The sequence below is a fragment of the Aquabacter spiritensis genome, from assembly GCF_004346185.1.
GTDB classification, from domain to species: Bacteria; Pseudomonadota; Alphaproteobacteria; order Rhizobiales; family Xanthobacteraceae; genus Aquabacter; species Aquabacter spiritensis.
Genome location: NZ_SMAI01000002.1, coordinates 399,798 through 455,266, shown reverse-complemented (window position 1 = coordinate 455,266; position 55,469 = coordinate 399,798). Strand labels below are relative to the sequence as shown.

Genomic DNA, 55,469 nt, shown 5'->3' with positions numbered 1-55,469 from the left:
AGCATGGTCTCCTGCGCCAGTTCCTCGGCCATATTGGCCGCCATGCCGCCCCGCAGGAAGAAGGATTTCAGCCGCGGCGCATAATGGCGATAGACCTGCGTGAACGCCTCCCGGTCGCGCTGCGCCGCGATCACGCCGATCAGGCGTCCGAGCTCGGCGGTCGGCAAAACGCCGTCCTGTTCGTCGACGGACCTCATGCGCACCCTCCGCGTCGGGACGGGGCGCAGCGGTCGAAGGGCGATCTGCGTGATGGGCTCGGCGGCATGCATGCGCCTTCTACGGCGACCCGCCCCGATCGGATCAGTGATCTGTGGCGAAGGCGGCTACGTACCTGCATGATCGCACACCCGCCGAAGTCGCGGCTCCGCAAAGGTCCCAGATGAACGTCACTCCAGGCCGCATCGCTCCGGACCGGCCGCTCGAGATCGCGGTGATCGGAAGCGGAATCTCCGGGCTGTCCGCGGCCTGGCTCCTCGCCTCCCGCCATCACGTCACCCTCTATGAAGCCGATCGGCGGATCGGCGGCCACAGCCATACCGTGGATGCGTCCGGCACGCCCGTCGATACCGGCTTCATCGTCTATAACGAGGCCACCTATCCCAATCTCACCGCTTTGTTCGCACATTTGCGCGTGCCGACGAAGCCGGCGGACATGTCGTTCGCCGTGTCGCTCGATGGCGGGCGGCTGGAATATTCCGGCAATGGGCTGAGGGGATTGCTGGCGCAGCGGCGCAATGCGCTCAATCCGCGCTTCTGGTCGATGCTGCGCGACCTCGTGCGCTTTTACCGCGAGGCACCCGCCGAGATTGCCGGGATCGGCGAGGAAAGCCTCGGCGATTATCTCGACGCGCGCGGCTATGGTGCGGCGTTCCGTGACGATCATCTCTATCCCATGGCGGCGGCGATTTGGTCGACGCCATCGGCCCGGATCGGCGCCTATCCCGCCGCGGCCTTCATCCGCTTCTGCGAAAATCACGGTCTGCTCCAACTCACCCGGCGTCCGATCTGGCGGACGGTCGATGGCGGCAGCCGTGCTTACGTCGAGCGGCTGCTCGCGGACCAGACACTGCGGGTGGTCCGCGGAAACCCGGTGCGCTGGGTGCAGCGGGTCGACGGCCGCGTCGCGCTGGGCGACGGTGCCAGCGGCTGCCGCTGGTTCGACCATGTGGTGATCGCGACGCATGCCGATCAGGCCCTGAAGCTGCTGGCGGATCCGACGCCGGAGGAGCGCCGTCTGCTGGGCGTCTTCACCTATACCCGCAACCTCGCCGTCCTGCACCGCGATCCCGGCCTGATGCCGCAGCGCCGTGCGGCCTGGGCGGCCTGGAACTATCTGGCCGCGGGGACCGCCGCCGACCGCCGCCTGTCCGTGACCTATTGGATGAATGCCCTCCAGGGAATTCCCGCCGATCAGCCTTTGTTCGTTACCCTCAACCCCCTCCGGCCGCCGCGGGATGCCGATATCCTGCGCACCGACCTGTACGAGCACCCGACCTTCGACACCGCCGCCATGGCCGCGCAACAGCACCTCTGGTCGCTCCAGGGCGTCAAATCCACCTGGTTCTGCGGCGCCTATTTCGGCGCCGGCTTCCATGAGGACGGGCTCCAGGCGGGCCTTGCGGTCGCCGAAGGCCTGGGCGGGGTCCGCCGCCCGTGGCGCGTGGCACAGGAATCCGGACGGATCGCGGTCGCGACACCGGTCGCGCCGCCGGCCGACCTGGAATTCGTCGCATGACGGCGCACGCCCCCGGCCTGTACCGGGGCCAGGTGATGCACCGCAGGCTCCGGCCCCGGCCGCACCGGCTCGCCTACCGCATCTTCTCGCTGCTGATCGACCTCGACACGATCGATGCGGATTGCGCGCGCCTGCGGCTGCTCTCGCACAACCGCTTCAATCTGTTCAGCATCCACGACCGCGACTTCGCAAGCGGCATTCAGGCGCCCCTGAAGCCCCAGGTGGAGCGGCATCTGCGCGCCGCAGGTCTCGCGCCCGATGGCGGAAGGATCCTGCTTCTGTGCATGCCCCGCATGCTCGGCTTCGTGTTCAATCCGCTCAGCATCTATTTCTGCCATGATCGGACGGGACGTCTGATCGCGACGCTCTACGAGGTGTCGAACACGTTCGGCGAGCGCCATTCCTATCTCCTGCCCGCGAACGCGGCTGCGGACGGGATCGTGCGGCAATCGTCGCGGAAGCGCTTCTTCGTCTCGCCTTTCCTCGATTTGGCATTCGATTATGCCTTTCGGCTGCGTCCGCCGGGCGACGCGTTCCAACTCGCGATCAAAGTGAGCGACGCGGACGGCCCGGTCCTCACCGCGGTTCACACCGCGGCCCGCGAACCCCTGTCCGACGCTGCGTTGGCGCGGGCATTCGTTGAATTTCCTGTGATGACGGTGAAAGTTGTCGCCGCTATTTATTGGGAGGCGGTGCGCCTCTGGATCAGGGGGGTGCCGCTGCATCGCAAGCCCGCCCCGCCTTCTTGCCCGGTGACGCACGTGCCTCAGCCTCCCGCCACAGGATCTGCCCAGAATGGTCTCTGAACATCGGAGCGCCGAACCGGTGCGGCTGCGCCGGTGGTCGGCGCCGGACAAGATCGGCGCTTTCGCCTTCCGCCGCCTGCTCGGCAGCCTGCCGTGCGGCCAAATCACCGCCGTCATGCCCGATGGGACACGCCTCCACCATCGCGGACCCGAACCCGGCCCGGACGCCGAACTTCTGATCCATCGCTGGCGTGCGGTTCGCCGCCTCCTGGCCGGCGGCGATATCGGTTTCGCCGAGTCCTATGTCGCGGGCGATTGGTCGAGCCCCGACCTCGCGGCCTTGCTCGAATTCGCCGCGCGCAACGCGCCTTATGTCGAGCGCGTGGTCGCGGGATCGGCGCCGCTGCGCGCCTGGAATCAGATCCTGCACACCTTCCGCTCCAATTCGAAGGCGGGAAGCCGGCGGAACATCTTCTATCATTACGATCTCGGCAACGCCTTCTACGCGCTCTGGCTCGATCCCAGCATGAGCTATTCGTCGGGCCTCTATCCGAGCCCGGATGCTTCGCTGGAGGCCGCGCAGCAGGCCAAGATCGCGCGCGCCGGCGATCTGCTGGACTTGACCGGGGGCGAAACCGTTTTGGAGATCGGCTGCGGCTGGGGCGCGCTGGCCGACCATCTGGTGGAGCGGGGGGCGCGCGTCACCGGCGTCACGCTCTCGCAAAGCCAGCTCGAAATCGCGCGCCAGCGGCCGGCGGCCCGGATCGGGGCCGCCGAGTTTCGCCTGGAGGACTATCGCGACACCGGGGGACTCTACGACCGGATCGTCTCGATCGAGATGATCGAAGCGGTGGGCGAGCGCTATTGGCCGGCCTATTTCCGAACGATCCGCGATCGCCTGAAGCCCGGGGGGATCGCCGTGCTCCAGGCGATCACCATCGCGGAAGACCGGTTCGACGCCTACCGCAAGAGCACCGATTTCATCCAGCGCCACATTTTTCCCGGCGGCATGCTGCCGACGGTCGACATCATCCGCGAGCAGGCCCGCCGCGTGGGGCTGGAATATGTCTCCGGCGAATGGTTCGCCGACAGCTATGCCCGCACGCTCGCCGACTGGCGACACCGCTTCCACCAGAATGCCGAGGCGGTCGAGAAACTCGGCTTCGACCTCGGCTTCCGGCGGATGTGGGACTATTACCTCAGTTATTGCGAGGGCGGATTTCGCTCCGGCGCCATCGATGTCGGGCTCTACCGCCTGCGCGGCTGACCGCGCCGATCAGTCCGCGCGCGACCAGTGGACGCTTCGGCAGACCAGGCCGCCGATCACGCATCCGCGCGTCGTCATGCGATCGCCGGTCACCTGGAGCTCCATCGCGTAAGTCAGGCCCCGCTTCGGGTCGTAGGCCTCGCCGGAGAAGGCATTTTCGCCTTTGGGCTTGACGGTCATCACCAGCTTGTCGCCGACCGCTTCGCCGCCGGACGTATCCTTGATCCAGAGATTGGTGGCGCAGATATCGTCTCCGCACGTCGCCATGCGGACCTTTGCATTGCCGTCTCCGCGCATCCAGACGCCGAACACATCCGACGTTGCGGCGAGACCGGACGCGGGCGCCACGCAGACGGCGAGGGTGGCGAGGGTGGCTAAGCTTGCGACGACTGTCCTCATCACGGTCTCCTCATCGGATCGTCCCTCCGCCGAGACAGATCTCTCTACGCGACCGTCTGACGATTGGATCCATAGCGGGTGATCCGCACGCCTGCGCCACACGTACCCGCTTTGCGCAAAAGCTCACCCGCTTCGGCGCAGGGCACCACGTCGATCTGCTTCCCCCGGCGATTCGCCGTGGTGCCCACCGTGCCGCCCGATCTCAACGCCTGGGCGGGACATTCAAAAATGTCTGCGATGGTGAAATCCGCTTCGGCGGAGGCCCCGTAGAAACGGCAGCTTGGCCGCCAGGATCTCGGCGGCGGCGCGAAGATGGCGAGGCCTCGATGTCGCTGCAGAAACTCCCCGCGTCTCCGATTTTGTCGCCTGCGGCGCGCGCTGGCCACATCGCCGTCGAACGCGCTTTGTCCGATCTCCGGGCCGGCCGGCCTGTGCGCATCGCGGCGGACGGCGCGGCGGCCCTGGTCCTCGGGGCGGAAGCGCTGGACGCCGAGGCGGCGGCGGGCCTCGCGGCTTTCGCCCCGCTGCGCGGTCGCCTGGTTCTGGCGGGGCCGCGCCTCGCGCGCCTCGGGGCCGCCCGCGCCGAGGCGGGTGCCGTCGCGCTGCCCGGGTTCGATCCGGAGCGGGTGGAAACGCTGGCGCTGCGCATCGATGCGCGCCTCGATGCCCCGGTGCTCGCCGCCGGCCCGCTCGACATCGCCGCGCTCGAACTTCTGCGCCTCGCGCTGGTCCTGCCGGCGGCGGTGATCGCACCGCTCGAAGACGGGCAGACCGGCGGGGATGCGCTGCGGGTGGAAGCCCACGACATTCTCGCCCACCGCGCCACCGAGGTGCGGGGGCTCCGGATGGTCGGCCGGGCGCCGGTCCCGCTCGATGGCGCGCCGGAGACCGAATTCGTCGTGTTCCGCGGCGGGGAAGGGCTGCGCGACCAGGTGGCGATCATCGTCGGGCGCCCCGACCTCGCCCGGCCGGTGCCGGTGCGGCTGCACTCGGCCTGCCTGACGGGGGATTTGTTCGGCAGCCTGAAATGCGATTGCGGCGACCAATTGCGCGATACGGTCCGCGGGATGGCCGCGGGCGCGGGCGGCATTCTGCTCTATCTCGACCAGGAAGGGCGCGGCAACGGCATCGCCAACAAGATGCGCGCCTACAAGCTCCAGTCGCAGGGCTACGACACGTATGATGCGGACGAACTGCTCGGCTTCGGCCTCGACCAGCGCCGCTTCGACTTCGCCGCCGCCATGCTGCGCCAACTCGGCGTGACGGCGGTGCAGGTCTTCACCAACAATCCGGAGAAGATCGCCGCTTTGACCGCCGCCGGACTCGAGGTCGTGTCCGACCACCGGGTCCTCGGCCGTTCAACGCCGCAGAACATGTCCTATCTCGCGGCGAAACGCGACCGCGCGGGGCACAGGATCGACCTCGACACGATGCAGGCGGGGTAGCGCCCGCCATCTCACGCCGGAGCGTTGCGCTCCGCCATCAGCCGCGCGGCCCACATGCCGGCGAGCAAAGCCGGCACGAAGGCGAGCGTGCCGGGGGCACCGAGGCCGAGGGCGGTGAAAGCCGGCCCCGGACAGAAGCCGCCCAACCCCCAGCCGATGCCGAACAAGGCCGGTCCGACGACCAGGCGCGCATCGATATCGGTGCGCGTGGGAAGCAGGAAACGCGGCGCGAAGATCGGCGCCTCCCGCGCCTGAACCAATCGGAAGCCGATGAACGAGACCAGCACCGCCCCGCCCATAACGAAGGCGAGCGAAGGGTCGAAGGTGCCGAACAGATCGAGGAAATTCTGAACTTTCGCCGGGTTGGCCATGCCGGAGACGACGAGACCGACGCCGAACAGCAGGCCGAGCCCGAGATTGATGAGGAGAGACATCGTTCAGCCTCCGATCACATGACGCATGAGGAAGACGGTCAGAAACCCGGCCGCCATGAAGACGCCGGTCGCGACCAGAGAGCGGATCGACCGGCGCGCCAAGCCGCAGACGCCGTGTCCGGAGGTACAGCCGCTGCCCCACACCGAACCGAAGCCGACCAGCAGTCCCGCGACGACCATGAGGGCGAAATTGGACGACACCGTCTGCACGATCGGCCCGTCGCTGACCGCGGCGACCAGAAACGGGGCGCCCACAAGTCCCGCGACGAAAGCCGCGCGTCCGCCGAACCCGGCGTCGCGATAGGGCGGCAGGAGGCGGCTCGCGATTCCGCTGATGCCGGCGATGCGTCCCTCCAGCAACAGCATCAGAACCGCGCTGAGGCCGATCAGGACACCGCCCGCGAACGACGCGACGGGCGTGAAGTCAGTGACCATCGCCGTCTCCTCCCCGGCCCGCCTGCGGTGCGCAGAACAAGGCGTGCATGGTCGTGATGAAGGTCTCCACGCGCGGATCGGCGAGGCGGTAGAAGACCTGCTTGCCGGCCTTGCGCGCGACCACGAGGCCTGCTTCGCGCAACGCCCCGAGCTGCTGCGACAATCCCGGCTGGCGGATGCCGAGCAGGTCTTCCAGTTCTCGCACGGAGCGCTCGCCGTCGACCAGCGCGCAGGCGACCAGCAGTCGGTCTGGGTTGGCGAGCGACTTCAGGAAGGCGGAGGCCTCCTCCACCCGCTCCTTCATCCGTACCGCTTCTTCGGAAAGCATGTCCATCATCGCGTCAGTCCCAGGCCGCGCCTTCGAGCAGATCGAGCGGGATCTTGAGGTAGCGGACCCCGTTCGATTCGGGTTCGGGAAGGCGCCCGCCATTGGTATTGATCTGAAGCGCGTGCAGGATCAGCTTTGGCATGGCGAGCGTCCTGTCGCGCGCCTCGCGAAGCGCGACGAAAGACGCTTCGTCCGGGCAGCGCGTCAGATGAATATTCTGCGCCTTCTGCTCGGCGACCGTCGATTCCCACAGCGGATCACGCCCATCGGGTTGATAATCGTGGCCGGTGAAGATTCGGGTCGCGTCGGGCAGCGCCAGGATGTCCTGGATCGATTGCCACAGAACCTTCGCACTGCCGCCCGGAAAATCCGCTCGCGCAGTGCCGCTGTCCGGCATGAACAGCGTATCGTGAACGAAGGCCGCGTCGCCGATCACATAGGTCACCGACGCCAAGGTGTGACCCGGCGAGAACATCACGCGGGCATCGATCGTACCCACTTTGAAGGTGTCGCCATGGGCGAACAGGCGGTCCCACTGTGACCCGTCTGCGGGAAAGTCGGGCCAGTTGTAAAACCCCTTCCACAGCGCTTGGACGTCCGCCACTTTGGCACCGATCGCCGTGGGCGCGCCGGTCTTCAGCTTCAGATAATGGGCTGCCGAGAAATGGTCGGCATGCGGGTGGGTGTCGAGAATCCACTCGACCTCGTAGCCCTGCTCCGCCACGAAGGCGAGCAACCTGTCGGCATTGAATGATGCGGTCTGGCCGGACTTCTCGTCGAAGTCGTAGACCGGATCGACGATCGCGCACCGGCGCGTCGCAGGATCGGCCACGACATATTGGATCGACCAGGTGCGCGGGTCGAAAAAGCCGGTGACGTGAGGTGCGGCGGTCATGCGCGCCCTCCCCGCCCGCTCGCGGGCGATCCGGACGCACAGGTGGAGATGCCAAGCAGGCTATAGGCTGGGCATGTGGCGAGGATACCGGTCGCCAGGGGAATCAGGCCGAGCAGCCCGAACCATCTGACTTCGCCTTCGAGAAACAGGGTCAGCGAGAGAATGGCGAGCCCCACGACGATGCGCGATGCACGATCGACGCCTCCGACATTGCTGGTCATGGCCAAAATCCGTGTTCCGGCAGCGCCAGTGCTGCCACACACATTACCTAAAATGATTTCATAAAAATGCAATCATTTTTTTGAAATTCATATTGCGGGTTCCGTCCGTCAACCGACGCAGGCGCCCTCAATCCAGGGTCTGGCGGAATCGGGCCACGGCGATCGTCATCGCCACCAGCATGAGGCCGGCGAGGATGGCGATATCCGGCCCGAGATCCCGCAGGTCGGCGCCCTTCAGGAGGATGCCGCGCACCATGCGCAGATAGTGCGTGAGCGGCAGACCCTCCGAGATCCATTGCGCCCAGACCGGCATTCCGGCGAACGGAAACATGAAGCCAGACAGGAGGATGTTGGGCAGGAAGAACATGAAGCTCATCTGCACCGCCTGGAGCTGATTGGTCGCCAGCGTCGAAAAGGTGTAGCCGACGGCAAGGTTGGCGGTAATGAAAAGCAGGGTCACCACCGCGAGCAGGAAGACCGATCCCTCCACCGGGACATCGAACAAAATCATCCCGGCACCGAGAATCAGCACCCCCTGCATCACGCCGACCGCCACGTAAGGCAGGATCTTGCCCAGCATGATTTCGACCGGGTGGATCGGCATGGAAAGCAGGCTCTCCATGGTGCCGCGTTCGGTCTCGCGGGTCACGGAGAGCGCGGTGAAGATCAGCATGGTCATGGTGAGGATGGTGCCGAGCAGGCCCGGCACGATATTGAGCTGGGAGGTACCGGCCGGATTGTAGCGGCGATGCTGGACGATCTCGAAGGCCGCTTCGCCGGGCGTGTCGACGAAGCGCTCGCGCCGCAGCGCGGTCGCCACCACCCCCTCCAGCGCCGCGAGCGCATTTCCCGCCGCGACGGGATCGGTGGCGTCGGCCGCGACCAGCACGCGCGGCTTCTCGCCCCGCCGGAGGCTTCTCTCGAACCCTGCCGGGATTTCCAGCAGGAACAAGACCTCGCCCCCGCGGATCAGATGCTCCGCCTCTGCCTCGCTCTGCGCTTGGCGGGTGAACTGAAAGAAGGCCGTGTTCTTCAGGGCGGCGACGATGGCGCGGGTAATGTCGGTGTTCTCGTGTGCAAACACCGCGGTCGGCAGATTGCGGGGCGTCGTGTTGATGGCGTAGCCGAACAGGACGAGTTGCAGCAGCGGGATCATGATCATGGTCGCGAAGGTCACGCGGTCGCGCCGGAGCTGGATGAACTCCTTCACCACCATGGCGTTGACCCGCCGCACAAAGTCGCGGCCGCTCATTTGCGGGCATCCTTCGAGCGCCGCATCAGATCGATGAACACATCCTCCAGGGTCGGGGCGTCCGCGGTCAGCATCAGATCGGGGCGCGACCGATAGGGGGCGAGCGCGGCTTCCAGCGCCGCCGGATCGCGGCCGGAAATGTGCAGCCGCGTCCCGAACGGCGCGACCATGTCGATGCCCGGACGCACCTCGATCTCGCGCGTGAGCGCCGCCATCGCGGGGGCGCCGATCGATGCGTCGCGCGCCTCCAGCGTAACCGTGGTGAGGCCGGACGCGGCGATCACCTGCGCCACCGGGCCCTGCGCCAGGAGATGGCCATAGGCGATATAAGCAATCTCGTGACAGCGCTCGGCTTCGTCCATGTAATGGGTCGAGACCAGGACCGTCAGCCCCTCCGCCGCGAGCGCATGGATCTCGGCCCAGAATTCCCGCCGCGCCTGAGGATCGACGCCGGCTGTAGGTTCGTCGAGCAACAGCAATTCGGGGGCCGGCAGGATGCAGGCGCCGAGGGCGAGGCGCTGTTTCCAACCGCCGGACAATTCACCTGCGAGTTGCCGTCCGCGCCCTTCGAGGCCAAGGCGCTCCAGCGCCGCCTGCGCGGCCTTTTCCGGGGCCGGAACCCCGTAGAGGCGGGCGACGAACTCCAGATTCTCGCGGACCGACAGATCGGCATAGAGCGAGAAGCGCTGGGTCATATACCCCACCTTGGCGCGGATCTCCCGCGCCTCGGTGCGGATGTCGTAGCCGAGGCAGGTGCCGCGTCCGGCATCCGGCGTCAGAAGCCCGCACAGCATGCGGATCGTCGTCGTCTTGCCCGAACCGTTGGGACCGAGAAAGCCGTAGATCTCGCCCCGCGGCACCCGCATGGTGAGGTCATCGACCACCACATGATCGCCGAACGTCTTGCGCAGGCCCTCGACCTCGATCGCGATCCCGGCCGCGGGCTCGGCCCGCGCCGCGCTCATTGCCCCGGCCCCCTGAGCCGGACCGTCACCGGCTGGCCCGGGCGCGCGGCCGAAGGCTCGGTGGGGCGGGCCTCGATGAGATAGACCAGCTTGGCGCGCTCTTCACGGGAATAGATCACCGGCGGGGTAAATTCCGCGACGTTCGAGACGAAGCTCACGCGCGCCGTCAGAGAGGGGCAGCCGTCGCAGAAGACGGCGACCTCTCTGCCCGGGGCGAATTGGGGCAGCACCGCCTCCGGCACGAAAAAGCGCACCTTCACCAGGCCCGGCGGCAGGAGGGCGGCGACCGGCCGGCCCTCCGGCACGAGTTCGCCCACGCGGTAATACAGCGTCTGCGTCACCGCGTCGGCCGGCGCCTTCAGCGCCCGGCGATCGAGGCGCACGCGGGCCGCCGCCCGGTTCGCCTCTGCCTGATCGAGAACCGCCGCGGCGGCGGCGATGTCTTCCTCGCGGGCGGCGATCGTCGCCGCATCGATCTGCCGGCGCACCTCATCCAGGCTGGCGAGCGCCTGATCATGCTGGTGCTGGGCGGTGTCGAGGGCGGCCTGGGAGGCGGCGCCCTTTGGCACCAGCGCCTTTTGACGCTCCATTTCGATTCGAGCGAGGTCGAGGGCGGCCTCCGCCCGCCGCTCGGCAGCGTGGAGAATGGCGATCTCCTCGGGCCGCTGCTGCGCCGCCTGCGCCCGGGCGAGGCGCGCCCGGGCCTCGGCGAGCGTCGCGTCGGCCGCCGCAAGCTCTGCGCGCTGTATGTCGTCTTCCAAAGTGGCGAGCACCTGCCCGGCCATCACCGCGCTGCCCTCGGCCACGTCCAGGGTGCGCACCCGGCCGGGCTCCTGGGGACCGATGAACAGGAGGTCGCCCTCGACATAGCCGGTGAACATATCATCCGGTGCCGCGTCGCAGGATGCGAGCAGCGCTAAGGCGAACAGCGCGACGACGCCAAGACTCTTCCGCCTCATGGACTGTACCCTCCGAGGCCCGCAATGGCGCCCCAAATTGAGCCGTCACGACGGGATCCGAGTCCAGCGGCGAAATCTGGCCGAACCGCCTGATCCAAATGAATGCCGTCGGAGCGGGAACATCCCGCATCGGGAGAATGCGCCATCGCACGGAGCATGGAGTGCGCGGACGTTTTGAGAATGCGGGAAATCAAGGGTCCGGCGACTCGCCCGCCGACGGTGTCGGTCGCCATGCTGCAGGTCGCTTCCGTCCGGCCCGTCTCGGCGCTGCGCGTCCATGCCGGATGCGACGCGGCCAAACTTGAGCTTTGCAAGGGATGCCGATTGGCGAGAGTGTCATGTCGCGAAGTCTGCTATAAAGCCGGCCTTCGCGTCACACGCCGGGGGGCGGGCGCCGCGGTTCGAGCGGCACCGGCGCGCGGCCAGACAAAGATCGATGCCAGGACTCCTCACTCCGGGGGATGGCACATATTGACGGTGGGGGATCGTGTCGGACGGCGCTGACGTGACCACGGACGGGTCCCGGGGCCCTCGGCCTGCGCGCGTACGCCATGCGACGGCCGCGGAGACCCCCGCCGTCGGCCCGGCCGCCGCCCCCGAAAGGCCCGCCGTCTGGCACCGCTTCAAGAAGCGCTTCTCCCCTCTGCACAAGCTCGAGCGCCGGCTGAGCGCGCTGCGCGACATCGCCCGGCTGAAGAAAACCGATGCCTTCGACCCGGACTGGTATGAAGCCGCTTATCCCGAGATTACCAGAACCGGCCTGTCTCCCCTCGTCCACTATGTTCGGAAGGGTGCGTGGGAAGGCCGGCGGCCGCGCGCGGACTTCGATCCGCTGTTCTATCTCAGCATGAACCGCGCCGTCGCCGCGAGTGGGGTCGAACCTTTCACCCATTATCTGCTGTCCGGCCGGCGCACGGACCCGACCCTCGCGACCGAGAGCCGCGCGCTGACCCATGCGGCCGTTCGCGGCGGACGGAAACGCGAACGCGGCTGGTATGGCGCCGCCGCCCTCACCCGCGCCCAAGTGTTTCCCGGCCCCCGAGCGCCCGGGTTCGCGGCCGATGCGGCGGCTTTGCCCGCGCGGACGCCCCATTCCGATGATTCGGGTGCCGACTGGCTCATGCGCCTCGGGCCGGTGGAACTGTTGCAGGAGCACATTCTCACCCGCACCGCCGCACCGGATGTGCCGCCCAGTCCACCGCATCCCTCGCTCTCGATCGTCACGGTGTTCGATGGCGACCGGGCGGCATTCGCGCGCACAGCCGGCTGGATCGGGGTGCTGCTCGCACACGCGCGGACCGCTCCCGTTCCGGCTCTGGTCGAATGGATCGTGGTCAATGGCGACCCCGCGTGCGCAGTCGCGGAAATCGAAGCGGCCTTCTCCCACGAGGTGCGGGCAGCGACCCGACTTCTCCCCGGCGGCGCGTGGCGCGGTTCGGCGGAGGGGAGAAATGCCGCCCTGGCGGAGGCGCGCGGCGACTTCGTGGTCCATCTCCCGCCGGGCGAGATCCTCGCGCCGGACGCGCTGGCCCTTCTCTCCCATTATGCCCGCACCTTCCCCCTCTGCCGCTGCATCTGCCCGGGCCGGGTGGAGCTCGACCGCAACGATGCCGCGATCCGGCGCTGCGACCCGCCCCTCGGCGCCGCGGACCTCGTCTTCCAGGCGGACAGCGGCGAGCCGGTCGCATTCCTGCGGGCCGATTTGTGCGCCGCGCTCGGCGGTTTCGACCCGCGCTTCTCCGGCGGCGACACGTATGACCTGGTGCTGCGCGCCGCGAGCCGCGAGCCGATCCTCGCCATTCCCGAGCCGGTGCTCGGGCGGCGGGCCGGACCCCTCCCCCGCTCCGAGGGCGCCAAGCGCGCGAGATCCGCGCGCGCCGACGCGATCCGGCGCCTCGTCGATGCCACCTGGCCGGAGCAGCGGCAGCCGGCCGCGCCCCGGGCGCCGGTCGTGCACGGCCTCTGCCTCGTGCGCACCCAGGGCCGGCGTCCGGACCTTCTGGCCGAGGCGCTCGGCTCGATCTACCGGCAGTCCGAACCGCTCACCGCCGCCGTGATCGTACACGCCGATGCCGCGACCTTTGCCGAAGTCCAGCGCACGGCGCCGCGCAAGGAGGGCCGCACCCTCTTCCTGCATGCGCCGGACACCAGCCGCCGCCGCGGCCATCCCTGGAATGTCGGGCTCGATCATCTCGCCGCAAACGCGCAGGCCTACCAATATCTGTGCCTGCTCGACGATGACGACATCTATTACCCCCTGTTCGCCTCCCGCATGGTGGAAGGGTTCCGCCTCACCGGGGCGGACGTCGTCTATGCCTTGGTCAACCGGCGCCCGCTTGGCGGCGCGCCGGAGCCCGCCCACATGCCCCTGCCCGCGAGCTGCCTCGTCGCCGGAAACTTCATCCCGACCAACAGTTACGCCGTGCGCACCGACGTTCTGCTCGAGTCCGGCGTCCGCGCCCTCGAGGACGTGGATTATTTCGAGGACTGGGACTTCCTGGTCTCGCTGCTCGCAGCGGATTGCCGCTTTCACCTCATCCCCGAAGCCGTCGGCGAGTTTCTCCTGATCGGCGACGGCAATGCTCCGTCCAAGCGCGACCCCGCCCATCACGCCTTGTGTCTCGCCCGGGTTCAGGACCGTGGCCGGCAGGCGGCGGCACGGCGCGGGATCGGCCGATTCTACCGCGATCTGATGGACTTCGACTTCCACAATCCGGCCATCCGCCATCCGTCGCCCGGCGGTCACCTGATCCTCGCCAAGATGCAGTTTCTGCGGAGCGCAGCGGCGCATGCTGGATGAGCGCGGCGCAGAGCCGGCGATTTCCGTCGTCATTCCGGTCCTCCTTCGGCGGGCCGAGCCCGGGATCCCGATGCTCCGCCGGGCGCTCGAATCGGTGCGCGACCAACGCTTCCCCGGACCAATGGAGGTGGTGGTGGTCGACGATGGCAGCCCCCGGCCGGTGGCCGAGGCGCAGGCCGCGCTCGGTCCGGCCGGCATCGGCGTCCGGTTCCTCCGGCAGACCCGCAATATGGGGGTGACGAGCGCGCTCAATGCCGGTCTTCAAGCCGCCCGCCACCCCCTCGTGGCGCGCCTCGATGCCGACGACGTCTGGCGGCCGGGAAAGATCGAACGGCAAGCCGCTCTGTTCGCCGCGGATCCCGATCTCACCCTGACGGCGACCGGCATGGTTTTGGTCTCCCCCGAAGGCAAGACGCTGGCCGAGCACGTGCGTCCCGCCGACTGGGAGCCGATCCTGGACTTTTGCGTGGACGTCGGGTGCCCGTTTCCCCACGGCAGCGTTCTGGCCCGCCGCGACATCTATCTCGTTTTGGGCGGCTACCCGCATCTCGCCTGCTACGAGACGTGCGAGGATTTCGCCTTGTGGAGCCTGTGGCTGCGCTTCTTCAAGCCGCGCATGCTGCGCGAGGTGCTCTACGAATACACCGTCTCGCCCGGCGCGGTCTCGCAGCGCCACGGCGACCGGCAGCGCAAAGCCTCCGATTTGTTGCGGGCCGACCTGCGAAAGCTCGCGCTGAGCCGGACCGCGCCCGCCGCCATGGCGGCATTCGCCGACGCGCTGGGCCTCTCGCTGGTGGAAGCCGGCGTCGTGGCTTGGCGCATGTGGCGCTTCGGCCTCGCCGTCGCTTTGCCCGAGGCGGCGATCCCTCCGCTGCGGGCCGCGATGCCCGACCGGGACGTCGAGGTCCGGCTCTCCGATCCCGCCGCCGTCGAGGTGCGCGACGTCCTCGCGCCGCGCCCGCAGGCCGGCCTCGCACGCGGCGGCCCGATCGTCCGCGCCCGCCCCCTGGCCTGACGCCTCGGAGCGCGGGTCCATCCGGCTTTTATTGCGACTGATTTGCGTTTGCGAGAAACTTATGCCATATTTCTGCAACTCGTTCTCAAATGCAGGTTCCCGCATGCTCCCGCGCCGCCTCGTTCTGGCAGGCCTTCTCGCCGCCACGCTTTCGCCGTTCGCGACTGGAGTGTCGGCGCAGCAGCCGGCACAGCCGAAATTCAAGGCGGTGACCACGTTCACGGTGATTGCCGACATGGCGCGGAACGTCGCCGGCGATGCGGCAGTGGTCGAATCCATCACCAAGCCGGGCGCCGAGATCCACAATTACCAGCCGACCCCCGGCGACATCCTGAAGGCCCAGGACGCACAGCTCATCTTATGGAACGGCTTGAACCTCGAACTGTGGTTCGAGAAATTCTTCCGTCGCCTGAAGAACGTGCCGAGCGTCGTGGTGAGCACGGGCGTCGTGCCGCTGGGCATTTCGGAGGGGCCGTATCGCGGCAAGCCGAATCCCCATGCCTGGATGTCCCCCGACAATGCGCTGATCTATGTCGACAACATCCGCGACGCCTTCGTGAAATACGATCCCGCCAATGCCGCGGCCTATACCGCCAATGCGGCGGCCTATAAGGCGAAGATCCTGGCCGATATCGCACCGATCCGCGCCGCGATCGATCAGATCCCGCCCGACCGCCGGTGGCTGGTGACGAGCGAGGGCGCCTTCTCTTATCTCGCCCGCGACTTCGGCTTGAAAGAACTCTATCTCTGGCCGATCAATGCGGATCAGCAGGGAACGCCGCAACAGGTACGCAAAGTGATCGACGCGGTCAGAGCCAACAAGATCCCCGTCGTCTTCGCCGAGAGCACCGTCTCGCCCGACCCGGCCAAGCAGGTGGCGCGGGAGACCGGCGCCCGCTATGGCGGGGTTCTGTATGTCGACAGCCTCTCCCCGCCGGACGGACCGACCCCGACCTATCTCGATCTCCTGCGCGTCACCGCGCAGACGGTGGCCGACGGGCTCGCGAACAAGAGCGGATCGCAATGAACGCGCCCGCTTTCGCCCGGTCGGCCGCGCACGCTCCGCCGGAGGCGGTGGACGGGGTGCGCGTCGCGAATGTCACCGTCACCTACCGCAACGGCCATACCGCGCTCATCGATGCCAGCTTTGCCATTCCGACCGGCACGATCGCCGCTCTGGTCGGGGTGAACGGCTCCGGCAAGTCGACCCTGTTCAAGGCGATCATGGGATTCGTCCGGGCCGCCCGCGGCGAGATTTCGATCCTCGGCCTGCCCGTCCCGGCGGCGCTGAAGCGCAATCTCGTGGCCTATGTCCCCCAGAGCGAGGAGGTCGACTGGACCTTCCCCGTTCTGGTCGAGGACGTCGTGATGATGGGCCGCTACGGGCGCATGAACTTCCTGCGTCTGCCGCGGGCCGCCGACCATGACGCGGTCGCCGCCGCGCTCGACCGGGTCGGCATGACGGACTTCCGCACCCGCCAGATCGGCGAACTCTCCGGCGGACAACGCAAACGCGTCTTCCTCGCCCGCGCCCTCGCCCAGGACGCGCGGGTGATCCTGCTCGACGAGCCCTTCACCGGCGTCGACGTGAAGACCGAGGAAGCCATTATCGAGCTGCTGCGCGGCTTGCGCGCCGAAGGCCGGGTCATGCTGGTCTCGACCCACGATCTCGGCTCGATCCCCGAATTCTGCGACCGCACCGTCCTGCTCAAGCGCACGGTCCTGGCTTCCGGCCTCACCTCAGACGTGTTCACGCGCGAGAATCTCGAGCGCGCCTTCGGCGGCGTGCTGCGTCACATGACGTTCGGCTCGGGCGATGGCGAGGTGGCGATGCTCTCCGACGAAGAGCGCCCTCTGCTGCTGAAGGCGGACGGCGAGCCGGCCAAGCGGACCGAGACATGAGCCTGCTCCTCGAACCCTTCGGCTACGGCTATATGCTGAACGCCATGTGGGTGTCGGCCCTGGTCGGGGCGGTCTGCGCCTTCCTGTCGGCCTATCTCATGCTGAAGGGCTGGTCGCTGATCGGCGACGCCCTGTCCCACGCCATCGTGCCCGGCGTGGCGGGCGCCTATATGCTCGGCCTTCCCTTCGCGATCGGCGCCTTCTTCTCCGGCGCGCTCGCTGCCGCCGCGATGCTGTTCCTCAACCAGCGCACCCGGCTGAAGGAGGACACGATCATCGGGCTGATCTTCACCTCCTTCTTCGGCCTCGGCCTGTTCATGGTCTCGCTCTCGCCGACCTCGGTGAACATCCAGACCATCATCCTCGGCAACGTCCTCGCCATCACGCCCGAGGACACGCTCCAGCTCGTCATCATCGGCACGGTCTCGCTCGCGATCCTGCTGCTGAAATGGAAGGACCTGATGGTGACCTTCTTCGACGAGAACCATGCCCGCACCATCGGCCTCAACCCCTTGCTGCTGAAGGCGATGTTCTTCACCCTCCTGTCCGCGTCCACGGTCGCCGCGCTCCAGACGGTGGGCGCCTTCCTGGTGGTCGCCATGGTGGTGACGCCGGGCGCGACCGCCTATCTGCTGACCGACCGGTTTCCGCGCCTGATCGCCCTCTCGGTCGCGATCGGCGCCATGACCTCGTTTTTCGGCGCCTACATCTCCTATTTCCTCGACGGCGCGACCGGCGGGGTGATCGTGGTGCTTCAAACCCTCCTCTTCCTCACCGCCTTCGTCTTCGCGCCCAAGCACGGCCTGATCGCCGCCCGCCGACGCGCCGCCGACGTGCTGAAGCGGCCGGAGGCGGCGTGATGCTTGAGACCCTCCTTCTGCCGTTCCAGTTCGACTTCATCCGCTCGGCGCTCCTGATCTCGGTCCTGGTCGCGGTGCCGACCGCTTTGCTCTCCTGCTTTCTGGTGCTGAAGGGCTGGTCGCTGATGGGCGACGCCATCTCCCATGCGATCCTGCCCGGCGTCGTCCTCGCTTACATCGTCGGCATTCCGCTCTCGGCCGGCGCGTTCGCCGCCGGCATGGGATGCGCGCTGCTGACCGGCTATCTCAAGGCCAATTCCCGGGTGAAGCAGGACACCGTCATGGGGGTGGTGTTTTCCGGCATGTTCGGGCTCGGCATCGTCCTCTACACGCGGATCCAGTCGGACGTGCACCTCGACCACATCCTGTTCGGCGACATGCTGGGCGTGGAATTTCCGGACATTCTGGAGAGCGGCCTCATCGCCTGCGTCGTCTCCGGCCTCATCCTGGTAAAATGGCGCGATCTGCTGGTCCATGCCTTCGACCCGGTTCAGGCCAAGGTCACGGGGCTTCCCGTCGATGTCCTGCATTACGGGCTGCTCGCATTGCTTTCGCTCGCGATCGTCGGCGCCCTCAAGGCGGTCGGCCTCATCCTCGCCATCGCCCTGCTGATCGCCCCCGGCGCCATCGCCTTCCTGCTCACCCGCAGCTTCGGCCGGATGATGGTCTATGCCGTTGCCGCCGCGGTGGCCGCGGCGCTCGGCGGGGTCTATCTCTCCTTCTTCATCGACAGCGCGCCGGCCCCGACCATCGTGCTCCTGATGACGATCGGCTTCCTCGCCGCTTTCGCGGTCTCCACGGTCCGGGTGCGGCGCGCCCAGGCCGGGCTCGGCTGACACGTCACATGGCGGAGGGTCGACACCCTTCGATGAAGAGCGGACTGGCCGTCATCCCTTCAGGAAGTCTGCAAAAGCCGCATCATAGGCGCCGTGCCAGCGCGACAGCGGCGGACGGTTCTCGACGATGTCGCCGGCCGCCCAGAGGATCCGGCGCTCATCCACGGCCCGGCTCACGTCATTGTCGGGACACAGGATGTAGAAGTCGCCGGCATCGAGGCGCGTCAGCATGAAATCCACCGTCTCCTCGGCGGTCCAGGCGCCGGCCGGCTTGTCGCTGCGTCCGCGCACGGCGAGCGGGGTGAAGACGAAGCCGGGAATGAACAGATGCGCCGTCACCGCGCAGCCGGGGGTGCCGCGCAATTCGTGCTGGAGCGCCTCCGTGAACACCTTCACCCCGGCCTTGGAGACATTGTAGGCCGGGTCGCCCGGCGGCGTGGTGATGCCCTGCTTGGAACCGGTATTGACGATGAGCCCCGGCCGGCCCGACGCGATCATCGCCGGCGCGAACACCTGGCTGCCGTCAATGATGCCCCAGAGATTGACCTCGATCACCCGGCGCCAGCCCTCGGGATCGGAGAACAGGCTGCTGCCGGGCTGGATTCCGGCATTGTTCATCAGCACGTCGACCGGGCCGAGACTGGCCTCCGCCTCGCGCCGCAGCCGCTCGACATCGTCCCGGCGGCTGACGTCGACCGCGACGGCATGGCAGCCGGCGCCGAGGGCCGCTTGCGCGGCATCAAGGCGGTCGCCCGGCAGATCGGCGATGCAGACCTTCAAGCCGGCGGCCACGAAGCGCCGCGCGGCGGCAAGACCGAGGCCGGAGGCGCCGCCCGTGACGACCGCGACGCGGCCGGCGGCGAGGGCGGGATGGCGAAACGAAGAGGTCATGGCGCGCTCCTGCGTTCTGGGGACTGATGCGGTCGGGTGCGAAAAAGAGCGCCCTTGCGTCCCACGCGCAAGGGCGGGATAGAATCCGGCCGCGAGATCGCGCAGGTGTGTCTCGACGCGGATTTCGATCGGGCTCAAGCGATCCGAACGGCGCGCGCATCCCTATCAAGGGCACCGGAAGCGGTGCGGCGGACCCGCGGTGTGCCCGCGCGTCTGCCACGAACGAGGAGAAACACCATGTTCATCGCGATGAACCGCTTCAAGGTGAAGACCGGCTCGGAGGCCGAGTTCGAGCGCATCTGGCGCGAGCGCGACAGCCACCTCGCCGAGGTGCCGGGCTTCGTGTCCTTCGACCTCCTCAAGGGCGCGACCAAGGAGGACCATACGCTCTATGCCTCGCACAGCCTCTGGCGGTCGAAATCCGCGTTCGAAGACTGGACCCGCTCCGAAGCCTTCCGCGCGGCGCATCGCGATGCCGGCGCCAACAAGGTGCATTATCTCGGCCATCCCGAGTTCGAGGGCTTCGAGGCCGTCCTCTCGCAGCGCGGCGCCTGAGCGGCCGCCATGCTGAAAATCGCCGACACCACCCATTTTCCGCCCGGCCATCCCCAGGTCGCCTTCGGGCGCATCGGCGTGCTGCTGGTCAATCTCGGGACGCCGGAAGCGACCGATTATTGGTCCATGCGCCGCTATCTCAAGGAATTCCTGTCCGACCCGCGGGTCATCGAGGTCAATCGCGTCGTCTGGTGGCTGGTCCTCAACCTGATCGTCCTCACCAAGCGGCCCGGTCCCAAGGGCAAGGATTACGACACGATCTGGAACAAGGCGCTCGATGAGGGCCCGCTGAAGACCATCACCCGCGCGCAGGCCGAGAAGCTCGCGGCGGCGATCACGCGCGAGGATCCGCGCCTGATCGTCGACTGGGCGATGCGCTACGGCAAGCCGCCGATCGCCGAACGGCTCGAAGCGCTGCAGAAGCAGGGCTGCGAGCGCATCCTGATCGTCCCGCTCTATCCGCAATATGCCGCCGCTACGACCGCCACCGTCTGCGACAAGGCGTTCGACGCGCTCAAGACCATGCGCTGGCAGCCGATCGTGCGTATCGCCCCGCCCTGGCACGACGATCCCGCTTATATCGAGAATGTCTGCATCTCCCTCGAAGCGCATCTCGCGCGGCTCGATTTCGAGCCGGAAGTGATCCTCGCCTCGTTCCACGGCGTGCCGAAATCCTATCTGGAGAAAGGCGACCCCTATCATTGCCACTGCATGAAGACCGGCCGCCTGATGCGCGAGCGCCTGGAAATGTCGCCGGAGCGGTTCCGCATCACCTTCCAGTCGCGCTTCGGCACCGAGGAATGGCTTCAGCCTTATACCGACAAGACGGTGGAGGCGCTGGCCAAGAGCGGGGTGAAGCGGCTCGCCATCGTCAATCCCGGCTTCACCGCGGACTGCCTGGAGACGCTGGAGGAGATCGGCGGGGAAAACCGCGAAATCTTCCTGCACAATGGCGGCGAGAAGTTCGCCGCCATCCCCTGCCTCAACGATACCGAGGAGGGGATGCGGGTGATCGAAACCGTGGTGCGCCGCGAGCTTTCCGGCTGGATGGCCAGCCGGACCTGAGCGCGCGGGCCTTCTGCCCCCGTCACCCGCGGCGGCGCGGGTGACACCGGCGCGGGCTGCTCTCCCTCAGAGATCGAGGTCGACGCGCACCAGGGTCGGATCGTCGCTGCCGGCGCGGACGGTGAAGCCGAGATCCTCGGCGACCCGCAGCATGGGCTGGTTCTCCCGCAGCACGTCGCCGAACACCCGCTTCAGCCCCTGGCCGCGGGCATAAGCGAGAATCTCGGTCATCAGGCCGTAGCCCAGGCCCCGCCCCTTCTGGTCGGACCGCACCATGATGGCATATTCGGCCTCTTCATTGTCCGGATCGGCGATGATCCGGACCGCGCCGACGATTTCCTGAAGGTCGTTGAGCGCGACCAGCGCCATTTCGCGGTGATAGTCGATCTGCGACAGACGCGCCGCCATGAGGTGCGGGAAGTCCTTCAGCGCGCCGAGAAACCGCATGCGGACATCCTGGGGATCGGAACGCCGCACCATGTCGACCAGAGCCGGCTCGTCCTCGGGACGGATCGGGCGGAAGCGCAGGATCTGGCCGTCGGTCAAAGCGAGCGTGCCGGCGAGCCGCGACGGATAAGGCCGGATGGCGAAATGCCGGGTGCCGGCGCCGGTCGCGGGATGGGCGACGATGCGCGCATCGAGCGCGATCACCCCGGCGGAGTCCGCGAGCAGCGGATTGATGTCGAGCTCGGAGATTTCCGGGATGTCACCGAGCAGATCCGAAATCTTCACCAAGGTCGCCTCGATCGCCGCCATGTCGGCCGGCGCGCGATCGCGATAGCCCGCGAGCAGCCGCGACACGTGCGTGCGCTCGATCATTTCGCGCGCCAGCAGCCGGTTGAGCGGCGGCAGCGCGACCGCCCGGTCGGCGATCACCTCGACCGCCACCCCGCCTTCGCCGAACAGGATCACCGGGCCGAAGGTCGCGTCGTTGCTGATGCCGACGATCAGTTCGTGGGCCTCGGGACGGTGGATCATCTCCTGCACCGTGAAGCCGTCGAGCCGCGCGTCGGGCCGGCGCTGCGCCACCGTCTCCAGCATGGCGCGCGCCGCCGCCGCGACCGCCTCGCCAGTCCGCAGATCGAGCCGCACGCCGCCGACATCGGTCTTGTGGGTGATGTCGTGCGAGAGGATCTTCAGCGCCACCGGCCGGCCGATCTCCTGCGCCACCTGCGCCGCCTCCTCCGGGGTATGGGCGAGGCGCGTCGCGACCACCGGAATATCGTACGCCGCGAGCACGCCCTTGGCCTCGAACTCGGTCAGGGTGGCGCGGCCGGCGGCGACCGCCTGCCGGACGATCTCGCGCGCCCGCCCACGGTCCGGCTCGTCGAAGGCGCGCGCCGGCGGCGTTTCCATCAGCAAAGCCTGGTTGCGGCGATAGGCGGCGAGATGGATGAAGGCGCGCACGGCCTCGTCGGGCGTCTCATAGGTCGGCACCCGCCGTGCCGCGAACCGGCGGCGCGCCTCGGCCACCGCGGTCTCGCCGAGCCAGCAGGTGAGGACGGGGGCGCCGGGACGGGTCCGCAGCGTATCGATCACCGCGTCCGCCGCCTCGGTGGAATCGGCCACCGCCGTCGGGCAGTTCAGCACCAGCACCGCGTCGGTGCCGGGATCGCCGAGCAGCGCGGAGAGGCTGTCGGCATAGCGCTTGCCGGGCGCGTCGCCGATGATGTCGACCGGATTGCCGCGCGACCAGGTCGCCGGCAGCACCGTGTCGAGGCGCGCGATGGTCGCCTCGCCGAGCGCGGCCAGCCGGCCCGGCGTGCCCTCGAGCGCGTCGGTCGCGAGCACGCCGGCCCCGCCGCCATTGGTCAGGATGGCGAGGCGGTCGCCCTTCAGCCGCAGCCCTGAGGACAGCGTGGTCACCGCCTCGAACAATTCGCGCAGCTCGTAGACGCGCAGCATGCCGGCGCGCCGGAACGCGGCGTCATAGACGATGTCCGATCCCGCGAGCGCCCCGGTATGGGACAAAGCCGCCTTGGCCCCGGCCGCGCTCCGGCCGGCCTTGATCACGATCACCGGCTTGGTGCGCGCAGCGATGCGCCCGGCCGACATGAATTTGCGCGCATCGGTGATGCTCTCGACATAGAGCAGGATGGCGCGGGTGGAATTGTCCATCGCGAGATGGTCGAGCAGGTCGCCGAAATCGACGTCCGCCATGTCGCCGAGCGAGACGATGTGCGAGAAGCCGAACCCGCGCGCATCGGCCCAGTCGAGCACCGCCGTCGCCATCGCCCCGGACTGGGTGACGAAGGCGACGTCACCCTTTTTCGGCATCAGATGGGCGAAGGAGGCGTTGATCCGCGGCCCGGTGGACAGGACGCCGAGGCAATTGGGGCCGACGATGCGCAGCAGGTGCGGGCGCGCCGCGTCGAGCATCTTCTGGCGCAGATCCTTGCCTTCCGCGCGGTCCCCCTCGCCGAACCCGGCCGTGATCACCACGGCCGCGCGGCACCCTTTTGCGCCGAGTTCGGCGATCACGCCGGGAATCGCGTCCGGCGGCGTCGCCACGACCGCGAGATCGACCGGAATGGGCAGATCGGCGATGGCGGCATAGTTCAGGGAGGAGCGGATGGCGCGCTCCTTGGGATTGACCGTGAGGATCGGGCCGTCGAACCCCGCCTCGAACAGGTTCCGCGCGATCACCGAGCCGACCGAGCCGGGCCGGTTGCTGGCGCCCACGAGGGCGATGGCGGCGGGATGGAACAAGGCGTCGAGATTGCGGGTCGTCATGGGCTGCCTCGCTCGTTTCAGCCGCTCCGAAGCGTCGCCCTCCCTTGGCGGCTCCGGCACCCCGGCGCCTTGACGCGGCGCAAAAGGCTGCCCGAACGCCGCCGCCCGCGCAACCCGGCAACCCGAGCGCGCCGATCGCAGAAGCGCGCCCGACGCGCCCGGCGGGACCCGTCAGTGCTTGAAGTGCCGCACGCCGGTGAACACCATGGCGAGGCCCGCCGCGTCCGCCGCGGCGATCACCTCCTGGTCGCGCATCGAGCCGCCCGGCTGGATCACCGCCGTCGCACCCGCCTCGGCTGCCACAAGGAGGCCGTCGGCGAACGGGAAGAAGGCGTCGGACGCCACCACGCTGCCTTTGGTCAGGGGATCGGCGAGCCCGGCCGCCTCCGCCGCATCCTGCGCCTTGCGGGCGGCGATCCTGGCGGCATCGACGCGGCTCATCTGCCCGGCGCCGATTCCCACCGTCGCGAGGTCGCGGGCATAGACGATGGTGTTGGACTTGACGTGCTTGGCGACCCGGAAGGCGAAGCGCAGATCCGCCAGTTCCCGCGCGCTCGGCGCGCGCCGCGTCACCACCTTCAGGTCCATCGCATCGACCCGGGCGACGTCGCGCCCCTGGACCAGGAGGCCGCCCGCGACGCTGCGAATGTCGAGACCCGGCGCTTCGGGGTCCGGCAGGCCCCCGGTGAGGAGGAGGCGCAGATTCTTCTTGGCGGCGATGAGGGCGATCGCCTCTTCCGAGGCGTCCGGCGCGATGATCACCTCGGTGAAGATTTCGGTCATCGCGCGGGCGGCGGCCGCGTCGAGCGGGCGGTTGACGGCGATGATGCCGCCGAAGGCCGAAACCGGGTCGCAGGCCAGCGCCTTGCGATAGGCGTCGTCGAGCGAGGCGGCCTCCGCCACGCCGCACGGATTGGCATGCTTGACGATGACGACGGCCGCCGTGCGGGCCGGATCGAACTCGGCGACACACTCGAAGGCCGCGTTGGTGTCGTTGATATTGTTGAAGGAGAGCTGCTTGCCCTGGACCTGGCGGGCGCTGGCGACGCCGGGCCGGGCCTCGCCCGTGGCATAGAAGGCGGCCGATTGGTGCGGGTTCTCGCCGTAGCGCAATTCCTCGCAGAGCCGGCCGCCGACCGCCCGATAGGCCGGCGCGGCGAGCTTCAGCTCCCCCGCGAACCAGTTGGAAATCGCCGCATCATAGGCCGCCGTGCGGGCATAAGCGGTCTGGGCGAGGCGGCGGCGCAGCGCCAGCGTGGTGCCGCCATGCAGTTCGATCTCGCCCGTCACCGCGGCATAATCGGCGGCATCCACGACCACCGCGACGTCGGTGTGGTTCTTCGCGGCGCCCCGGATCATGGAAGGTCCGCCGATATCGATATTCTCGATCGCGGTTTCGAAATCGGCGCCCTTCGCGATGGTCGCCTCGAACGGATAGAGGTTCACCACGACGAGGTCGATCGGCAGGATCGCGTGTTCGGCCAGCGACGCCTGGTGACCGGCATCCGCCCGCACCGCCAGGATGCCGCCATGGACGCGGGGATGCAGCGTCTTCACGCGGCCATCCATCATTTCCGGAAAGCCGGTCAGTTCGGCGACATCCATCACGCTCAGCCCGGCCTCGGCCAGGGCCTTGGCCGTGCCGCCGGTCGAGATCAGCTGCACTCCGGCCTTGCTCAAAGCGGCGGCGAAGGGGATCAGCCCGGTCTTGTCGGACACCGAGATGAGGGCACGGGTGACGGGGCGGATATCGGCGGTCATTTGGGAACTCCGGTCGCGTCAGGCTCGCCTAACACGGCCGGCCCCGCCCGTCACCCGCCGCGCCGGCCCCCGCGTGCGTATCCGCGGGGCGCATCGCTCTCGCGCGTCCGCACGAGGGTCCACAGGATGCGCGTGGTTTCCGGCAAAGCGCCGGTAATGCTGAGTTGCAGGCTGCGGCGCGGGCCGTCGGGTGCCGCCAGATAGACGCTTTCTTCCACCGCAACGGTCTGGTTGGGCGCGACGAAGGCCCAGGCTTCGCCGCCCGGCACCGTCAAAAGGACCGTCGCCGCATCCTCCAGCCGCTCCACCTCGATCGCCGGGTGAAGATGGAACCGGGCGCAGAACGGCACGGCGCGCAGGGTCGCGCCCGGCGGCGCGCTGAACTGGTCCTCGCCGTCGAGCCGCGCCCCGTCGGCGGCGAGCCGCCAGGAGCGCTGATGCAGGACGCCGAAGGGCTCCGCATAGCCGTCGTGCCGCGCCCGGACCAGGACCGCGCCCTCGCGCCCGCCGCGCTGCACCGGGACATCCCGCGGCCCGGAAATGATCGGCGCCCCCACCGTCCGGGCGAAGCTCCCGACCTGGAGAAACCGGCAGGACGAGGTATCGCCGACCACGACCGTGGAATGGGCGGCGGTGGCCCGCGCGACCTGCCGCCAGCGATCGCGGTTCACTTCGGTCATGCCGCAATTGACGATGATGCGGTGCCGTCCGCTCGACATCTCGAACGACAGGCAGCTGGCATGCGCCTCGTCGGACGCCGAGAGCGGCGGGGGCGCGCCGGTGTCGGCGATCACGACGGTGCCGTGCGCCTCCAGCCGCTGGAAGCCGGCATGCGGCGCATTCGCGACCGGCACGCCGCGGGCATCGTCATAAGCGAGGATCGTGGCGAGCTGATCGGCGGCCGTGTGGCTCATGCCGTGAAACAGGGCAAACGCGCCATCGCCGTGCCGGAAGAAGCGCAGCATCGGCATCATGCGGTCGATCGCATTCATCAGCGGCGGCGGCGCCGGCTGGTTGCGGGCGGCATAAGCGTGACGCAGCGGGAGAAGATCGAGCAGCAGCGCGATCAGCATGCCGGGGCTGCGGGTCAGCGGCCCGCCATCGGGCAGGATCTGGCGGTCGAGTTCCTCCATCAGGCGCTTCTGGGCGGCGCGCATCAGGCGGGTCTGGTCGGACATGCACAGTCCGGCGAACGCCAGGGCGATCAGGGAGATCAGCCGGGGATAGCCGTCCGGCGCATCGCCCGCCGCGCGCCGGAGATGCCGGACCTGCCGCGCCACCGAGCGCATGAAGCGCCGGTAGAAATCGTGGTCCGCATCCTGGAGCACGAACGGGGCCTGGGTGAGCCAGGAGATGATGCGCCGCGCCGCCACGTCAGGGCGCTGTGCGATCGCGCGGGCATAGCCGGGATCGCGCATCCAGTCGCCGACCAAAGCGCGGGCATTGGCGCGGGCGATCGTGGTGCCCGCCGCCCGCAAATGCCGCAGCCAGCCGAAGCCGTGCAGCGTCTCGGCCCATTCCTCGGAGGGCGGCTCCAATTCGAAGGGGGTGCGGCCCTCCAGCATGGCGATCTTGCCGGAGAAGGCGAAGCGCCCGGCATAGATCTCGCTGGCGCGGGTGGCATCCCCGGTGCGCAGGTCCTGCGGGGCGATCAGCAGGCGCTCGGGCACAGGGACCGCCACGCGGCCGAGCGTCAGCGGCGCCGCGGGCGTCCGCGAGAGCAGGGAACGGACGGTACGCCCCGCCAGAAAGGCCGCTAGGCGCATGCGTTCTGCAATGGCTGCCCGGGTCATTCGGACGGGTCGGTCCTCAGTCGCGTTTGCGCAAGCGGGCTGCAAAGAAGCCGTCGAGCCCGGAACGCTCCGGTTCTCCCCGCATCCAGTCACAGGGCAGAGTGCGCAAATCACCTTGAGGAGTCGTGAACGCCGCGACGGCCGCGCCATCTTTTGCGTCGATCGGCACCCGTTCGGCATCGGGACGCGCCGAAAGCAGCCGGGCGATCTGGTCCTCGCCCTCCTCCCGCTCCAGCGAGCAGGTCGAATAGACCAGGAGGCCGCCGGGCCGCACGAGATCCAAAGCGCGGTCGAGCAGGCGCGCCTGGAGCGCCGCCAGCGTCGCAATATCCTGCGGCCGCTTGCTCCAAGCAATGTCGGGATGGCGGCGCAGCGTGCCGGTCGCGGTGCATGGCGCGTCCAGCAGGACCGCGTCGAAAGGCCCGCCTTGATAGGTGGCGGCGTCGGCCGCGACGCAGGTCGCGGCGAGGTTGAGGCGCGCGAGATTTTCCTTCAGCCGGACGAGCCGCTCTCCCGACCGGTCGATGGCGGTCACCTGGGCGCCCGCAGCGGCGAGCTGGGCGGTCTTGCCGCCCGGCGCGGCGCACAGATCGGCGACCCGGAGTCCGGCGACCGGACCGAGCAGGCGGGCGGGAAGCGCGGCGGCGGCATCCTGCACCCACCAGGCGCCCTCCGCGAAGCCCGGCAGCGCGCGGATCGGGCCCGCCTGGAGCACGCGCACCGTGCCGGTCGGCAGGACTTCGCCGGACAGGCGCTCGGCCCAGAGTTCGGGATCCGCCTTCACGCTGATGTCGAGGGCCGGCTCTTTCGCGTGGATCGCGGCGATCGCCGCCGCCGTGTCGGCGCCGTAGGTGTCGATCCAGCGTCGGCGCAGCCAGTCCGGCGTGTCGACCGCGAGCGGATCGATGTCCGCGAGCCGGGCCGCACCCTCGCGGGCGACACGCCGCAGAACGGCATTGGCAAGGCCGGCATAGCCGCCGGTCGACCGGTCGCTGCGGGCGAGGTCGACCGCCAGCCCGACCGCCGCATGGTCCGGCACGTCCATGAACAGGATCTGCGCCGCCCCGGTGAGAAGGATCGCTTCGAGGCGCGGCGCCGAGCGCGGCAGACCCCGCTCCAGCATGCCGGCGAGCAGGGTGCGCAGCGTGCCGAGGCGCCGCAGCGACACGGCGAGGATATGGAAGGCGAGGGCCCGGTCGCGCGGCTCGAGTGCCGGCGCATCCTGGAGGGCCTCGTCCATGGAGGCCCCGGAGCGCAGCACGCGGTCCAGCGCGTCGGCGGCTCGGCGGCGTGCTTCGAGGCCGGGCGCCGCGGGGCGGGGGCCGGTCGGGTTCGGACGGTTCGGGGATCTCATGGCGCGCAGGTAAGCCGTTGCGCGGCGGAAGGCAACCGCCGCGCGCGGTTCGGGGGTGTCCGGACCCGAACCGCGCCAAGGTCCGCCGGCGTCAGCCCCAGGGCCCGCGCCCGCCGCGCCGGGCATTTCCGCCCCACGGACCGGAGGGCGCGGTGCGGGGCATGAAGCTGCCGCTGCCCGCAGCCCCCATCCGCCGCGCCAGATCCTGGAGCGCGGCGATCCGGTTTTCGGTGGCCGGATGGGTGGAGAACAGATTGTCCATCCGCGCCCCCGACAGCGGGTTGATGATGAACATGTGGGCGGTGGCCGGGTTCGCCTCCGCCTCGTAATTCTGCACCTGATGGGCGGCGCCGGAAATCTTCGCCAGCGCCGAGGCGAGGGCGAGCGGCTGGCCGCAGATTTCCGCGCCGGTGCGGTCGGCCACGTATTCGCGCGAGCGGGAGATCGCCATCTGCACCACCATCGCGGCCAAAGGCGCCAGGAACACCATCAGAATGGTGCCGATCATGCCGAACGGCGAGCCGTTATTCTCCCGGTTCCCGCCGCCGAAGAACAGGCCGAAATTCGCCAGCATCGAGATCGCGCCCGCAATGGTGGCGGTGATCGTCATGGTGAGCGTGTCGTGATGCTTCACATGGGCGAGTTCGTGCGCCATGACCCCGGCGATCTCGTCGCGATTGAGCATCCGGAGCAGGCCGGTGGTCGCCGCAACCGCGGCGTTCTGCGGATTGCGCCCGGTCGCGAACGCGTTCGGCTGGGGATTGTCGATCAGATAGACCTTCGGCATGGGCAGTTCGGCCCGCGCCGCCAGATCGCGGACCATCCGCACCAGATCGGGCGCGGTCCGCTCGTCGACTTCGCGCGCGCCGTACATCCGCAGCACGAGCTTGTCGGCATTCCAATAGCTGAACAGATTCATGGCTGCCGCCACGAGGAAGGCGATCATCATGCCGCCCCGCCCGCCGATGACGAAGCCCACCACCATGAAGAGGGCGGTCAGACCCGCAAGCAGGATGGCCGTCCGCAGGTAATTCATTGTCTCCTCCGCGCGGCCGATGCCGCACCCGCCCCGCAATCGTGCGGTGCACTATTAGGATGGGAATGCATTCGGCGTGTCGCAAGGGCACGCTTGCGGGCCGAACAAAGCGAGATCGGGCGCCGGACCGCGATTCGCCCCTGGTCCGTTCCCGCCGCGTTGCGGGCGCAGAGAGACGGCGTCCCGCTGTGGGACAGGCGGCGGCCGCGGCCCGGGGCGGACCGCGAACGCGCGCAGGCCCGCGATTCGCTCCGCTTCCGTTCCCCTTGCGTTGCGGGCGCAGAGAGACGGCGTCCCGCCCCGGGACAGGCGGCGGCCGCGGCCCGGGACGGACCACGAACGCGCGCGGGCCCGCGATTCGCCCCGCTTCCGTTCCCCTTGCGTTGCGGGCGCAGAGAGACGGCGTCCCGCTGCGGGACAGGCGGCGGCCGGGACCCGGGACGGACCGCGAACGCGCACAGGCCCGCGATTCGCCCCGATTCCGTTCCCCTTGCGTTGCGGGCGCAGAGAGACGGCGTCCCGCGGCGGGACAGGCGGCGGCGGAGGTGTCGCCGCGTTGCCGGTGAGGCGAACCGGCGACAGGTCCGCGTCGCCGATCCGGGTCCGCTCTTGGTGGTGGAGATGATCGGATCGGCCCTAAGGCGCGGCGGCATCCCGCGCGGCGGGTGCGGGCGGGGCGAAGGCGCGCGCCGGCCAGGAATGATCGTCCGCCCGGCCGGGAACGGCCTCGAGGGGCGCGCCCTCGGTCAGCGCGCGCGCCGCGTCCCCGGCCGGCACCGAAGCCGGCACCGCGGCCGCGCCCACCAGCGCACTCGCGCCGCGCGGCCCGTCCGTCAAGGAAAGCGCCTGCGGCCGGCCGTCCAAGACGCCCGGGATCTCCGGCGCCGGCTCCGCCAGCAGGCGAGTGACGTCCTTCTGCGCGAAATAAGCAAGCTTGCGCGACCCGGCGCGGGTGAAGCGCACGCCGTCGCCGAGCCGCAGCCGGCGGCGCTGGCCGTCGACGGCGGGGCCGGACGCGGCATATTTTCCCTCCTCGTCGACGAACCCGTCCCAGACGCTGACAAAGGTGGCGCCCGCGCGGGCGGCCCGGGTGCGCAGAATGTCGTTGATCTTCTCGTATTGAGCCGAGGTCGCCGCATTCTGGACCGGCGCGAGGCCGACCAGAATCACGCCCGCGGCACGGGCGCGCAGGGCGGCGAGGACCTCGTCGACGCGGCGGCCGAACAACTCGTTCCAGCGGTCGGTGAGCGGCTCCACGCTCTGATCGCCATCGCGGATCGGCCTGAGATCATTGGCGCCGAGCGCCAGGACCACGGCATTCGGCTTGGCGTCCGCGACGGCTTGGGGGATGGTCTGCAGGATGTCCGGCAGCCCCGCTTGGTCGGGGGGCAGGAAGCCGGCCTCGTCGTCGGTCCGGCCGACCACCGCCGGATTGGACCGGTCGCGCACATAGAGGTCGGCCAGTCCCTGCGCGAGCTGGCCGCCCCATTGGTCGCCGAGGACCAGGACGAACTGCGTGGGCGGCTGCTTCTTGCCCTCCACCGCCGCGTCGGCGCTGGCATGGACGGTCCCCTCCGGCTCGGGCGGCGGACGCTTGGGCGGCGGCGCCTCGACCGGAGCGGGCTGCGGCTTGAACAGCGTCCAGCCGCCGAACAGGTTGAAGCCGCCCTGGGGCACGTTGGCGGGGGGGCGCGGCACGTTTCCCGGCGGGCGCAGAATGTCCTGCGCATATGCGCCCCCCGCCGGCGCTCCGGCCAGCAGCAGGGCGGCGAACATCCAGGCGAGGCGGGGAAGAAGGCGGCTCATGCCGCACGACATGACACCACCCGCGTGGCGGTTTCAAGGGCGGGCGAAATCTGCCGCAAAGCGCCGGGACCGTGAAGGGGACCCGGCCGGCAGACGCGGCGCCGGCTCAGTTCAGCTTGGCTTTGACGTCGGCGATCGCGGCGTTCATCACGCGCTCCGCGGTGTCGGCCTCGTGCGCCACGCGGCCGAGCAGCCCCTCCGCCGCCCGCACGGCGGCATCGGCCGCGAACGCCTTCACATCGGCGATGGCCTGGGTCTCGGCCTGCGCGATCTTCTCTTCCGCCATGCGGGTGCGGCGGGCGACGAAGTCCTCGAGCTTGGTCTTGGTTTCGGCCGCCAGACGCTCGGCTTCCGCACGCGCGGCGGTGACGATCGATTCGGCTTCTGTCTCGGCCTCGCGCTGCTTGCGCTTGTATTCGGCGACGAGCTTCTGCGCCTCTTCCTTCAGGCGGCGCGCCTCGTCGAGTTCGGCGGCGATGCGCGCGCCGCGCGCGTCGAGCGCGGAGACGATCGTCTTGTGCACGCCGTAATAGATCAGGATGCCGACGAACACGAGAAAGGCCACCGCGACCCAGACTTCGGCCAATTGCATGTCGTTCATGGCTGATCCTCGATCATCCGGTCTCGTTGTCTGCCGCGCTGCGCGGACAGGGAAAGGCGCGGGCGGTGCCCGCGCGCCTCAATGGGTCTTGGACAGCGCGCCATCGACGGCGCTTTCCACATCTTCCATGCGCGGCGTCACGCCGACCAGCGCCGAAACGATCGCCTGCGCGGTGTCGACCGCGATGCCGCGGACATGGGAAAGCGCCTCGGTCTTGGTCGCCTCGATCCGACCTTCCGCTTCCTCGAGCTTGGCCGCGAGCGTCGCTTCCAGGCTCTTGCGGTTGGTCTCCGTCTCGACGTTCAACCGATTGCGGGCTTCCCCGGCAATCGCATTGGCCTTGTTGCGCGCTTCGATCAGCGCCTTCTCATAGGCGGCGAGGGCCGCCTCGCTTTCGGCCCGGCGCTGGCTCGCCTCTTCCAGATCGCGCGCGATCCGGTCGTGACGCTCTTCCAGGATGCGGCCGATGCGCGGAAGCGTCACCCGGCTCATCAGGAAATAGAGGGCGCCGAAGCTCGCGGCCAGCCACAGCAGCTGAGAGCCGAAGGTGGCGGGATTGAACGGCGGGAAGCCGCCGCCATGATCGGCCTCGGCGGCCGCAGCCAACGCCGTTCCCGCGATCAGCAGGACGGTGGAGAGTGAAGCGGACGCTGTCAGCTTGGATGTGACGATCATGATGCGCATTCCCGCTGGACCGGACGCCGCCGCAGCCGGGAGGTCCCGGCCGGCGGACCGCCCGGCTCAGGCCACGAAGAGCAGAACCAGGGCGACGACCAGCGAGAAGATGCCGAGACCTTCGGCGAGCGCCGCACCGATGAAGGCGCGAGCGAACTGGCCGTCGGCCGCCGACGGATTGCGCAGCGCGCCCGAGAGGAAGTTGCCGAAGATGTTACCGACGCCGATACCGGCAAGGCCCATTCCGAGGCAGGCGAGACCGGCGCCCAGGTACTTTGCAGCATCCGCTTCCATAGTTCTGCTCCTTGAGAAACCTGACGATTGAAGACAGGGCGGCCCGGGTCAGTGACCCGGATGGACCGCGTCGTTGAGATAGATCGAGGTCAGCACCGCGAACACGTAGGCCTGCAGAATTGCGACCAGGAGTTCGAGGGCCGTCAGCGCCACGATCATGAAGAACGGCAGCACTGCGCCGAACCAGCCGGCAATTCCGGCCGAAGCCAGCCCGACGACGAAGAAGGCGAAGACCTTCAGCGCGATGTGCCCGGCCAGCATGTTGGCGAACAGACGCAGCGACAGGCTGATCGGGCGCGACAGGAAGGAGACGACCTCGATCAGCACCACGAAGGGCAGGAGGAAGCTCGGCACCCCCGACGGCACGAACAGATGCAGGAAGTGCATGCCGTGCTTGTAGAAGCCGTAGACCACCACGGTGCCGATCACGAGCAAGGCCAAGGCCGCCGTGACGACGATGTGGGCGGTGATCGTAAAGGTGTAGGGCACGAGGCCGATCACGTTCGCGACGAACACGAACATGAAGAGCGAGAAGACCAGCGGGAAGAACACCATTCCCTGCGTGCCGGCGGAATCGCGCACCATCTTGGCGATGAATTCGTAGCTCATCTCCGCCACCGACTGCATGCGGCCCGGGACCAGGGTCCGGCCGCGCGTCGCATAGGTGAGGAAGAGGAAGATCGCGCCGACAATGCCGATCATGAACGCCGAAGCGTTGGTGAAGCTGAACGACACCCCGCTGATGTGCAGCAGCTCGACATAGCGCTGCACTTCGAACTGGTGGATCGGATCGATGGTCATCCGACGCGCGCCCCTCGTGTCGTGCGGCGAATGCCGCGCCTCATAGATGCCTGACCCTGAAGGACGGAGCCCTCAGGACCTTTTGTGACCGAATTCGCCTGCCGCGCGCATCATATTGACGACGCCCGCACCGAAACCGATCAGCGTGAAGACCAGGATCCCCCAGGGCGCCAGGTCCAAGACCTGGTCGATGCCCCAGCCGATCGCGGCCCCGACAAGAACCCCGGCGACGAACTCTGACCCCAGCCGGAAGGCCATGGCCATGCCCGATGCCGTCGACGTGCCCGACTGCGCCTGTCCCGGCTGCGATTGGTCTCTCGGCCGCGCCTTGTCAAGCGCGGCATTGAGCCGCTGAAGCCGTTCGGAGAGGGCAGGATCACCCGCCTCCACGCCTTGGTCTGCCGGCCTTTCGCCCGGTTCCCGTGGGCCGGAATCCGAACGTTTGGGCATGGCGTGAACTCCGGCTTCGGGAGGAGGACACCCGCGACGTGCGGTCCCCGAAACCGCGCGGCACCATAGTTGCGGCCAAAATGGGTGTCAAGGACGGCCTAACTCGTCGCAAAACTTTGATTTTACTAGGAGATTTTCCGTGCTGCAGTGCGCCGCGGCAGATCAACTCACCTCACGTAACCGCTCGGCGCCCTGGAGGTCGACGGAGACCAGCCGCGAAACCCCGCGTTCCGCCATGGTCACGCCGAACAACCGATCCATGCGCGCCATGGTGATCGGGTTGTGGGTGATGGTCAGAAAGCGGGTGTCGGTGAGACGCGTCATTTCGTCCAGCAGATTGCAGAAGCGCTCGACATTGGCGTCGTCGAGCGGCGCGTCGACCTCGTCCAGCACGCAGATCGGGGCGGGATTGGTGAGGAAGACGGCGAAGATCAAGGCCATCGCCGTCAAGGCCTGCTCGCCGCCCGAGAGCAGCGACAGCGTCTGCGGCTTCTTGCCCGGCGGCCGGGCGATGATGTCGAGCCCCGCCTCCAGCGGATCGTCCGCCTCGGTCAGGATCAGCTGCGCCTCGCCACCGCCGAACAGCGTGTCGAACAATTTGCGGAAATGTCCGTCGACCACGACGAACGACGCCTGAAGCCGTTCGCGCGCCTCCCGGTTGAGGCTCAGAATGCCGGAGCGCAGGCGTTTGATCGCCTCGTTCAGGTCGTCGCGCTCGCGGGTCAGCGTGCCGAGCTGGTCCTCCGCCTCCTGAAGTTCGAGGTCCGCCCGCAGATTGACCGCGCCCAGCCGCTCGCGGTCGCGCCGCGCGCGATCGAGCGCGGCCTCGATCTCGGCGAGCGGCGGCGGCGTTGCGCCGGGCGGGAGCCCGGCTGCCCCGCGCGCCGCCTCGGGCGGCCCCTCGAAGGCGTCGGCGATCTCGCGCGCGGCATCCGCGCGGCGCTGCCGCGCGCCCTCGACCCGCCCCTCGGCGCGCGCGGCCTCCTCGCGGGCGCCCGACATCGCCTCGAGCGCCGCGCGGGCGGCGCGGTCCGCGGCGGCGAGCGCCGCCTCGCCGTCCGCGAGCCGGTCGGCGGCGGCGCGGCGCGCCGCTTCGGCGGTCTCGAGTTCGGTCATCAAGGCGCGCCGCTGGCGGATCAGTTCGGCCGGCGCCTGTTCGGTCTCGGCCAGTTCCTGCGCGGCCTCGGCGCGCCGCGCCTCGAGCGCGGCGATGCGGTCCCCGGCGCCGCCGGCCCGCTCGCGCCAGGAGCGCTCTTCGCCGGCGATCGCCTCCAGCCGCTTGATCCGCCCGGCGCGCTCGCGGTCGATCCCGGTGGCGAGGGCACGCGCCTCGGCCACGCCGGCGCGCGCCTGGGCCGCCTCGCCCCGGGCTCCGGCAAGGGCCGCGTCGATCAGCGCCGGCGCCTCCAAGGCGGCGAGACCGGCCTCGACCTGCGCGAGCGCGGCCTCGGTCTCGTCGCGGCCGACCGCGATCCGAACCCGGGCCTCGCCGAGCGCCGAAAGCCGGGCGGCATGCTGGCCGGCCTTGCGCTCGGCCGCGCTCTCCGCTTCCCGCGCCTGATCGGCGAGGCGTTGCGCCGTGCGCCGCGCCTCGCGGGCCTGCATCTCGCGGCCGGCGGCCGCTTTCAGCCGGGCGTCGCGCTCGCCCGCCTCGGCGCGCAGCGTCGCCAGCGCGCGGCGCGCCGCTTCCACCTCGTGCTGGAGGTCGGCCAGCCGGTTGCGCTCCGCCAGCCGACGCGCCGCAGCCGTCGGCGCGTCGGCCGCCGCGACCAGGCCGTCCCAGCGCCAGACGTCCCCCTCGCGCGACACCAGCCGCTGTCCCGGCTTGAGCTGCGCCTGAAGGCGCGGTCCCTCGGCCTTCGCGACGACGCCGATCTGGGCGAGGCGCCGCGCCAGCGCCGGTGCACCCGCCACATGCAGCGCGAGCGGCGCCGCCCCCTCGGGTAGAGCGGGATCCGCCGGATCCGGCGCCGCGCCGGCCCAGCGGGCGTTCGCCCGCGCGTCCACCGGCAGGTCCAGATCGTCGCCGAGCGCGGCCCCGAGCGCGACCTCGAAGCCTTTTGCCACCGTGAGAAGATCGACGACCGGGGGAAACCGGCGGTCGGCGGTGGCGAGCAGCTTGGCCAGCGTGCGCGCCTCGGCGTCCAGCCGGCCGAACGTGCGCTCCGCATCGCCGAGCCGGGGCCGCAGCGCTTCCGCCTCCTGCCGTGCCGCGCCCTGCTCGGCCTCCGCCGCAATTGCCGCCGCGTCGGCCTCCGCCAGCCGGTCGCGCGCCGAAGCCGCGTCGGCGCGCCGACGGTCGAGATCCTCCGTCCCCGCCTCGCGGCGCAGGCGCACCTCCTCCGCTTCGACCGAGGCCAATTCGGCGGCGGCGCGCGTCAGCCGGGCGCGGGCGTCGCGCTGCTGCGCCTCCAGCGCGGACCGGCGGGCGCCGATATCGGCATAAGCCCGCGTGCGCTCCTCCAGCCGCTGCTCCGCACCGAGCAGATGGCGCTCGGCTTCGGCCAGAGCGAGGCCAGCATCGCGGGCGGCGGCGGCGGAGCGCTCCTGTTCGCCGCGCAGATCCTCGGCCTCCGCCGATAGGCGCGCCAGGACGCCGGCGGCATCGGCGGACAAAGCCCGCTCGCGCGCCATGTCCTGGGTGAGCTGCGCCATCCGGCGCTCCAGATCCTGGCGCCGCGCGGCGAGGCGCTCGCCCTCGCGGTCGAGTTCGCCGCGCGCGAGGACGAGCCGCTGCAACCGCGCCGCCGCCTCCGCCTCGGTCTGGCGCAGCGCCGGGAGCTGGTGGGCGGCGATCGCCTGGAGGCGGGCGGCCTCCGCCTGGCCGCGGGTCCGCTCGGCGAGGTCGCGCACCGCCGCCTCGACCGCGCGCTCGGCCTCGGCGAGCTGCTGGTCGGTCTCCCGCCATCGGCTCCACAGCAGGGCCGCCTCGTTGCGCCGCACGTCCTCGGACAAGGCCCGATAGCGCACCGCCTGCCGCGACTGCCGGCGGAGCCCCTCGATCTGCGCGCCGATCTGGGTGACGACATCCTCCAGGCGCAGCAGGTTCTGCTCCGCCGCCTTGAGCCGCAATTCGGCTTCGTGGCGCCGGGCGTGCAGGCCGGCGACGCCCGCCGCCTCTTCCAGGATGCGCCGCCGCGCCGCCGGCTTCGCGCCGACGATCTCGCCGATCTGGCCCTGCCGCACCAAGGCCGGCGAGCGCGCGCCGGTCGAGGCGTCGGCGAACAGCAGGTGGACGTCCCGGGCGCGGACCTCGCGGCCATTGATGCGGTAGTGCGACCCCGCCCCGCGTTCGATCCGCCGCACCACTTCGAGCGCGTCATTGTCGTTGAACGCGGCCGGCGCGGTGCGGTCGGAATTGTCGAGATGCAGGACCACCTCGGCGGCGTTGCGCGCCGGGCGCCCCGTGGTGCCGGCAAAGATCACATCGTCCATATCCTGCGCCCGGAACGCCTTGTGGGAGCTTTCCCCCATGGCCCAGCGCATGGCTTCGACGAGGTTGGACTTGCCGCACCCGTTCGGCCCGACGATCCCCGTGAGCCCGGGCTCGATGAGAATGTCGGTCGGCTCGACGAAGGTCTTGAAGCCGAGAAGCCGGAGACGGGTAAACTTCATCGCGCGGCGATGTGCCAGCCTCTGCAGGTTGCGGTCAAATCCACCGTGCGGCGCGAATCGGCCGGGAGCAAGGCCGGGGGCCGCGCGGTCCACAGGCGCGACCGCGCCCGACGCTTTGACTTTGCTCGGTTCGGGCCCGGCCGGCGCGCCGCCGCGGCGGCCGGCGCGGCGGCACGCGGGACGCGAAAATGACGAAAAACGGTTCCGTAGCGGCGCGTCCCACTCTAGAAGCGTGTCTGCAATTGCTTTCGTGCCGAAGCGCCCCATCTAAGGCGGGCGCGACGCGCATGGCATTTCAAGGACGAGGACACATGCTGTTCAAGCAGGCAGGCGGAGCGAAGGAATCCCCGGCGACCGCAGGCGCCGGCGACGATCTCGTCATCGACACGACCACCCAGACCTTCATGGCGGAGGTCATCGAGGAATCGCGGCACCGCCCGGTCCTGGTCGACTTCTGGGCCCCGTGGTGCGGCCCGTGCAAGACGCTGGGACCGGTGATCGAAAAGGCGGTCCGCGCCGCCAAGGGCAAGGTTCGCCTCGCCAAAATGAATATCGACGAGCACCCGGCGATCGCCGGCCGCCTCGGCATCCAGTCGATCCCGGCGGTCTATGCCTTCGTCAACGGCCAGCCCGTCGACGGCTTCATGGGCGCCGTGCCCGAGGGTCAGGTGAAGGCGTTCATCGAGCGGCTGCTCGGCGGCGCGGGCGATCCCGACGTCGCGGAGATTCTCGCCGCCGGCGAACAGGCGCTGGCGGAAGGCGATGCCGCCGGGGCGGCGGAAATCTTCGCCCATGTCCTGGCCGAGGAGCCCGACAATCTGAAGGCGCTCGGCGGGCTGGTGCGGGCCCAGGTCCTCGGCGGCGCGCTGGAGCAGGCCAAGGCGACGCTCGCCGCGGTGCCCGCCGGCAAGGAAAACGATGCCGCGATCTCCGCGGCGCGCGCGGCGCTCGACCTCGCCGAACAAGCCGCCGAACTCGGCGACATCGCGCCTTTGGAGGCCGCGGTCGCGGCCGATCCGGCCGACCATCAGGCGCGGTTCGACCTCGCTCTGGCGCTCAATGCCCGCAACCAGCGGGACAAGGCGCTCCAGCACCTCATCGACATCGTGCGCCGCGACCGGGCCTGGAACGAGGATGCCGCGCGCAAACAATTGCTCCAATTCTTCGAAGCGTGGGGACCGACCGATCCCAACACGATTTCCGGACGTAAGAAGCTCTCGGCGATCCTCTTCGCCTGAAGGACCAACGTGGCGATCAATCGTTCCTATCTCGCGCCCGGCGACCTCCCCGCGGTGGCGCCGGTGTTTCCGCTGTCCGGCGCGCTGCTTTTGCCGCGCGCCGAACTGCCGCTCAACGTCTTCGAACCGCGCTATCTCGCCATGGTCGACGATGCCCTCGCGGGCGACCGGGTGATCGTGATGGTCCAGCCCGACGTGTCCAAGCCGGACCTGTCGCAGGGGCCGCGTCTGTTCGGCGTCGGCTGCCTCGGGCGGATCACGCAATTCGCGGAGACCGGGGACGGGCGCTATCTGGTCACGCTCACCGGCATCTGCCGCGTGCGGCTGCCGGAGGAGATGACGGTCGAGACCCCCTACCGCCAGTGCCGCATCGACGCCTCGGCCTTCGCCGGGGATTTCGACGAAGGCGCGGGCGAGGCCGATGTCGACCGCTCGGCGCTGCTCGGCGCGCTCGCCGACTTCCTCGAGGCCAACAAGCTCGAGGCGGACTGGGACGGCATCCAGCAGGCCGGAACCGAAACCCTGGTGAACGCGCTGTCCGTCATGTCGCCTTATGGCGCGCTGGAAAAGCAGGCGCTGCTCGAGGCCGACGATCTGAAGGCGCGCGCCGACATGCTGGTGGCGATCACGCAGATGATGCTGGCGCGCATGCCCGGAGACGACGGCGAGCCCTCGCTGCAATAGGGCTCACGGTTCGAACGCGAAGCGCAGGCGTCCGGTCTGGGCGAGCGTGTCCACCCGATAGGTGCGGATCTCCACCGCGCCGCCGACCTCCAGCGTCACGACGACGAGGCCGTCGGCCACCGCCGTCGAGAGGATGCGGGCGTCCCGCGGCAGGGTGGCGACCACGTCCCCCGCCGAAACGGTCTTGCTGCGCAGCATGCGATAGGCGATGACACCGAACACGGCGGCAAGTCCCAGGACCATGATCAACACCGAGATCGTGGAAAAGCGTCGGACCTTGCGCAAAATCCGCTCCTGGTCCGGCGACAGCGGCTCCTGGTTTTCGGGTTCGGGCGGGCTGAGGAACATGGGTCAACCGAATCTGGATGAAGACGAAGCGCTCGACCTCTCGGAGGTGCCGGCGGACCTTGCGAGCGAAACGGACCACCACATCACCGTCAAGGCGGAGGAGGCGGGACAGCGCACCGACCGCGTGCTGGCCGCCCGGCTCGCCCCCTTGAGCCGGACGCGGATTCAGCGGCTGGTTGCCGAAGGGCGGGTCGAAAACGGCGACCGAGTGGTAGGGGACGCGGCCGAGCGGGTCAATCCGGGCGACGTGCTGTGCCTCCGGATCCCGGCCCCGGAGCCGGCGACGCCGGAGCCCGAGGCCATCCCGCTCGCCATCGCGTATGAAGACGATCAGGTGATCGTCATCGACAAGCCGGCCGGGCTGGTGGTGCATCCCGCCCCGGGCAATTGGTCCGGCACGCTCGTCAACGCGCTGCTCCACCAGTGCCGCGGCTCGCTGTCCGGGATCGGCGGAGTCCGCCGGCCGGGCATCGTCCACCGGCTCGACAAGGATACGTCGGGCCTCCTGGTGGCGGCGAAGACGGATGTCGCCCATCGCGCTTTGTCGGCCCAGTTCGCCGATCACGGCCGCGCCGGCGATCTGGAGCGCGCCTATCTCGCCTTCGTATGGGGGGCGCCCGAGCAGAAAGGCACGATCGACGCGCCGATCGACAGGCACCCGGCGAGCCGCGTGAAGATGGCGGTGCGCCCCGGCGGACGTCAGGCCGTGACCCGCTGGCGGCGGATCGAGACCTTCGCCGACGCCACCGGCGCGCCAGTCGCCGCCTTGGTCGAATGCCAGCTCGAAACCGGCCGCACCCACCAGATCCGGGTGCATATGGCGCATATCGGGCATCCCCTGCTCGGCGACGAAATCTACGGCCCGGGCTTCCGGACCAAGCTGGCACGGCTCGCCGCGCCCGCCGCGGCGGCGCTGTCGGGGCTGGGGCGTCAGGCGCTGCATGCCACGCGGCTGGGCTTCGCACACCCGACGCGGGGCGAGGTGCTGAGCTTCGAGAGCCCCCTGCCGCCCGACCTCGCAGCCCTCAGGCAAGCTCTCGCGGCGAGTTGAGGGGATCGAATCTATCCGAACACCGTTGCAGCCTATATGCTGCACGGTTGCGGTCGGCGTTCAGCGGCCGCATGTGCGGCCGCCGAAAGCGGGGCCGCGATGCAAGGAGGCCGGTCCATGGCCCAGTCGAACCATATGCCCGTCCCGTCCGCAGAGGGCGGTCTGAGCCGCTATCTCGAGGAAATCCGGCGCTTCCCGATGCTGGAACCGCAGGAGGAATACATGCTCGCCAAGAGTTGGCGCGAGCATGGCGACCGGGATGCGGCCCACCGCTTGGTGACCAGCCATCTGCGCCTCGTGGCGAAGATCGCGATGGGCTATCGCGGCTATGGCCTGCCGATTTCCGAAGTGATTTCCGAAGGCAATGTCGGGCTGATGCAGGCGGTGAAGCGGTTCGAGCCGGAAAAGGGCTTCCGCCTCGCGACCTACGCCATGTGGTGGATCCGCGCCTCGATCCAGGAATATATCCTGCGCTCCTGGTCCCTCGTGAAGATGGGCACCACGGCGGCGCAGAAGAAGCTGTTCTTCAACCTGCGCAAGGCGAAGAGCCAGATCTCCGCACTCGAGGAGGGCGATCTGCGCCCCGATCAGGTGAAGCAGATCGCCACCAAGCTCGGCGTCACCGAGCAGGAGGTGGTCGACATGAACCGCCGGCTGTCGGGCGATGCCTCGCTCAACGCGCCGCTGCGCGAGGATTCCGACGGCGGCGGGGAATGGCAGGACTGGCTGGTCGACGACCAGGACGACCAGGAGAGCAACCTCGTCGAAAGCGAGGAACTCGCGAACCGCCGGACCGCCCTCGCGGGCGCCCTTTCGGTTCTCAACGAGCGCGAGCGCCGCATCTTCGAGGCCCGCCGGCTCGCCGAGGATCCCGTGACCCTGGAGGAACTGGCGGCGGAATTCGGCGTCTCGCGCGAACGCGTGCGCCAGATCGAGGTCCGCGCCTTCGAAAAGGTGCAGAAGGCGGTGGTGGACCGGGTCCGCGCCCTGGAGACCGCGGAAATCGAACACGCCTGACGCGGACCCGCGTCAGGTCGCCCCGTCTCCCGCCATCGTCACGCAGACCCGAACCGGCCTGACCCGAACCGGCTTGACCGGGATCGGCCCGGAGCCGGCCCGACGCGACGTCGGGACCGGCCCGCGGGCGCCGCGCTCACGCCTCGTCTTCGGCCTGCGCGTCGCCAGCCTCGGCGGCGGTCTCTTCGAGGACCTCGTCCTCGTCGTCGATTTCATCGACCGGGACCATGACGTTCTCGCCGCGCGCCAGGCGCTCGGCCTCTTCCGCGCTGCGCGCGACATTGGCGACGATGCGCACTTCCACCTCGGGATGCAGCGTCACCGGCACGGCGTGCTGGCCGATGGTCTTGATCGGGTGGTTGAGCACGATCTGCTGACGGCCCACGGTGAAGCCGGCCGCGGTCAGCGCGTCCGCGAGATCGCGGGTCGACACCGATCCATAGAGCTGCCCGCTCTCGCCGGCCTGACGGATCAGGACGACGCTGGTCCCGTTCAGCTTGGCGCCGACGGTTTCGGCCTCGGACTTCGCCGCGAGGTTGCGGGCCTCGAGCTGGGCCTTCATCTGGTCGAAGCGGCCGCGATTGTCCTTGGTGGCGCGCAGCGCCTTGCCCTTGGCGAGCAGGAAGTTGCGGGCGTATCCGTCGCGCACCCGCACGACTTCGCCCATCTGGCCGAGCTTGGCGACCCGTTCGAGAAGAATGACGTCCATCTGTGTCTCCTGTGTCTCTTATGTCGAATTGAGGAAAGTCAGCGATCGTTGGCGGCCGGAGGTCCGCCTGCGGTCCCGAAGCGGGTGCGCAGATCGAACATCGTGTCGATGAGGCCGAGCACCGCGACGACGAGCACCGGCCAGCCGAGGGCGGCGGTCGCCACCCAGACGGCGGTCAGAATGAGGGGGCGCGCACTGCGTCCCCGGCTGAGGAAATGGATCACCGCGAAGCCGGCGAGCGCAAAGCCGGTGAGCAGGGTGCCGCCGGCGACCGACGCCGACAGGCCCACCATGCCCGGGGCCACGCTGGCCGCCACGATCACCGCCAAGGCCAGGCTGGCCGCTTGCGGAAGCCGCAGCCCCGCAAGGTCCGGCCACGGCCGGGCGAGCCTGCCCGACAGCATCGCCGCGCGGCCGGCGAGATAGAGGCAGAGGATCTGCGTGACCATGGACAGGACCCCCGCCATGGGCGGCAGGACGCTGGCGACGAGGGACGCCATGTTCGCGGCATCGGCCGGTGCCAGGCCGGAGGAGCCCGCCTCGGCCTGGACGAAGGCGTCGAACGCCGTCTTGACCGCGGCCCTGTAGGTTTCGAGATCGGTCGCGACCGAGAGCAGTCCGACGATGGTCCCGACCGTCGCCAGCGCCGCCGCCAGCAGAACCAGGGCGGGGATCGGCAGCCAGACCAGCCCGCCCCGGCCCGCGGGCTCGGCGCGCGCGAGCAAGGCGGCATAGGCCAGAACCCAGGCCGGACCGCCGGTTGCGACGAGATAGGCGACGAGGAGGGTGCTGCCGAAGGCCAGAGCGAGGCCCAGCCCCGCCACGGCGACGCCGATCAGTCCGGCCCAATGGGAAAAGGCGAGACCGGCCACCATGATCGGCAGCGGCGCGAGATAATAGAGCGGAACGGCCAGCATGGTTCCCGCAGCGACACCCGCCACGAGAAGAGCCGAAGCCGCGCCTGCGGCGATGCCGATGAGAAGAATCTGACCCATGATCTCGCTGTCCCGCCGAAGCGGTTAGAAGCCGGTCGCTCTGCCGGCCTCAACTGGCGCCCCGCTGATGCGCGGCGCCTCGTGTTCCCATCCCGCGTACGATCGACGTGCCCGGCCCGCCCGAAGGCCGGGCCGGGCCGGCGATCAGCGGATGACGAAGGGCAGCAGGCCGAGGAAGCGCGCGCGCTTGATGGCCGCCGACAATTCGCGCTGCTTCTTGGCCGAAACCGCGGTGATGCGGCTCGGGACGATCTTGCCGCGCTCGGAAATGTAGCGCTGCAGCAGGCGCACGTCCTTGTAGTCGATCTTCGGCGCATTCGGCCCGGTGAACGGGCAGGTCTTCCGGCGACGGAAGAACGGGCGGCGCTGGCCGCCACCGGTTCCAGCTTGAGCGAATGCCATCACACAGCCTCCTCGCCCTGAGCTTCTTCACGCTCGCGCGGACGGCGCGGGCGCTCGTCGCGGTCGCGTCCGCCGCCGAAGCCGCGGTCGCCACCAAAGCCACGCTCGCCGCCGAAGCCGCGATCGCCGCGGTCGCGGTCGTCGCGGTCGCGCTTCTGAAGCATGGCGGACGGGGCGTCCTCGTGCGCTTCGACGCGCAGCGTGAGGAAGCGCAGAACGTCCTCGTCGATGCGCATCTGGCGCTCCATCTCCTGGACCGCCGCCGCCGGGGCGTCGATATTGACCAGGGTGAAGTGCGCCTTGCGGTTCTTGTTGATGCGATAGGTCAGGGACTTCACGCCCCAATACTCGGTCTTGCCGACCGAGCCGCCGTTCGCCTCGATTACACCCTTGAACCGGGTGGTCAGTTCCTCGACCTGCTGCGCCGTCACATCTTGGCGCGCGAGGAACACGTGCTCGTAGAGCGCCATGTGGTCTCGTGCCTTTCTCGTTTCTTCCGCCCCCGGCGCCAAGCCCTTTCGAGCCTTCGGAAAGGCTCGTTGCTCGGAAGGCGGGAACACGGGACGACGGGCCTTCACCCTGCCGGCCATGCCGCTCACGCGGCCACAGCCAACCGTCCGTTCAGCCCCCGGCCGGGACAACGGAAGCGGGGCGTATAGCAGGTTTCCCGGAGGATGCAAGGGGAGGCGACGGGCGCACCGTTGAAAGCGGTTGCAATTTCATTCAGGACACCTACTCTCAAACAGGCTGGACCTGAGCTGTCTGGTAAGGGGGAACGAAGATGAGCGCCATCGTTCGCGACGAATCGTTCGGGTCCGACGAGGAGAACTTTGCAGAGCGCGTTCTCTGCACCCTCTTGATCGACGGCAGCTTGTCGATGTCGAACGACAGCAAGATCGATCAACTGAACGCCGCGCTTCACCTGTTCAAAAGCGAGCTGATGGCCGACCCACTCGCGTCGATTTCCGTCCGCCTGAACATCATCCGTTTTGGCGGACTGAACGGGAAGGACACGGCCCATGTCGTCACCGACTGGACCGAAGCGCGCGAGTTCACCCCGCCGACGGTGACTGCCGCAGGTCAGACCCCTCTCGGGAGGGGACTTTCCCTTGCCATGGAAAGCATCGCTGAGGAGAAAGCGTCCCTGCGGGCCATCGGCATCAGCATGAAGCGACCCTGGCTCTTCATTCTCACGGACGGGCAGCCCAACGATCCTTGGGAGGCCGCCGCTGCCCAGTGCCGCGAGGGCGAGAAGAGCGGCAAATTCATCGTATGGCCCATTGGGATCGGCCAGGACGCGAATTTCGACGTCTTGCGCCGCATGAGCAGCCGAAATTTCGCCCTGGAGGTGGGTGAAGCGAAATTCCGTGAGCTGTTCCAATGGCTCTCCGACAGCATGAAGAGTGTCAGCAACTCACGGGCTGGCGAGGTTCTCGCACTCCCCAGCCCGACCGATATATTCAAGGTTCATGCATGAGCTCCGCGGCCCGGCGCCTGTGATCCGGGAATGGGAGGAGGACGGCTTCCAGATCAGAGGCGCGGATTTGACCTCACGCCCGTTCTGGGTGACCGCCGCGGCGGTGCAAGGAGAAGCCCATCGGTCTTTGGGCAGGCCCTGCGAAGATTATTTCGAGGTGGCCTTGCGGGCCGGCTGGCTGTTTGCCGTTGTCAGTGACGGAGCCGGAAGCGCATCGCAGGCGCGTATCGGCGCCCGAACACTGGCGACTGTCGCAGTCCAGGCGCTGCAGGACTCGGCGGAACAGATTTCGCTCGGCGACGAGGCGGGCTTTCAGTCCCTCGTTGAAGGGGCCATCCTAACTGCGCGGAAGACCTGCGTCGATTCAGGGCCGAGTCCTGAATTGAACAACTATCTCGCAACCTGCGTCGGAGTCGCCCTTCATTCTGATGGAGGATATTTCTTCCACATCGGCGACGGGCTCGCTGAAGCCTTCACGACCACCGAGCAAGAAACGGCCTCGCTGCAGGTCTCAAGACCTGAAAACGGCATATATTCCAATATCACTTATTTTTTTGCCATGGACACGTGGAGGGAGCATCTGCGGATCATCCGCTTTGGCCCTACCGACGCCGTCCTCCTCATGACTGATGGCGTAACGAGCTTCGCGGCGCCCGCTGGCGCGGCTGTGCGTCCGGCCTTCGCCAGAGACCTCATTGAGGGCCTCTTCGGCGACACCCCCCACGACGAGAACGCCCTGGCCCAGACCCTTCTTCACCCGAAAGCGCGTCGATACAGCCAGGACGACAAGACACTCCTTGCGATCCGCGTGCGCCGATGAGCCGGCAAAGCCCGCCGCCGCCCCCCGCACAAGCGATGCCGAAACATTACCTGGAAGCAGCAACCAAATCCAATCCGGCCCGAGGCATCGGAACCCTCTCCGCGCCAATCGCCGAAGGCGGCGCCGGCCACATTTATCGGCATCCTCACGATCCGTCCCAGGTCATCAAACTTTACAAGCCGGACCGGATCGACGGGCACGCCGATAAAATCTCCTACATGGCGGCAGTGGCGGACAGGGTGCCCCCGCCCTCCTCTCAGTTCCGGGTCATATGGCCGAAGCGGATCATCGCAGATGTGGCGAGACCCGATCGCCCGCTGGGGTTTTCGATGGAATTCCTGGACGCGAGGGATTGGGTCCGCTTGGACAAGTTCAGCCACCCAATCTTGCGGCGCCAGGAAGGCCTGAGCGATTCTTACCGTCTGCGGCTTCTGGCGGTCCGCCATTTGGCGATGGCCATCAATGCCCTGCATGCCATCGGAGCGCACATCATCGATCTCAAGCCAGAAAACATCATGGTTTCAAGGTCTGGCGCGACCATCGCGATCATCGATTGCGACGGCATGCAGTTGAATTCTGGGGCGCGGGTTCTCTTCCCCGCGGCGCTGAAAACCCTGGACTACACGGCTCCCGAGTTTCAATCGGTCGCACCAAACAGGATCGACAATCCCGCGAACCAGGACGGATTTGCCTTCGCCGTCATCGCCTTCAGGCTCCTAAATAGGGATGCAATCGAGCCGTTCTCCGGCATCACCTCCCCTAGATTGCCCAACCTGCCTTCCGACGCCGTCGGCCGGAGCCTTGCAGGCATGTATGCTTTCGGGCTGAAGCCAGATCCACGGATCGCGCCACAGCCCCAATCGATCCACACGACATGGCCACTTGCGCTTCGCCAGGCTTTCGACTCGGCGCTCGCGTCCCGCAACAGACCCTCGATGCAGGATTGGCTCCGCATCACCGACCTCGCACTGCGTGAGCTCAACCGATGTAAATCAAGCCATTATCATTTCGGCCACAAGTGCCACACCTGCGGGTCCCTCAGCATGCCCGGCCCCAGCGGGCCGAGCATGCCCTGGCCCTCTCGCCTAAGAAACCTGCTGGTCCCGGCCGGTCCCCTCTCATCACCCATCAAAATCGGCATGGGCGTTTGTCTTGGGATGATCGCTCTCGGGCTCCCGATCTCCCAATATCAAGCGCTCTCCACGCCACGTGATGCCCCCCCGAAACCGACATCGCTCGTGGTCGCAGCCCCGGAGCCCCCTCTTCCCGCAACCGGGATTGCCGGCCGGAATGCCTCCAGCCCGCCCCTTAATGCGCCGCTGCCTCCCATCAGGGAAATCCGGGAATTGCCCCCGCCCAACCTAAAAGCACCTGTCAGCCCGACCCCGTCGCCCCTCATCGAATTGCCGAGCATGGTGGCGCTGCCGCCTGAGTTTCCGTCACGCAACGCCTCTTCTGACAGTCCGTCCCTCAACCCGCCTGCTCTCCGAGACGCGGCGCCGACAAGGCGCCTCCCGCCGTCGCCATCCCGTCTCGTCCTCCCCGACTTCGCCGGACGCCAGATCACATGGCTCGGCCCGTCCGAGGCATCCACCTTGGTCGACGCGCTTGACACCAAGCTGGACGGAGAACGGATCGTCGTCCGAACCTCGGCCGGCTCGGTGCTCGCGGCCCAGATCGGTCAAAGCCGACCTCCGTGTCGGAGCATGGAAATTTATCCGAGGCTCGGCAACATGATCTTCATATCGCTGCTGTTTTGTCCCGACACGCAGCGCCGCTGGGTCGGTCGGCGCACCTGACGCCGCATGCGAAGCCCGCTTGCTTGGTGACGTCGCGGCATCGCTTGCCCTTGACACCCTGCCGTTGCGGGTGTCTCTCCCCTCCCCAACTTTCGGGCCAGCAACAAGAAGCGAGGGAACGCGCATGAGCACGGCCTTCATCTTTCCGGGACAGGGCAGCCAGCAGGTCGGCATGGGCAAGGCGCTCGCCGATGCCTTCCCCGCCGCGCGGGCGGTGTTCCAGGAGGTCGACGACGCGCTGTCGCAGCCTTTGTCCGCGTTGATGTGGGACGGGCCGGCGGACGAGCTGACCCTCACCGCGAATGCCCAGCCGGCGCTGATGGCGGTCTCGCTCGCCGCGCTGCGGGTGCTCGAGGCCGAGGCCGGGCTCGATCTCGCGACCGACGCCGCCTTCGTGGCGGGGCACTCGCTCGGCGAATATTCCGCGCTCGCCGCCGCCGGCGCCCTGTCGGTCTCGGAGGCCGCGCGGCTGCTGCGGATCCGCGGCGCGGCGATGCAGGCGGCGGTGCCGGTCGGCGAAGGCGCGATGGCCGCCCTGCTCGGGCTGAGCTTCGAGGATGCCGTCGCCGTCGCCGCCGAAGCGGAGGCGGGCGAGGTCTGCCAGGCCGCCAACGACAATGCCGACGGGCAGGTCGTCGTCTCCGGCGCCACCGCCGCCGTCGAGCGGGCGATCGCCCTCGCCAAGGCGCGGGGCGCGATGCGCGCCATCCTCTTGCCGGTGTCCGCCCCGTTCCATTGCCAATTGATGGCGCCCGCCGCCGCGGCGATGGCCGAAGCGCTCGCCGGAGCGCACGTCCGGGCGCCGGTCGTGCCGCTCGTCGCCAATGTCAAGGCCGCGCCGGTGAGCGACCCGGCCGAGATCGTCCGCCTTTTGGTCGCGCAGGTCACCGGCACCGTGCGCTGGCGCGAGAGCGTCCTGTTCATGGCGGCCGCCGGCGTCGACCGGACGGTGGAGGTCGGCGCCGGCAAGGTCCTTTCGGGCCTTTCCCGCCGCATCGCCAAACAGATCGCGGCGACATCGGTCGGCACCCCCGACGACGTCGCGGCCTTCATCGCCGCCCGCAAGGCCCCGGCGGCCTGATCCTGCACCCCAGTTCCGGAGGCTTCATGTTCGATCTCAGCGGCAAGACCGCGCTCGTCACGGGCGCTTCGGGCGGGATCGGCGGCGCCATCGCCGCCGCTTTGCACGCCCAAGGCGCGACCGTCGCCCTCTCCGGCACGCGCCGCGACGCGCTCGAGGCCGCGGCGGCGGCCCTGGGCGCGCGGGCGCACGTGCTGGCCTGCAATCTCGGCGTCGCCGAGGAGGTGGAGAAGCTCCTGCCGGAGGCGGAGGCCGTGCTCGGCCCGGTCGACATCCTGGTCAACAATGCCGGGATCACCCGCGACAACATCTTCATGCGCCTCTCGGACGAGGCATGGGATCAGGTGATCGCGGTCAACCTCACCGCCGCCTTCCGGCTCTCGCGCGCCGCGGTGCGCTCGATGATGCGCCGGCGGACCGGGCGCATCATCTCCATCACCTCGATCGTCGGCGTGACCGGCAATGCCGGCCAGGGCAATTATGCCGCAGCCAAGGCCGGCCTGATCGGCATGTCCAAATCGCTGGCGCAGGAAGTGGCGAGCCGGGGCGTGACGGTGAATTGCGTCGCGCCCGGCTTTATCGCGACGCCGATGACGGACGCGCTGAACGAGAAGCAGCGCGAGACGATCCTCAAGGCGGTGCCGGCGGCCCGGCTCGGCACGTCGCAGGAAATCGCGTCGGCCTGCGTCTATCTGGCGTCGGACGAGGCGGCCTACGTCACCGGCCAGACGCTGCACGTCAATGGCGGAATGGCGATGATCTGAGCCCGCGCAAGCAGCCGCGAATCGGGGGGCGCGGCGGGCGCGGGGGGCGGAACGCCGATGCTCGGCGAATTCGCGGCGCATCGGGCGGGAATCCTGTTGCATCCGGCGCGCCGAGCCTGAAGGATGCAGGCGCGCGAGCGGCTTTGGGTTTGCTGGCAAAGGTCGGGGAAGTATGGTAACGACCCGCTCCATCCGGCCGAGCAGAAGACGCGAGTTCGGATTTTGGATTTCTGTGCTTCGATCTGCCGACCGGATGCGAGCATGGGGGGCTGGGCACGGCGGGCGAAAGGCTTTATGCCCTCTCGCAGCCGCTGTACGGCAGTGACATTTATTCACACAATGAGGGTGCATCGATGAGTGACATCGCCGAGCGGGTGAAGAAGATCGTCGCGGAGCATCTGGGGGTTGAGCCTGAGAAGGTGACTGAGAACGCCAGCTTCATCGATGATCTCGGCGCCGACAGCCTCGACACCGTCGAACTCGTGATGGCCTTCGAAGAGGAATTCTCCACGGAGATCCCCGACGACGCCGCCGAAACCATTTTGACCGTGGGCGACGCGATCAAGTTCCTCGAAAAGAACGCGGGCTGACCCTGGCCCAGGCATTCGGCGGTCGCGCGCTCTGCCCGCGGCCGTCGGCGTGATTTTGTGGAGTTTCCCCTCATGAGACGTGTTGTCGTCACTGGCCTCGGCATGGTGACGCCGCTCGCCTGCGGCGTCGAGCCGAGCTGGCGGCGACTTCTGGCGGGCCAGAGCGGCGCCAGCCTCGTCGATCGCTTCGACGTTTCCGACCTGCCGTGCAAGATCGCCTGCATGATTCCGCGCGGCGACGGCACCGCCGACAGCTTCAATCCGGACGACTGGATGGAGCCGAAGGAGCAGCGGAAGGTCGACGATTTCATCATCTTCGCCATGGCTGCGGCGCAGCAGGCGCTGGACGATGCGGGCTGGCATCCGACCAGCTACGAAGACCAGACCGTGAGCGGCGTCCTGATCGGCTCCGGCATCGGCGGCATCGAGGGCATCGCCGAATCCGCGCATATCCTGCGCGAGCGCGGGCCGCGCCGCATTTCGCCCTTCTTCATTCCCGGCCGCCTGATCAATCTCGCCGGCGGCTACGTCTCGATCGCGCACGGCCTGAAGGGGCCGAACCACGCGGTCGTCACCGCCTGCTCCACCGGCGCCCATGCGATCGGCGATGCCGGTCGCCTGATCGCGCTCGGCGATGCCGACGTGATGGTGGCGGGCGGCACCGAATCGACCGTCAACCGCCTGTCGCTCGCCGGGTTCGCCGCCTGCAAGGCGCTCTGCACCTCCTTCAACGACGCCCCCGAGCGCGGCTCGCGCCCCTATGACCGGGACCGCGACGGCTTCGTGATGGGGGAAGGCGCTGGCATCGTCGTGCTCGAGGAATACGAACACGCGAAGGCGCGCGGCGCCAAGATCTATGCGGAACTGATCGGCTACGGCCTGTCGGGCGACGCCTTCCACATCACGGCCCCCTCGCCGGATGGCGACGGCGCATTCCGCTGCATGACCGCGGCCTTGAAGCGGGCCGGTCTCACGGCGGCCGACGTCGATTATATCAACGCGCACGGCACATCGACCATGGCGGACGAGATCGAGCTGCGCGCCGTCGAGCGGCTACTCGGAAATTCCGCGGCGAACGTGTCGATGTCGTCGACCAAGTCGTCGATCGGCCATCTGCTCGGTGCCGCGGGCGCCGTCGAAGCGATCTTCTCGGTGCTCGCGATCCGCGACCAGATCGCCCCGGCGACCCTCAATCTCGAAAACCCCTCGGTCGACACGCCGATCGATCTGGTCCCGCTGAAGGCGCGCTCGCGCCCGATCGAGACCGCTTTGTCCAATTCGTTCGGGTTCGGCGGGACCAACGCGTCGCTTCTGTTCGCGAAGGTGGACCGGTAGAGGCGTCCCGCGCGGCGTCCGCATTTTCATGCGGCGCCGGGCGGATGGTCCAACTTCCGTCCAGATGCATGGTATCCCCTGTCCGGCGCGCCGCGGCCGGCGGCAGCGCCGAGGCGATGGGAGACGAGCATGGCGACACCCGAACAGAAGGCGGCCGCTCAGGCGAAGAAGCGCCGCCCCTCGCGCGGCGCCAGCCATCCGGCGGTCGTGATCGGCAGCGCGGTCTTCACCTTTCTGCTGTTTCTCGCCGTGGGCGGCGGCCTGGTCGCCTGGTATGCCGAAGGCCAATATACCGCGCCCGGCCCGCTGACCGCGGAGAAGACGGTCGTCATCCCGCGCGGCCAGGGCACGCGCGACGTCGCGGAGCTTCTCGAGCGCGAAGGCGTGGTGCGCAACTGGATGCTGTTCGTCGGCAGCCAGCAGATCGCCCGCCGCGGCGAGCAGCTTCAGGCCGGCGAGTATGAATTCCCGGCCCGGGCCTCGATCGCCGACGTCCTCGACACGATCATCGACGGCCGCGTCGTGCAGCACCAGATCACCATCCCCGAGGGCCTGACCTCCCAGCAGATCGTCGAACGGCTGAACGCCAGCGATCTTCTCACCGGCACTGCGCGGATGCCGCAGGAAGGCACGCTCCTGCCCGAGACCTACCGCATCACGCGCGGCATGAAGCGCGACGACGTGCTCGCCCGCATGAGCGCGGAGCAGCAGAAGCTGGTGCGCGAACTGTGGGAGAAGCGCGATCCGAGCCTGCCGCTCAAATCCCCCCAGGAAATGGTCGTGCTCGCCTCGATCGTCGAGGAGGAGACCGGGAAGCCGGACGAACGGCCGCGGGTCGCCGCGGTCTTCATCAACCGGCTGAACCGCAAGATGCGGCTGCAATCCGACCCGACCATCATCTACGGCATTGCGGGCGGCAAAGGCGGCCTCGGGCGCGCCATCACGCGCACCGACATCACCACGCCGACGCCCTACAACACCTATGCCATCGACGGCCTGCCGCCGACGCCGATCAGCAATCCCGGCAAGGAGGCGCTCGCCGCCGTGGCGAATCCGGCGCGCAGCAAAGACCTGTTTTTCGTCGCCGACGGCACCGGCGGCCACGCATTTGCCGAAACGCTCGACCAGCACAACCGCAACGTCGCGCGCTGGCGCGAAATCGAGGCGAGCCAGAAAGCCGCAACGCCGCCCGCGCCCGGCGGCGGCGCCGGGACCGGCGCCAATCCGGCCGTACCGGCCACGTCCAATTGAGGAGCCGGCGCTCGGTCGGGACCCGCCATGCCAACCGCTAAAGACGTCACGCCGATCGCCAGCATGACCGGCTTCGCCCGCGCGCAGGGCGCCACCGGGCCCTGGCGCTGGAGCTGGGAGTTGCGGTCGGTCAACGCCAAGGGCCTGGATCTGCGCCTGCGCTTCCCGCCCGGCTTCGACGCCCTCGAGGCGGCGGCAAGGGCCGCCGCCGGCCGCCGCCTCGCCCGCGGCTCGGTGTCCGGCACCTTTCAGGTGACGCGCGAGAGCGCGGCGGTCGCCGTCAGCGTCAACCAGCCGGCGCTCGAAGCTCTGGTCTCGGCCGCGCGCGCGGCGGCCGAGCGATTCGGCCTGCCTGCGCCCGGTATCGACGCCCTGATGGGCGTGAAGGGCGTGATCGAAGTGGCGGAAGCCGAGCAGACGGCGGAGGACGTCGCCCGCATCGCCAGCGATGCGCAGGACGGCTTCGAAGCCGCGCTCGGCGCCCTTCAGGAGATGCGGGCCGGCGAGGGCACGGCGCTTGCCGTGGTCCTGCGCGAGCGGCTGGACGCGATGTCCGGCCTCGTGGCGGCCGCCGAGGCGCTGCCGGACCGCCAGGCGGACGCCATCAAGGGCCGGCTCCGCGATCAGGTCCAGGCGCTGCTCGGGACCGGCGCGCCGCTCGATCCCGACCGGCTACACCAGGAGGCCGCGCTGCTCGCCGCGAAGGCCGATATCCGGGAGGAACTCGACCGGCTCCACGCACATATCGCCGCCGCCCGCGCGCTGCTCGACGCTGGCGGACCGGTGGGCCGCAAGCTGGATTTCCTCTCCCAGGAATTCAACCGCGAAGCCAATACGGTGTGCTCGAAGGCGAATGCCGTCGCGCTGACCCAGATCGGGCTTGACCTGAAGCTGCTGGTGGATCAGTTCCGCGAGCAGATCCAGAACATCGAATAGGCCCGCCGCATGGCCAATGCCGCCGCTCCGACCTCCCATTTCGCGCTGCCGGGCTGGAAGCCGGGCTCGAAGTCCGGCCTCGCCCGGCGCGGGCTGATGCTGGTCCTGTCCTCGCCGTCCGGCGCCGGCAAGACCACTTTGTCGCGCCGGCTGCTCGCGCTGGACGACCGCATCACCATGTCGGTCTCGGTGACCACCCGCCCGCCCCGGCCGGGCGAGGTCGACGGCAAGGATTATTTCTTCATCGACGCGCCGGCCTTCGGCAAGCTGCGCGACGAGGGCGACCTGCTCGAACATGCCACGGTGTTCGGAAATCTCTACGGCACGCCGCGGCGCGCGGTCGAGGATGCACTCTCGGCGGGGCGCGACGTGCTGTTCGACATCGACTGGCAAGGCACCCAGCAGCTCGACCAGAGCGCGCAGCAGGATCTGGTGAAGGTGTTCCTCCTGCCGCCCTCAGCCGCCGACCTCGAGGCGCGGCTGCGCAGCCGCGCCCAGGATTCCGACGAGGTGGTGCGCCAGCGCATGTCGAAGGCGTCCGACGAGATCAGCCACTTCACCGAATACGACTACATCCTGATCAATCAGGATATCGAGGACAGCCTCTCCAAGCTCGTCGCCATCCTCCAGGCCGAGCGCCTGAAGCGGCGGCGGCTGACCGGGCTCGCCAGCTTCGTCCAGAGCCTCAGGGACGCGCTGTAGGCGCCGCCCTCAGACCGGCGCCAGCTCGACCGTCATCGTGTCCAGGGTGAAGGTGCCGTCCGCCTCGAAGGCGAAATGGGCGCGGACCTCTTCGGGCGCACAGGCCTGGAGGGCGCGGATCGCCGCGACCTGGGTCGCGGGCGTCGCCATCCGCGCGATCCATGGCGCGAATTCGAGCCGCAGCCGGCGTGCCACCACGTTTTCCACCCGAAATCCCGCGGCGTGCGCGAAGCCGGTCCATTGCGAGATCGCATAATCCCGCACATGGGATGGATCGCGCAGCACCTCGAAGCTCTGGAGATAGGTGTCGAGCAGCGGGTTTTCCGGCGCCACGACGTCCATGAAA

Annotated in this window: 55 protein-coding genes (2 of these 55 cut by a window edge); 26 read left to right on the top strand and 29 right to left on the bottom strand. The window is 68.9% G+C overall.

Annotated features, from left to right (window positions below):
* Positions 1-197, bottom strand: partial view of a sigma-70 family RNA polymerase sigma factor gene (locus EDC64_RS06260; protein ID WP_132030390.1) — the 5' end (the start) only. The gene continues 382 nt to the left of window position 1, outside the view; 197 of the gene's 579 nt are visible here — the first part of the coding sequence; its start codon is at positions 195-197; its stop codon lies beyond the left edge, outside the window.
* Positions 198-379: 182 nt separating this feature from the next.
* Here EDC64_RS06260 and EDC64_RS06255 point away from each other — a divergent pair, with 182 nt between their 5' ends.
* Genes EDC64_RS06255 through EDC64_RS06245 form a run of 3 tightly spaced genes read left to right on the top strand, consistent with a single transcriptional unit; the run spans position 380 to position 3,748 of the window.
* Entirely contained in the window at positions 380-1,735 is a 1,356-nt protein-coding gene (locus EDC64_RS06255) for an NAD(P)/FAD-dependent oxidoreductase (RefSeq protein ID WP_132030389.1), read from the top strand.
* Complete coding sequence (locus EDC64_RS06250) at positions 1,732-2,541, top strand: DUF1365 domain-containing protein (protein ID WP_132030388.1); 810 nt, start codon at positions 1,732-1,734, stop codon at positions 2,539-2,541. The genes EDC64_RS06255 and EDC64_RS06250 overlap by 4 nt, the downstream gene beginning before the upstream one ends.
* Positions 2,531-3,748 carry an SAM-dependent methyltransferase gene (locus EDC64_RS06245; RefSeq protein ID WP_132030387.1) on the top strand — a complete coding sequence of 406 codons (1,218 nt, stop codon included), beginning with the start codon at positions 2,531-2,533 and terminating at the stop codon, positions 3,746-3,748. Before EDC64_RS06250 ends, EDC64_RS06245 begins: the two co-directional genes overlap by 11 nt.
* Before the next feature lie 9 nt (positions 3,749-3,757).
* On the opposite strand, the gene EDC64_RS06240 is transcribed toward EDC64_RS06245, so the two are convergent.
* Positions 3,758-4,147, bottom strand: coding sequence for a DUF2147 domain-containing protein (locus tag EDC64_RS06240; protein ID WP_132030386.1), 390 nt, complete (start codon positions 4,145-4,147; stop codon positions 3,758-3,760).
* Between the two features lie 326 nt (positions 4,148-4,473).
* Here EDC64_RS06240 and ribA point away from each other — a divergent pair, with 326 nt between their 5' ends.
* The gene (gene ribA / locus EDC64_RS06235; RefSeq protein ID WP_132030385.1) at positions 4,474-5,592 is read left to right on the top strand and encodes a GTP cyclohydrolase II RibA; all 1,119 of its coding nucleotides are present in this window, start codon (positions 4,474-4,476) and stop codon (positions 5,590-5,592) included.
* Between the two features lie 11 nt (positions 5,593-5,603).
* On the opposite strand, the gene EDC64_RS06230 is transcribed toward ribA, so the two are convergent.
* From EDC64_RS06230 to EDC64_RS06195, 8 genes are all read right to left on the bottom strand, one after another.
* Positions 5,604-6,026: a DUF6691 family protein gene (locus tag EDC64_RS06230; RefSeq protein ID WP_132030384.1), complete on the bottom strand. Its 423-nt coding sequence runs from the start codon at positions 6,024-6,026 to the stop codon at positions 5,604-5,606.
* Positions 6,027-6,029: 3 nt separating this feature from the next.
* A complete protein-coding gene (locus EDC64_RS06225) occupies positions 6,030-6,461 on the bottom strand; it encodes a YeeE/YedE family protein (protein ID WP_132030383.1) in 432 nt (143 codons plus the stop codon).
* Positions 6,451-6,798 (bottom strand): ArsR/SmtB family transcription factor, encoded by a 348-nt coding sequence (locus EDC64_RS06220; RefSeq protein ID WP_132030382.1) that lies wholly within the window; start codon positions 6,796-6,798, stop codon positions 6,451-6,453. Before EDC64_RS06220 ends, EDC64_RS06225 begins: the two co-directional genes overlap by 11 nt.
* A gap of 4 nt (positions 6,799-6,802) precedes the next feature.
* On the bottom strand, positions 6,803-7,684 hold the full coding sequence (locus EDC64_RS06215) for an MBL fold metallo-hydrolase (RefSeq protein WP_132030381.1): 882 nt from the start codon (positions 7,682-7,684) through the stop codon (positions 6,803-6,805).
* A complete protein-coding gene (locus tag EDC64_RS06210; RefSeq protein ID WP_132030380.1) occupies positions 7,681-7,905 on the bottom strand; it encodes a YgaP family membrane protein in 225 nt (74 codons plus the stop codon). Before EDC64_RS06210 ends, EDC64_RS06215 begins: the two co-directional genes overlap by 4 nt.
* A gap of 127 nt (positions 7,906-8,032) precedes the next feature.
* Positions 8,033-9,157 (bottom strand): ABC transporter permease, encoded by a 1,125-nt coding sequence (locus tag EDC64_RS06205; protein ID WP_132030379.1) that lies wholly within the window; start codon positions 9,155-9,157, stop codon positions 8,033-8,035.
* On the bottom strand, positions 9,154-10,122 hold the full coding sequence (locus EDC64_RS06200; RefSeq protein WP_132030378.1) for an ABC transporter ATP-binding protein: 969 nt from the start codon (positions 10,120-10,122) through the stop codon (positions 9,154-9,156). Before EDC64_RS06200 ends, EDC64_RS06205 begins: the two co-directional genes overlap by 4 nt.
* Positions 10,119-11,081 carry an HlyD family secretion protein gene (locus tag EDC64_RS06195; protein ID WP_132030377.1) on the bottom strand — a complete coding sequence of 321 codons (963 nt, stop codon included), beginning with the start codon at positions 11,079-11,081 and terminating at the stop codon, positions 10,119-10,121. Before EDC64_RS06195 ends, EDC64_RS06200 begins: the two co-directional genes overlap by 4 nt.
* Positions 11,082-11,568: 487 nt before the next feature.
* Here EDC64_RS06195 and EDC64_RS06190 point away from each other — a divergent pair, with 487 nt between their 5' ends.
* From EDC64_RS06190 to EDC64_RS06165, 6 genes are all read left to right on the top strand, one after another.
* Positions 11,569-13,881, top strand: coding sequence for a glycosyltransferase family protein (locus EDC64_RS06190; protein WP_132030376.1), 2,313 nt, complete (start codon positions 11,569-11,571; stop codon positions 13,879-13,881).
* The gene (locus EDC64_RS06185) at positions 13,871-14,896 is read left to right on the top strand and encodes a glycosyltransferase family 2 protein (RefSeq protein WP_132030375.1); all 1,026 of its coding nucleotides are present in this window, start codon (positions 13,871-13,873) and stop codon (positions 14,894-14,896) included. The genes EDC64_RS06190 and EDC64_RS06185 overlap by 11 nt, the downstream gene beginning before the upstream one ends.
* Before the next feature lie 103 nt (positions 14,897-14,999).
* A complete protein-coding gene (locus tag EDC64_RS06180) occupies positions 15,000-15,923 on the top strand; it encodes a metal ABC transporter substrate-binding protein (RefSeq protein ID WP_132030374.1) in 924 nt (307 codons plus the stop codon).
* Entirely contained in the window at positions 15,920-16,798 is an 879-nt protein-coding gene (locus tag EDC64_RS06175) for a manganese/iron ABC transporter ATP-binding protein (RefSeq protein WP_132030373.1), read from the top strand. The genes EDC64_RS06180 and EDC64_RS06175 overlap by 4 nt, the downstream gene beginning before the upstream one ends.
* A complete protein-coding gene (locus EDC64_RS06170; protein WP_132030372.1) occupies positions 16,795-17,658 on the top strand; it encodes a metal ABC transporter permease in 864 nt (287 codons plus the stop codon). Before EDC64_RS06175 ends, EDC64_RS06170 begins: the two co-directional genes overlap by 4 nt.
* On the top strand, positions 17,658-18,494 hold the full coding sequence (locus EDC64_RS06165; protein WP_132030371.1) for a metal ABC transporter permease: 837 nt from the start codon (positions 17,658-17,660) through the stop codon (positions 18,492-18,494). The genes EDC64_RS06170 and EDC64_RS06165 overlap by 1 nt, the downstream gene beginning before the upstream one ends.
* Positions 18,495-18,545: 51 nt before the next feature.
* On the opposite strand, the gene EDC64_RS06160 is transcribed toward EDC64_RS06165, so the two are convergent.
* Complete coding sequence (locus EDC64_RS06160; protein WP_132030370.1) at positions 18,546-19,385, bottom strand: SDR family oxidoreductase; 840 nt, start codon at positions 19,383-19,385, stop codon at positions 18,546-18,548.
* A gap of 237 nt (positions 19,386-19,622) precedes the next feature.
* Between EDC64_RS06160 and hmuQ the strand changes: the two genes are divergently transcribed.
* Both hmuQ and hemH read left to right on the top strand, forming a co-directional pair.
* Positions 19,623-19,940 (top strand): heme-degrading protein HmuQ, encoded by a 318-nt coding sequence (gene hmuQ, locus EDC64_RS06155; RefSeq protein WP_132030369.1) that lies wholly within the window; start codon positions 19,623-19,625, stop codon positions 19,938-19,940.
* 9 nt (positions 19,941-19,949) lie between these two features.
* Positions 19,950-21,005, top strand: coding sequence for a ferrochelatase (gene hemH / locus EDC64_RS06150; RefSeq protein ID WP_132030368.1), 1,056 nt, complete (start codon positions 19,950-19,952; stop codon positions 21,003-21,005).
* 66 nt (positions 21,006-21,071) lie between these two features.
* Here the strand turns inward: hemH and EDC64_RS06145 are convergent, their stop codons facing one another.
* The 12 genes from EDC64_RS06145 to smc all read right to left on the bottom strand — a co-directional run bounded on the left by EDC64_RS06145 (position 21,072) and on the right by smc (position 37,924).
* Entirely contained in the window at positions 21,072-23,738 is a 2,667-nt protein-coding gene (locus EDC64_RS06145) for a bifunctional acetate--CoA ligase family protein/GNAT family N-acetyltransferase (protein WP_132030367.1), read from the bottom strand.
* Positions 23,739-23,909: 171 nt separating this feature from the next.
* Positions 23,910-25,499 (bottom strand): bifunctional phosphoribosylaminoimidazolecarboxamide formyltransferase/IMP cyclohydrolase, encoded by a 1,590-nt coding sequence (gene purH, locus EDC64_RS06140; RefSeq protein WP_132030366.1) that lies wholly within the window; start codon positions 25,497-25,499, stop codon positions 23,910-23,912.
* Between the two features lie 50 nt (positions 25,500-25,549).
* Positions 25,550-27,265 (bottom strand): heparinase II/III family protein, encoded by a 1,716-nt coding sequence (locus EDC64_RS06135; RefSeq protein WP_245504558.1) that lies wholly within the window; start codon positions 27,263-27,265, stop codon positions 25,550-25,552.
* A gap of 43 nt (positions 27,266-27,308) precedes the next feature.
* Positions 27,309-28,646, bottom strand: a complete 1,338-nt coding sequence (locus EDC64_RS06130) for an RsmB/NOP family class I SAM-dependent RNA methyltransferase (protein ID WP_132030364.1) — start codon at positions 28,644-28,646, stop codon at positions 27,309-27,311.
* Positions 28,647-28,737: 91 nt separating this feature from the next.
* Entirely contained in the window at positions 28,738-29,682 is a 945-nt protein-coding gene (htpX, locus tag EDC64_RS06125) for a zinc metalloprotease HtpX (RefSeq protein ID WP_132030363.1), read from the bottom strand.
* A 636-nt stretch (positions 29,683-30,318) separates the two neighbouring features.
* Positions 30,319-31,488 carry an SGNH/GDSL hydrolase family protein gene (locus tag EDC64_RS06120; RefSeq protein WP_165933655.1) on the bottom strand — a complete coding sequence of 390 codons (1,170 nt, stop codon included), beginning with the start codon at positions 31,486-31,488 and terminating at the stop codon, positions 30,319-30,321.
* A gap of 106 nt (positions 31,489-31,594) precedes the next feature.
* Positions 31,595-32,089 (bottom strand): F0F1 ATP synthase subunit B family protein, encoded by a 495-nt coding sequence (locus EDC64_RS06115; RefSeq protein WP_207915920.1) that lies wholly within the window; start codon positions 32,087-32,089, stop codon positions 31,595-31,597.
* 78 nt (positions 32,090-32,167) lie between these two features.
* Positions 32,168-32,764 carry a F0F1 ATP synthase subunit B gene (locus EDC64_RS06110; protein ID WP_207915918.1) on the bottom strand — a complete coding sequence of 199 codons (597 nt, stop codon included), beginning with the start codon at positions 32,762-32,764 and terminating at the stop codon, positions 32,168-32,170.
* 66 nt (positions 32,765-32,830) lie between these two features.
* Complete coding sequence (locus EDC64_RS06105; RefSeq protein WP_132030360.1) at positions 32,831-33,058, bottom strand: F0F1 ATP synthase subunit C; 228 nt, start codon at positions 33,056-33,058, stop codon at positions 32,831-32,833.
* Positions 33,059-33,106: 48 nt separating this feature from the next.
* A complete protein-coding gene (locus EDC64_RS06100) occupies positions 33,107-33,859 on the bottom strand; it encodes a F0F1 ATP synthase subunit A (RefSeq protein WP_132030359.1) in 753 nt (250 codons plus the stop codon).
* Between the two features lie 72 nt (positions 33,860-33,931).
* Positions 33,932-34,309 carry an AtpZ/AtpI family protein gene (locus EDC64_RS06095; protein WP_132030358.1) on the bottom strand — a complete coding sequence of 126 codons (378 nt, stop codon included), beginning with the start codon at positions 34,307-34,309 and terminating at the stop codon, positions 33,932-33,934.
* Between the two features lie 162 nt (positions 34,310-34,471).
* On the bottom strand, positions 34,472-37,924 hold the full coding sequence (smc, locus tag EDC64_RS06090; protein ID WP_132030357.1) for a chromosome segregation protein SMC: 3,453 nt from the start codon (positions 37,922-37,924) through the stop codon (positions 34,472-34,474).
* Positions 37,925-38,235: 311 nt separating this feature from the next.
* On the opposite strand from smc, the gene trxA reads away from it, so the two are divergent.
* Positions 38,236-39,162 carry a thioredoxin gene (gene trxA / locus EDC64_RS06085; RefSeq protein WP_132030356.1) on the top strand — a complete coding sequence of 309 codons (927 nt, stop codon included), beginning with the start codon at positions 38,236-38,238 and terminating at the stop codon, positions 39,160-39,162.
* A 9-nt stretch (positions 39,163-39,171) separates the two neighbouring features.
* Entirely contained in the window at positions 39,172-39,846 is a 675-nt protein-coding gene (locus tag EDC64_RS06080; protein WP_132030355.1) for an LON peptidase substrate-binding domain-containing protein, read from the top strand.
* A gap of 3 nt (positions 39,847-39,849) precedes the next feature.
* Here the strand turns inward: EDC64_RS06080 and EDC64_RS06075 are convergent, their stop codons facing one another.
* The gene (locus EDC64_RS06075; protein ID WP_132030354.1) at positions 39,850-40,194 is read right to left on the bottom strand and encodes a hypothetical protein; all 345 of its coding nucleotides are present in this window, start codon (positions 40,192-40,194) and stop codon (positions 39,850-39,852) included.
* Here EDC64_RS06075 and EDC64_RS06070 point away from each other — a divergent pair.
* Both EDC64_RS06070 and rpoH read left to right on the top strand, forming a co-directional pair.
* Positions 40,193-41,245 carry an RluA family pseudouridine synthase gene (locus tag EDC64_RS06070; RefSeq protein ID WP_132030353.1) on the top strand — a complete coding sequence of 351 codons (1,053 nt, stop codon included), beginning with the start codon at positions 40,193-40,195 and terminating at the stop codon, positions 41,243-41,245. The two genes, EDC64_RS06075 and EDC64_RS06070, sit on opposite strands and share 2 nt — an antisense overlap.
* Positions 41,246-41,362: 117 nt before the next feature.
* Positions 41,363-42,262: an RNA polymerase sigma factor RpoH gene (rpoH, locus tag EDC64_RS06065; RefSeq protein WP_132030352.1), complete on the top strand. Its 900-nt coding sequence runs from the start codon at positions 41,363-41,365 to the stop codon at positions 42,260-42,262.
* A gap of 136 nt (positions 42,263-42,398) precedes the next feature.
* Here rpoH and rplI read toward each other — a convergent pair whose 3' ends face one another.
* The 4 genes from rplI to rpsF all read right to left on the bottom strand — a co-directional run bounded on the left by rplI (position 42,399) and on the right by rpsF (position 44,838).
* Positions 42,399-42,971: a 50S ribosomal protein L9 gene (gene rplI, locus EDC64_RS06060; RefSeq protein ID WP_132030351.1), complete on the bottom strand. Its 573-nt coding sequence runs from the start codon at positions 42,969-42,971 to the stop codon at positions 42,399-42,401.
* 38 nt (positions 42,972-43,009) lie between these two features.
* A complete protein-coding gene (locus tag EDC64_RS06055) occupies positions 43,010-43,966 on the bottom strand; it encodes a DUF2232 domain-containing protein (protein WP_132030350.1) in 957 nt (318 codons plus the stop codon).
* Between the two features lie 144 nt (positions 43,967-44,110).
* Positions 44,111-44,368: a 30S ribosomal protein S18 gene (rpsR, locus tag EDC64_RS06050; RefSeq protein WP_132030349.1), complete on the bottom strand. Its 258-nt coding sequence runs from the start codon at positions 44,366-44,368 to the stop codon at positions 44,111-44,113.
* The gene (rpsF, locus tag EDC64_RS06045; protein ID WP_132030348.1) at positions 44,368-44,838 is read right to left on the bottom strand and encodes a 30S ribosomal protein S6; all 471 of its coding nucleotides are present in this window, start codon (positions 44,836-44,838) and stop codon (positions 44,368-44,370) included. The genes rpsR and rpsF overlap by 1 nt, the downstream gene beginning before the upstream one ends.
* A 311-nt stretch (positions 44,839-45,149) precedes the next feature.
* Between rpsF and EDC64_RS06040 the strand changes: the two genes are divergently transcribed.
* From EDC64_RS06040 to gmk, 10 genes are all read left to right on the top strand, one after another.
* Entirely contained in the window at positions 45,150-45,845 is a 696-nt protein-coding gene (locus tag EDC64_RS06040; protein WP_132030347.1) for a vWA domain-containing protein, read from the top strand.
* Between the two features lie 67 nt (positions 45,846-45,912).
* Positions 45,913-46,665, top strand: coding sequence for a PP2C family serine/threonine-protein phosphatase (locus EDC64_RS06035; protein ID WP_207915916.1), 753 nt, complete (start codon positions 45,913-45,915; stop codon positions 46,663-46,665).
* A gap of 35 nt (positions 46,666-46,700) precedes the next feature.
* A complete protein-coding gene (locus EDC64_RS06030; protein ID WP_165933654.1) occupies positions 46,701-48,464 on the top strand; it encodes a hypothetical protein in 1,764 nt (587 codons plus the stop codon).
* A 124-nt stretch (positions 48,465-48,588) separates the two neighbouring features.
* Positions 48,589-49,545, top strand: coding sequence for an ACP S-malonyltransferase (fabD, locus tag EDC64_RS06025; RefSeq protein ID WP_132030344.1), 957 nt, complete (start codon positions 48,589-48,591; stop codon positions 49,543-49,545).
* A gap of 26 nt (positions 49,546-49,571) precedes the next feature.
* Entirely contained in the window at positions 49,572-50,309 is a 738-nt protein-coding gene (gene fabG, locus EDC64_RS06020) for a 3-oxoacyl-[acyl-carrier-protein] reductase (RefSeq protein ID WP_132030343.1), read from the top strand.
* A gap of 353 nt (positions 50,310-50,662) precedes the next feature.
* Positions 50,663-50,899 carry an acyl carrier protein gene (locus EDC64_RS06015; RefSeq protein ID WP_132030342.1) on the top strand — a complete coding sequence of 79 codons (237 nt, stop codon included), beginning with the start codon at positions 50,663-50,665 and terminating at the stop codon, positions 50,897-50,899.
* Positions 50,900-50,971: 72 nt separating this feature from the next.
* Positions 50,972-52,234 carry a beta-ketoacyl-ACP synthase II gene (gene fabF / locus EDC64_RS06010; RefSeq protein WP_132030341.1) on the top strand — a complete coding sequence of 421 codons (1,263 nt, stop codon included), beginning with the start codon at positions 50,972-50,974 and terminating at the stop codon, positions 52,232-52,234.
* Positions 52,235-52,363: 129 nt separating this feature from the next.
* Entirely contained in the window at positions 52,364-53,485 is a 1,122-nt protein-coding gene (gene mltG / locus EDC64_RS06005) for an endolytic transglycosylase MltG (RefSeq protein ID WP_132030340.1), read from the top strand.
* Between the two features lie 27 nt (positions 53,486-53,512).
* On the top strand, positions 53,513-54,421 hold the full coding sequence (locus tag EDC64_RS06000) for a YicC/YloC family endoribonuclease (RefSeq protein ID WP_245504557.1): 909 nt from the start codon (positions 53,513-53,515) through the stop codon (positions 54,419-54,421).
* Between the two features lie 96 nt (positions 54,422-54,517).
* Positions 54,518-55,123 (top strand): guanylate kinase, encoded by a 606-nt coding sequence (gene gmk, locus EDC64_RS05995; RefSeq protein ID WP_245504566.1) that lies wholly within the window; start codon positions 54,518-54,520, stop codon positions 55,121-55,123.
* A gap of 9 nt (positions 55,124-55,132) precedes the next feature.
* On the opposite strand, the gene EDC64_RS05990 is transcribed toward gmk, so the two are convergent.
* Positions 55,133-55,469, bottom strand: partial view of a class I SAM-dependent methyltransferase gene (locus EDC64_RS05990; protein ID WP_132030338.1) — the 3' end only. Its footprint extends 446 nt past the window's final position; the window shows 337 of its 783 coding nt (coding positions 447-783); its start codon lies beyond the right edge, outside the window — the gene reads right to left on this strand; its stop codon occupies positions 55,133-55,135.

Coding starts and splice junctions, on each gene's coding strand:
- EDC64_RS06255 (WP_132030389.1), top strand. CDS start 380: ATGAACGTCACTCCAGGCCGCATCGCTCCGGACCGGCCGCTCGAGATC.
- EDC64_RS06250 (WP_132030388.1), top strand. CDS start 1,732: ATGACGGCGCACGCCCCCGGCCTGTACCGGGGCCAGGTGATGCACCGC.
- EDC64_RS06245 (WP_132030387.1), top strand. CDS start 2,531: ATGGTCTCTGAACATCGGAGCGCCGAACCGGTGCGGCTGCGCCGGTGG.
- EDC64_RS06240 (WP_132030386.1), bottom strand. CDS start 4,147: ATGAGGACAGTCGTCGCAAGCTTAGCCACCCTCGCCACCCTCGCCGTC.
- ribA (WP_132030385.1), top strand. CDS start 4,474: ATGTCGCTGCAGAAACTCCCCGCGTCTCCGATTTTGTCGCCTGCGGCG.
- EDC64_RS06230 (WP_132030384.1), bottom strand. CDS start 6,026: ATGTCTCTCCTCATCAATCTCGGGCTCGGCCTGCTGTTCGGCGTCGGT.
- EDC64_RS06225 (WP_132030383.1), bottom strand. CDS start 6,461: ATGGTCACTGACTTCACGCCCGTCGCGTCGTTCGCGGGCGGTGTCCTG.
- EDC64_RS06220 (WP_132030382.1), bottom strand. CDS start 6,798: ATGATGGACATGCTTTCCGAAGAAGCGGTACGGATGAAGGAGCGGGTG.
- EDC64_RS06215 (WP_132030381.1), bottom strand. CDS start 7,684: ATGACCGCCGCACCTCACGTCACCGGCTTTTTCGACCCGCGCACCTGG.
- EDC64_RS06210 (WP_132030380.1), bottom strand. CDS start 7,905: ATGACCAGCAATGTCGGAGGCGTCGATCGTGCATCGCGCATCGTCGTG.
- EDC64_RS06205 (WP_132030379.1), bottom strand. CDS start 9,157: ATGAGCGGCCGCGACTTTGTGCGGCGGGTCAACGCCATGGTGGTGAAG.
- EDC64_RS06200 (WP_132030378.1), bottom strand. CDS start 10,122: ATGAGCGCGGCGCGGGCCGAGCCCGCGGCCGGGATCGCGATCGAGGTC.
- EDC64_RS06195 (WP_132030377.1), bottom strand. CDS start 11,081: ATGAGGCGGAAGAGTCTTGGCGTCGTCGCGCTGTTCGCCTTAGCGCTG.
- EDC64_RS06185 (WP_132030375.1), top strand. CDS start 13,871: ATGCTGGATGAGCGCGGCGCAGAGCCGGCGATTTCCGTCGTCATTCCG.
- EDC64_RS06180 (WP_132030374.1), top strand. CDS start 15,000: ATGCTCCCGCGCCGCCTCGTTCTGGCAGGCCTTCTCGCCGCCACGCTT.
- EDC64_RS06175 (WP_132030373.1), top strand. CDS start 15,920: ATGAACGCGCCCGCTTTCGCCCGGTCGGCCGCGCACGCTCCGCCGGAG.
- EDC64_RS06170 (WP_132030372.1), top strand. CDS start 16,795: ATGAGCCTGCTCCTCGAACCCTTCGGCTACGGCTATATGCTGAACGCC.
- EDC64_RS06165 (WP_132030371.1), top strand. CDS start 17,658: ATGCTTGAGACCCTCCTTCTGCCGTTCCAGTTCGACTTCATCCGCTCG.
- EDC64_RS06160 (WP_132030370.1), bottom strand. CDS start 19,385: ATGACCTCTTCGTTTCGCCATCCCGCCCTCGCCGCCGGCCGCGTCGCG.
- hmuQ (WP_132030369.1), top strand. CDS start 19,623: ATGTTCATCGCGATGAACCGCTTCAAGGTGAAGACCGGCTCGGAGGCC.
- hemH (WP_132030368.1), top strand. CDS start 19,950: ATGCTGAAAATCGCCGACACCACCCATTTTCCGCCCGGCCATCCCCAG.
- EDC64_RS06145 (WP_132030367.1), bottom strand. CDS start 23,738: ATGACGACCCGCAATCTCGACGCCTTGTTCCATCCCGCCGCCATCGCC.
- purH (WP_132030366.1), bottom strand. CDS start 25,499: ATGACCGCCGATATCCGCCCCGTCACCCGTGCCCTCATCTCGGTGTCC.
- EDC64_RS06135 (WP_245504558.1), bottom strand. CDS start 27,265: ATGCGCCTAGCGGCCTTTCTGGCGGGGCGTACCGTCCGTTCCCTGCTC.
- EDC64_RS06130 (WP_132030364.1), bottom strand. CDS start 28,646: ATGAGATCCCCGAACCGTCCGAACCCGACCGGCCCCCGCCCCGCGGCG.
- htpX (WP_132030363.1), bottom strand. CDS start 29,682: ATGAATTACCTGCGGACGGCCATCCTGCTTGCGGGTCTGACCGCCCTC.
- EDC64_RS06120 (WP_165933655.1), bottom strand. CDS start 31,488: ATGAGCCGCCTTCTTCCCCGCCTCGCCTGGATGTTCGCCGCCCTGCTG.
- EDC64_RS06115 (WP_207915920.1), bottom strand. CDS start 32,089: ATGAACGACATGCAATTGGCCGAAGTCTGGGTCGCGGTGGCCTTTCTC.
- EDC64_RS06110 (WP_207915918.1), bottom strand. CDS start 32,764: ATGATCGTCACATCCAAGCTGACAGCGTCCGCTTCACTCTCCACCGTC.
- EDC64_RS06105 (WP_132030360.1), bottom strand. CDS start 33,058: ATGGAAGCGGATGCTGCAAAGTACCTGGGCGCCGGTCTCGCCTGCCTC.
- EDC64_RS06100 (WP_132030359.1), bottom strand. CDS start 33,859: ATGACCATCGATCCGATCCACCAGTTCGAAGTGCAGCGCTATGTCGAG.
- EDC64_RS06095 (WP_132030358.1), bottom strand. CDS start 34,309: ATGCCCAAACGTTCGGATTCCGGCCCACGGGAACCGGGCGAAAGGCCG.
- smc (WP_132030357.1), bottom strand. CDS start 37,924: ATGAAGTTTACCCGTCTCCGGCTTCTCGGCTTCAAGACCTTCGTCGAG.
- trxA (WP_132030356.1), top strand. CDS start 38,236: ATGCTGTTCAAGCAGGCAGGCGGAGCGAAGGAATCCCCGGCGACCGCA.
- EDC64_RS06070 (WP_132030353.1), top strand. CDS start 40,193: ATGGGTCAACCGAATCTGGATGAAGACGAAGCGCTCGACCTCTCGGAG.
- EDC64_RS06075 (WP_132030354.1), bottom strand. CDS start 40,194: ATGTTCCTCAGCCCGCCCGAACCCGAAAACCAGGAGCCGCTGTCGCCG.
- rpoH (WP_132030352.1), top strand. CDS start 41,363: ATGGCCCAGTCGAACCATATGCCCGTCCCGTCCGCAGAGGGCGGTCTG.
- rplI (WP_132030351.1), bottom strand. CDS start 42,971: ATGGACGTCATTCTTCTCGAACGGGTCGCCAAGCTCGGCCAGATGGGC.
- EDC64_RS06055 (WP_132030350.1), bottom strand. CDS start 43,966: ATGGGTCAGATTCTTCTCATCGGCATCGCCGCAGGCGCGGCTTCGGCT.
- rpsR (WP_132030349.1), bottom strand. CDS start 44,368: ATGGCATTCGCTCAAGCTGGAACCGGTGGCGGCCAGCGCCGCCCGTTC.
- rpsF (WP_132030348.1), bottom strand. CDS start 44,838: ATGGCGCTCTACGAGCACGTGTTCCTCGCGCGCCAAGATGTGACGGCG.
- EDC64_RS06040 (WP_132030347.1), top strand. CDS start 45,150: ATGAGCGCCATCGTTCGCGACGAATCGTTCGGGTCCGACGAGGAGAAC.
- EDC64_RS06030 (WP_165933654.1), top strand. CDS start 46,701: ATGCCGAAACATTACCTGGAAGCAGCAACCAAATCCAATCCGGCCCGA.
- fabD (WP_132030344.1), top strand. CDS start 48,589: ATGAGCACGGCCTTCATCTTTCCGGGACAGGGCAGCCAGCAGGTCGGC.
- fabG (WP_132030343.1), top strand. CDS start 49,572: ATGTTCGATCTCAGCGGCAAGACCGCGCTCGTCACGGGCGCTTCGGGC.
- EDC64_RS06015 (WP_132030342.1), top strand. CDS start 50,663: ATGAGTGACATCGCCGAGCGGGTGAAGAAGATCGTCGCGGAGCATCTG.
- fabF (WP_132030341.1), top strand. CDS start 50,972: ATGAGACGTGTTGTCGTCACTGGCCTCGGCATGGTGACGCCGCTCGCC.
- mltG (WP_132030340.1), top strand. CDS start 52,364: ATGGCGACACCCGAACAGAAGGCGGCCGCTCAGGCGAAGAAGCGCCGC.
- EDC64_RS06000 (WP_245504557.1), top strand. CDS start 53,513: ATGCCAACCGCTAAAGACGTCACGCCGATCGCCAGCATGACCGGCTTC.
- gmk (WP_245504566.1), top strand. CDS start 54,518: ATGCTGGTCCTGTCCTCGCCGTCCGGCGCCGGCAAGACCACTTTGTCG.